Annotated in this window: 49 protein-coding genes (1 of these 49 running past the window's edge); 14 read left to right on the top strand and 35 right to left on the bottom strand. The window is 61.5% G+C overall.

From position 1 onward, the window contains the following. The 4 genes from JFN90_RS08200 to JFN90_RS08185 form a co-directional block, all read left to right on the top strand. A protein-coding gene (locus JFN90_RS08200) for a hybrid sensor histidine kinase/response regulator (RefSeq protein ID WP_199394633.1) crosses the window boundary here: on the top strand, positions 1–582 show its end. 1,461 nt of this gene lie to the left of the window's left edge; 582 of the gene's 2,043 nt are visible here — the last part of the coding sequence; its start codon lies beyond the left edge, outside the window; it ends in the stop codon at positions 580–582. 50 nt (positions 583–632) lie between these two features. Further along, on the top strand, positions 633–1,700 hold the full coding sequence (gene cheB / locus JFN90_RS08195) for a chemotaxis-specific protein-glutamate methyltransferase CheB (RefSeq protein ID WP_199394632.1): 1,068 nt from the start codon (positions 633–635) through the stop codon (positions 1,698–1,700). 24 nt (positions 1,701–1,724) lie between these two features. Next, on the top strand, positions 1,725–2,096 hold the full coding sequence (locus JFN90_RS08190; protein WP_199394631.1) for a response regulator: 372 nt from the start codon (positions 1,725–1,727) through the stop codon (positions 2,094–2,096). A gap of 252 nt (positions 2,097–2,348) precedes the next feature. Further along, on the top strand, positions 2,349–2,648 hold the full coding sequence (locus tag JFN90_RS08185; RefSeq protein ID WP_199394630.1) for a hypothetical protein: 300 nt from the start codon (positions 2,349–2,351) through the stop codon (positions 2,646–2,648). Here JFN90_RS08185 and JFN90_RS08180 read toward each other — a convergent pair. From JFN90_RS08180 to JFN90_RS08170, 3 genes are read right to left on the bottom strand one after another with little or no spacing between them, the layout of a single operon-like run. After that, on the bottom strand, positions 2,580–4,220 hold the full coding sequence (locus tag JFN90_RS08180; RefSeq protein WP_199394629.1) for a sensor histidine kinase: 1,641 nt from the start codon (positions 4,218–4,220) through the stop codon (positions 2,580–2,582). The genes JFN90_RS08185 and JFN90_RS08180 overlap by 69 nt on opposite strands. Before the next feature lies 1 nt (position 4,221). Next, positions 4,222–5,070, bottom strand: a complete 849-nt coding sequence (locus tag JFN90_RS08175; protein WP_199394628.1) for an ABC transporter substrate-binding protein — start codon at positions 5,068–5,070, stop codon at positions 4,222–4,224. Beyond that, positions 5,058–6,839, bottom strand: a complete 1,782-nt coding sequence (locus JFN90_RS08170; protein ID WP_199394627.1) for a TonB-dependent receptor plug domain-containing protein — start codon at positions 6,837–6,839, stop codon at positions 5,058–5,060. The genes JFN90_RS08175 and JFN90_RS08170 overlap by 13 nt, the downstream gene beginning before the upstream one ends. A 400-nt stretch (positions 6,840–7,239) precedes the next feature. On the opposite strand from JFN90_RS08170, the gene gptM reads away from it, so the two are divergent. Further along, positions 7,240–8,577: a geopeptide radical SAM maturase gene (gene gptM, locus JFN90_RS08165; RefSeq protein ID WP_199394626.1), complete on the top strand. Its 1,338-nt coding sequence runs from the start codon at positions 7,240–7,242 to the stop codon at positions 8,575–8,577. Here gptM and JFN90_RS08160 read toward each other — a convergent pair. Further along, positions 8,571–9,965: a sigma-54-dependent transcriptional regulator gene (locus tag JFN90_RS08160; protein ID WP_199394625.1), complete on the bottom strand. Its 1,395-nt coding sequence runs from the start codon at positions 9,963–9,965 to the stop codon at positions 8,571–8,573. The genes gptM and JFN90_RS08160 overlap by 7 nt on opposite strands. Positions 9,966–10,181: 216 nt before the next feature. Between JFN90_RS08160 and JFN90_RS08155 the strand changes: the two genes are divergently transcribed. The 3 genes from JFN90_RS08155 (at position 10,182) to JFN90_RS08145 (ending at position 13,938) form a co-directional block, all read left to right on the top strand. Continuing rightward, entirely contained in the window at positions 10,182–10,754 is a 573-nt protein-coding gene (locus JFN90_RS08155) for an HD domain-containing protein (RefSeq protein ID WP_199394624.1), read from the top strand. 97 nt (positions 10,755–10,851) lie between these two features. Then, complete coding sequence (locus tag JFN90_RS08150; RefSeq protein WP_199394623.1) at positions 10,852–12,765, top strand: SpoIIE family protein phosphatase; 1,914 nt, start codon at positions 10,852–10,854, stop codon at positions 12,763–12,765. An 84-nt stretch (positions 12,766–12,849) separates the two neighbouring features. Beyond that, the gene (locus JFN90_RS08145; protein ID WP_199394622.1) at positions 12,850–13,938 is read left to right on the top strand and encodes a dethiobiotin synthase; all 1,089 of its coding nucleotides are present in this window, start codon (positions 12,850–12,852) and stop codon (positions 13,936–13,938) included. A gap of 144 nt (positions 13,939–14,082) precedes the next feature. Here JFN90_RS08145 and JFN90_RS08140 read toward each other — a convergent pair whose 3' ends face one another. From JFN90_RS08140 to rimI, 7 genes are all read right to left on the bottom strand, one after another. Continuing rightward, complete coding sequence (locus JFN90_RS08140; RefSeq protein WP_199394621.1) at positions 14,083–14,475, bottom strand: TraR/DksA family transcriptional regulator; 393 nt, start codon at positions 14,473–14,475, stop codon at positions 14,083–14,085. Positions 14,476–14,545: 70 nt separating this feature from the next. Continuing rightward, positions 14,546–14,704, bottom strand: a complete 159-nt coding sequence (locus tag JFN90_RS08135; protein WP_199394620.1) for an Sjogren's syndrome/scleroderma autoantigen 1 family protein — start codon at positions 14,702–14,704, stop codon at positions 14,546–14,548. Positions 14,705–14,839: 135 nt separating this feature from the next. Further along, positions 14,840–15,748 carry a LysR family transcriptional regulator gene (locus JFN90_RS08130; protein WP_199394619.1) on the bottom strand — a complete coding sequence of 303 codons (909 nt, stop codon included), beginning with the start codon at positions 15,746–15,748 and terminating at the stop codon, positions 14,840–14,842. 223 nt (positions 15,749–15,971) lie between these two features. Further along, positions 15,972–17,003: a KamA family radical SAM protein gene (locus tag JFN90_RS08125; protein ID WP_199394618.1), complete on the bottom strand. Its 1,032-nt coding sequence runs from the start codon at positions 17,001–17,003 to the stop codon at positions 15,972–15,974. Further along, positions 17,003–17,920, bottom strand: coding sequence for a dihydroorotate dehydrogenase (locus JFN90_RS08120; RefSeq protein ID WP_199394617.1), 918 nt, complete (start codon positions 17,918–17,920; stop codon positions 17,003–17,005). Before JFN90_RS08120 ends, JFN90_RS08125 begins: the two co-directional genes overlap by 1 nt. 2 nt (positions 17,921–17,922) lie before the next feature. Next, entirely contained in the window at positions 17,923–18,732 is an 810-nt protein-coding gene (locus JFN90_RS08115; protein ID WP_199394616.1) for a dihydroorotate dehydrogenase electron transfer subunit, read from the bottom strand. Continuing rightward, positions 18,722–19,168: a ribosomal protein S18-alanine N-acetyltransferase gene (gene rimI / locus JFN90_RS08110; RefSeq protein ID WP_199394615.1), complete on the bottom strand. Its 447-nt coding sequence runs from the start codon at positions 19,166–19,168 to the stop codon at positions 18,722–18,724. The genes JFN90_RS08115 and rimI overlap by 11 nt, the downstream gene beginning before the upstream one ends. A 143-nt stretch (positions 19,169–19,311) precedes the next feature. Between rimI and purM the strand changes: the two genes are divergently transcribed. The 3 genes from purM to JFN90_RS08095 are packed head-to-tail and all read left to right on the top strand — an operon-like array spanning position 19,312 to position 21,961. Beyond that, on the top strand, positions 19,312–20,358 hold the full coding sequence (gene purM / locus JFN90_RS08105; protein WP_199394614.1) for a phosphoribosylformylglycinamidine cyclo-ligase: 1,047 nt from the start codon (positions 19,312–19,314) through the stop codon (positions 20,356–20,358). Positions 20,359–20,374: 16 nt separating this feature from the next. Then, positions 20,375–20,989: a phosphoribosylglycinamide formyltransferase gene (purN, locus tag JFN90_RS08100; RefSeq protein WP_199394613.1), complete on the top strand. Its 615-nt coding sequence runs from the start codon at positions 20,375–20,377 to the stop codon at positions 20,987–20,989. A 57-nt stretch (positions 20,990–21,046) separates the two neighbouring features. Next, the gene (locus JFN90_RS08095; RefSeq protein ID WP_236018912.1) at positions 21,047–21,961 is read left to right on the top strand and encodes a ChaN family lipoprotein; all 915 of its coding nucleotides are present in this window, start codon (positions 21,047–21,049) and stop codon (positions 21,959–21,961) included. 16 nt (positions 21,962–21,977) lie between these two features. Here the strand turns inward: JFN90_RS08095 and JFN90_RS08090 are convergent, their stop codons facing one another. From JFN90_RS08090 to JFN90_RS08075, 4 genes are all read right to left on the bottom strand, one after another. Then, on the bottom strand, positions 21,978–22,262 hold the full coding sequence (locus JFN90_RS08090) for an EscU/YscU/HrcU family type III secretion system export apparatus switch protein (protein ID WP_199394612.1): 285 nt from the start codon (positions 22,260–22,262) through the stop codon (positions 21,978–21,980). Continuing rightward, entirely contained in the window at positions 22,255–23,196 is a 942-nt protein-coding gene (gene fliK / locus JFN90_RS08085) for a flagellar hook-length control protein FliK (protein WP_199394611.1), read from the bottom strand. The genes JFN90_RS08090 and fliK overlap by 8 nt, the downstream gene beginning before the upstream one ends. 100 nt (positions 23,197–23,296) lie before the next feature. Beyond that, positions 23,297–26,404, bottom strand: coding sequence for an efflux RND transporter permease subunit (locus tag JFN90_RS08080; protein ID WP_199394610.1), 3,108 nt, complete (start codon positions 26,402–26,404; stop codon positions 23,297–23,299). Then, positions 26,401–27,519 (bottom strand): efflux RND transporter periplasmic adaptor subunit, encoded by a 1,119-nt coding sequence (locus tag JFN90_RS08075; RefSeq protein ID WP_328755426.1) that lies wholly within the window; start codon positions 27,517–27,519, stop codon positions 26,401–26,403. The genes JFN90_RS08080 and JFN90_RS08075 overlap by 4 nt, the downstream gene beginning before the upstream one ends. Before the next feature lie 195 nt (positions 27,520–27,714). Here JFN90_RS08075 and JFN90_RS08070 point away from each other — a divergent pair, with 195 nt between their 5' ends. Both JFN90_RS08070 and JFN90_RS08065 read left to right on the top strand, forming a co-directional pair. Then, the gene (locus JFN90_RS08070; protein ID WP_199394608.1) at positions 27,715–30,039 is read left to right on the top strand and encodes a PAS domain S-box protein; all 2,325 of its coding nucleotides are present in this window, start codon (positions 27,715–27,717) and stop codon (positions 30,037–30,039) included. Beyond that, on the top strand, positions 30,036–31,079 hold the full coding sequence (locus tag JFN90_RS08065) for a response regulator (protein ID WP_199394607.1): 1,044 nt from the start codon (positions 30,036–30,038) through the stop codon (positions 31,077–31,079). Before JFN90_RS08070 ends, JFN90_RS08065 begins: the two co-directional genes overlap by 4 nt. 185 nt (positions 31,080–31,264) lie before the next feature. On the opposite strand, the gene JFN90_RS08060 is transcribed toward JFN90_RS08065, so the two are convergent. The 5 genes from JFN90_RS08060 to JFN90_RS08040 form a co-directional block, all read right to left on the bottom strand. Beyond that, on the bottom strand, positions 31,265–32,719 hold the full coding sequence (locus JFN90_RS08060) for a sigma-54-dependent transcriptional regulator (RefSeq protein ID WP_199394606.1): 1,455 nt from the start codon (positions 32,717–32,719) through the stop codon (positions 31,265–31,267). 148 nt (positions 32,720–32,867) lie between these two features. Next, positions 32,868–33,116, bottom strand: a complete 249-nt coding sequence (locus JFN90_RS08055) for a hypothetical protein (RefSeq protein WP_199394605.1) — start codon at positions 33,114–33,116, stop codon at positions 32,868–32,870. 97 nt (positions 33,117–33,213) lie between these two features. Further along, positions 33,214–34,194, bottom strand: a complete 981-nt coding sequence (locus tag JFN90_RS08050) for a class 1 fructose-bisphosphatase (RefSeq protein WP_199394604.1) — start codon at positions 34,192–34,194, stop codon at positions 33,214–33,216. Between the two features lie 354 nt (positions 34,195–34,548). After that, entirely contained in the window at positions 34,549–37,563 is a 3,015-nt protein-coding gene (gene pruA, locus JFN90_RS08045) for an L-glutamate gamma-semialdehyde dehydrogenase (protein ID WP_199394603.1), read from the bottom strand. A gap of 463 nt (positions 37,564–38,026) precedes the next feature. Then, the gene (locus JFN90_RS08040; RefSeq protein WP_199394602.1) at positions 38,027–39,472 is read right to left on the bottom strand and encodes a sigma-54 interaction domain-containing protein; all 1,446 of its coding nucleotides are present in this window, start codon (positions 39,470–39,472) and stop codon (positions 38,027–38,029) included. A 177-nt stretch (positions 39,473–39,649) separates the two neighbouring features. Here JFN90_RS08040 and JFN90_RS08035 point away from each other — a divergent pair, with 177 nt between their 5' ends. Continuing rightward, positions 39,650–39,913: a type II toxin-antitoxin system Phd/YefM family antitoxin gene (locus JFN90_RS08035; RefSeq protein ID WP_199394601.1), complete on the top strand. Its 264-nt coding sequence runs from the start codon at positions 39,650–39,652 to the stop codon at positions 39,911–39,913. 281 nt (positions 39,914–40,194) lie between these two features. Here JFN90_RS08035 and rarD read toward each other — a convergent pair whose 3' ends face one another. From rarD to JFN90_RS07960, 15 genes are all read right to left on the bottom strand, one after another. After that, entirely contained in the window at positions 40,195–41,106 is a 912-nt protein-coding gene (rarD, locus tag JFN90_RS08030) for an EamA family transporter RarD (protein ID WP_199394600.1), read from the bottom strand. A 159-nt stretch (positions 41,107–41,265) separates the two neighbouring features. Beyond that, positions 41,266–42,633, bottom strand: a complete 1,368-nt coding sequence (locus JFN90_RS08025) for a sodium-dependent transporter (RefSeq protein WP_199394599.1) — start codon at positions 42,631–42,633, stop codon at positions 41,266–41,268. Positions 42,634–42,773: 140 nt separating this feature from the next. Continuing rightward, complete coding sequence (locus JFN90_RS08020) at positions 42,774–43,256, bottom strand: YbaK/EbsC family protein (protein ID WP_199394598.1); 483 nt, start codon at positions 43,254–43,256, stop codon at positions 42,774–42,776. Between the two features lie 130 nt (positions 43,257–43,386). After that, positions 43,387–44,292 (bottom strand): DMT family transporter, encoded by a 906-nt coding sequence (locus tag JFN90_RS08015; RefSeq protein WP_199394597.1) that lies wholly within the window; start codon positions 44,290–44,292, stop codon positions 43,387–43,389. Position 44,293: 1 nt separating this feature from the next. Beyond that, the gene (locus JFN90_RS08010) at positions 44,294–44,995 is read right to left on the bottom strand and encodes an ABC transporter ATP-binding protein (RefSeq protein ID WP_199394596.1); all 702 of its coding nucleotides are present in this window, start codon (positions 44,993–44,995) and stop codon (positions 44,294–44,296) included. Further along, positions 44,988–45,761, bottom strand: coding sequence for an ABC transporter ATP-binding protein (locus JFN90_RS08005; protein WP_199394595.1), 774 nt, complete (start codon positions 45,759–45,761; stop codon positions 44,988–44,990). The genes JFN90_RS08010 and JFN90_RS08005 overlap by 8 nt, the downstream gene beginning before the upstream one ends. A 34-nt stretch (positions 45,762–45,795) precedes the next feature. Further along, positions 45,796–46,695: a branched-chain amino acid ABC transporter permease gene (locus tag JFN90_RS08000; protein WP_199394594.1), complete on the bottom strand. Its 900-nt coding sequence runs from the start codon at positions 46,693–46,695 to the stop codon at positions 45,796–45,798. Positions 46,696–46,700: 5 nt separating this feature from the next. Continuing rightward, a complete protein-coding gene (locus JFN90_RS07995) occupies positions 46,701–47,576 on the bottom strand; it encodes a branched-chain amino acid ABC transporter permease (protein ID WP_199394593.1) in 876 nt (291 codons plus the stop codon). A 490-nt stretch (positions 47,577–48,066) separates the two neighbouring features. After that, positions 48,067–48,660: a hypothetical protein gene (locus JFN90_RS07990; RefSeq protein ID WP_199394592.1), complete on the bottom strand. Its 594-nt coding sequence runs from the start codon at positions 48,658–48,660 to the stop codon at positions 48,067–48,069. 19 nt (positions 48,661–48,679) lie between these two features. Then, positions 48,680–51,787 (bottom strand): efflux RND transporter permease subunit, encoded by a 3,108-nt coding sequence (locus JFN90_RS07985; protein ID WP_199394591.1) that lies wholly within the window; start codon positions 51,785–51,787, stop codon positions 48,680–48,682. A gap of 14 nt (positions 51,788–51,801) precedes the next feature. Further along, positions 51,802–53,064, bottom strand: coding sequence for an efflux RND transporter periplasmic adaptor subunit (locus JFN90_RS07980; protein ID WP_199394590.1), 1,263 nt, complete (start codon positions 53,062–53,064; stop codon positions 51,802–51,804). Continuing rightward, positions 53,061–54,356, bottom strand: a complete 1,296-nt coding sequence (locus tag JFN90_RS07975; protein WP_199394589.1) for a TolC family protein — start codon at positions 54,354–54,356, stop codon at positions 53,061–53,063. The genes JFN90_RS07980 and JFN90_RS07975 overlap by 4 nt, the downstream gene beginning before the upstream one ends. A gap of 531 nt (positions 54,357–54,887) precedes the next feature. Beyond that, entirely contained in the window at positions 54,888–55,640 is a 753-nt protein-coding gene (locus tag JFN90_RS07970; protein WP_199394588.1) for a TerC family protein, read from the bottom strand. Between the two features lie 181 nt (positions 55,641–55,821). Next, the gene (gene htpX, locus JFN90_RS07965) at positions 55,822–56,679 is read right to left on the bottom strand and encodes a zinc metalloprotease HtpX (RefSeq protein WP_199394587.1); all 858 of its coding nucleotides are present in this window, start codon (positions 56,677–56,679) and stop codon (positions 55,822–55,824) included. A 356-nt stretch (positions 56,680–57,035) separates the two neighbouring features. Continuing rightward, on the bottom strand, positions 57,036–57,671 hold a 636-nt coding region (locus JFN90_RS07960; protein WP_199394586.1), incomplete at its 5' end, for an IS3 family transposase.

The raw sequence follows: 57,671 nt of genomic DNA, 5'->3' as shown, positions 1-57,671 counted from the left end.
CGCATCGCCTGCGTCGTGGAGGCCCACCTGGGCTACAGCGAGGTGGTGGTCAAGGGGCTCGGGAAACAGTTCCGCAACGTCAGGTTCCTGTTTGGCGCCACCATCCTCGGCGACGGCAATCCCGCGCTGATCCTGAACGTGCCGGACCTGTTCGAGTCCGGGCGCGGCATCCAGCGCGCGCCGCTCTCGGCCGAGGAGGCGCAGGCCGCCCAGCGCCGCCTCAAGGTGCTGGTGGTGGACGACTCCATCACCACCCGCACCATGGAACAGAGCATCCTGGTGAGCCAGGGTTACGCGGTGGTCACCGCGGTTTCCGGGGAGGACGCCCTGGAGAAGAGCGCCGGGGAGCAGTTCGACCTGGTGATCTCCGACGTGGAGATGCCCGGCATCAACGGTTTCGAACTGACCCGGGCGCTCAGGGACTCGGAACGGTACCAGGAAACGCCGATCATCATCGTGTCGTCGCTGTCGCGCGACGAGGACAAGCGCCAAGCGCTGCAGGCCGGGGCGCAGGCCTATATCGTCAAGGGGGCCTTCGACCAGGGGCTGCTGCTGGAAACGGTGCAGATGCTGATCGGGTGAGCAAACGGCAGCCGCGGGCACGCGCCGGCGCCAAGGAAGGATAAGCTACTATGACCACGAGGGTACTGCTGGCCGACGACTCCCTCCTCGTACGCCAAATGCTCAAGGACATGCTGCAGGCGGCGGACGACATCCGCGTGGTCGGCGAAGCCTGCGACGGCAAGGAGGCGGTGGAGCTGACCCAGGCGCTCCACCCCGACCTGGTGATCATGGACCTTCTCATGCCGGTGCTGGACGGTCTCGACGCCATCGAGGAGATCATGGCGCTCTGCCCGATTCCGGTGCTGGTCCTCTCGGCGGCGGTGGAGGCGAGCGAGGTGGACCGCGCCTTCGTCGCCATCAAGCGAGGCGCGCTCGACGTCATGGAAAAGCCGAGGCTGGACGGGGACGGTGGGCTGGACGGCTTCGCCGCCACCCTGCGGGAAAAGGTCCTTTTCCTCTCCCGTATCCGGGTAATCAGGCATCCCCGGCGCAAGCTGCGCCTGAGCGAGCCGCTCGCCCCCCTGGCGGCGGGGTGCGGCCACAACCTCCTCGCCATCGGCGCCTCCACCGGAGGGCCGAAGGCGGTAATGCGGCTCTTGAAGGCCCTGCCGGCTGACTTCCCGGGGGCGGTGTTCGTGGTGCAGCACATAGCCCAAGGGTTTGCCGCCGGGTTCGCCAACTGGCTGGACCGGGAGTGCGCCCTGCCGGTCCGACTCGCCCGCGACGGCGCCAGCTTCCGCATCGGGGAGGCCCTGGTCGCCCCCGATGGCAGCCACCTGACCGTCGTCGACGGGATGATCCGGCTCAACGACGCCCCCGCGGTCAACTGCTGCCGCCCCTCCATCGATGTATTGTTCGACTCGCTGGCCCGGCAGCGCTGCGACCAGGTGGTGGCCGTGCTGCTGACGGGAATGGGTCGCGACGGCGCCCTGGGAATGCTGCACATCAAAGAGGCCGGCGGCACCACTATCGTCCAGGACGAGCCGTCCTGCGCGGTATTCGGAATGCCTAAGGCCGCCATATCCCTCAACGCGGCGGACGAGGTGGCCCCCCTGGACCTGATCCCCGCCGCCCTGGAGAAACTCTTCGCGGCGCAACGCCCCGAAACGACAACGACCGGTGCCTCCGCGCCGTAAAACCGTAAAAATAGGAGACGCGCCTTGAACGAAAAGATCCTCATCATCGACGACAGCGAACTGGTGCTCGCCATGGCCAAGGACGCCCTTGATCAAGCAGGCTACCAGGTGCTGACCGCAACCAACGGCATAGAAGCCAACCGCTTCATCTTCTCCAAGGACAGGCCCGACCTGATCATCATGGACATCATGATGCCCATGCTGGACGGCAACAAGAAGGCCAAGCTGTTGAAGGAGAACGAGGTGAGCCGGGACATCCCCATCCTGCTCCTCTCCTCCAAGAGCGAAGCCGAGATGCGCGAACTCGTGGAAGAGGCCAAGGCCAACGGCTACATCCTGAAGCCCTTCACCCCGGCGCAGATCGTCCAGGCGGTGCGGGAGGTGCTGGCCCGCTGAGGCGGCGTGCCGGGCCCACTGTAAAAAAACGAACAGTTCCTTTTTTTACAGCGCCCAGGTAACCCCTCGTGTTACCGGCTTTTTTATGTGACGGGTCAGTGCAACTGTAAAAAAACGCACACCCGTCGGCCGCGGTGGCACCTAATCATCGCTTCGCAAAGTACTGATCTACGTGAGTTTTACCCTGGCAATCTTGGCATGGATATTGGATTACCGTGAGGTGTTTCAAGTCACTGCAATGGGGAGAAAACCATGGACCACCAGTACAGCATCATCAATCAATGCCTACAACTGCTCAAGCAAAGCGACCTGCCCACCATCAAGAAGCTGCGCGTCGAGATACAGCTGATCCAGATGAAGCGGCTGCTTTTGAATGACCGGCTCACCACCGACATGGTCACGGGAACGTGCGGCGAAGATGTCTTCGAGGGGTTATTGAACCAGATGCGCAGGATCTGCGGCGAGGGGTCCCAGGGTGATGCGCTAACGGACCTGATGGAGCGGATCGGCGGAATGCTGACCGTGCTGGGTGGCGAGCACGCCCACCACTGAGACCGGGGCGACCGGCAGTACCACCGTCGCCACCGTCCCCTTGCCGAGCGCGGAGTGGAGCTGCAGCCGGCCGCCGTGCTCGGACACGATGAACTGGGAGATGTACAGCCCCAGCCCGCTCCCCCCCAAGTCCAACTTGGTTGAATAGAAGGGTTCGAACAGCCGCTCCATGGTCTCGGGGGCGATGCCGACCCCGTTGTCGCGCACCTCGACCACCACCTCGCCCCTGGCGGCGTCATGGCGGGTGCCGAGATGAACCTCGCCGTTGCGTCCGGCGCAGGACTGCATGGCGTTGAGGATCAGGTTGATGAGCACCTGCTCGATCTGCTGCTGGCTGCCGGCGATGGCGGGGATCGAGATTGCCAGCGACGTATGCAGTTGCACATCCCGTTTCATCTGACAGGCGAGCACCGACAGGGCCGCCGAGACCGCGCTGTTGATCTCCAGCCTTTGGCGCAGTTGTCCCCCTCCCCCCACCCCGTAATCCCGCAGCCCCTGCACCACCTGGGCGATGCGCTCGGAGTTCTCGACGATCTTGCCGGCGTTCTCGGTGAGCACCTGCCGCGCTCTCTGGTACGGCACCCCCCCAAGGTAGAACTCCCCCTCTTCCTGCCATACCCCGTCGAGAAGGGGCAGCGCGTCGCCGAGCATCTTGCCGATCATGTGTCCGGAGAAACGGATCGAGGCGTTGGGATTGTTGATCTCGTGCGCCATGGAGGACAAGAGCAGGCCAAGCGAGGTCATCTTGTTGGTCTGGATCAGCCGCGCCATGACCAGCTTCTTCTCCTCCTGCACCTCGAGCCGCATGGCACGCAGCAGTTCGTCCTGGAGCGCCTGGTTTTCCAGCTCGCGCAGCTCCAGCGAGGCGGCCATGGCGTTGATGGCGTTGGCGGCCCGCCCCAGCTCGTCGTCGCCGTCCAGGCCCACCCGGGCGGAAAGGGTGCCGTTGCCGATCTTCTCGATGCCGCCCAGGAGCAGGTTGAAGGAACTGGTGACGCGCTTGAGGATCTGGTAGCACAGCAGGGAGACCAGGATCCAGAAGAGGGTGCCGATGCCCAGCGAAGCCGCCACCAGGGTGACCAGGCGCTCCCGCGCCCCGGTGGTATCAAGCTTCAGGTGCACCTCCCCGATGACCCGCTGCTCGTTCCCCTGGGACTGCCCTAGGAGCGCCGACTCAGGGGAGAGCACGCCGCTGGGGGAGCTGATGGGAACCTGCATGTCGATCACGTCGGCGTCCACCGTCTTGGTTTTTACCTGCTGGGCGAGAAGCCTCCTCTCCCGGTCCACGATGGAGACCGAAAGCACCGATGGGTAGCGCGCGGTCCCCTCGGCCAGGATGCCGAGCGCCTCCCGGTTTTCCGCGAAGAGCGGCAGGCGCGCGTTCTGGGCCAGGACGGTGGCCAGAAGCCTTCCTTCCCGCTCCATGTTGGAACGGTAGGCGTTCAGTTCAGTGAGGACATAGAAGGTGACGAAGGCGGCGGTCAAAAGCGCAATGGTGCCGGTGAAGATCAGGTAGAGCCGGAACTGGAAGCTCTTGGCGTAGGGAGGGAGGCGGAGTTTCTTCCTTCTCATATCAGCGCCCCACCAGGGGATTCAGTCTCAACTGGCGCACCACCCCCTCGTTGGTCCTCATGACCATCCTTCGAGGCGGGTCACCACCATCTTCCGGCTGGTTCCCATCCAGCACGTTCTGCGCCAGCTCGGCCAGCTGCCTGCCGATGTCGTTGCGATCGATGGTGAGCGCCACCGCTCCTCCCATGGAGAGGTAGACCTCGGCGAAGGTGATCACGGGGACCCGTTCAGCCTGGGAAAATAGGAAGTAGGCTTCGGTAGAAACCGGGGAAACAGCGGTCGCGTCGGGCAGCATCCAGAGCGCGTCCACCTTGCCCTTCAAAGAGGCGAGCATGGCCGGCGTCTCCTTGGCCGCGTGCACCTCGCGCAGCACCAGCCTGACACGGGTGCGCGCAGCCAGGGCCAGGGCGCGCTTCACGTAGGCGCCGCTTCGTGCCGGATCGTAGAGCACCCCGACCCGGTCGCACCCCAACTCCTCCAGCACCGACAGGTACTTTGCGGGGTCGAGCAGCATACTGACCCCCACCGCCGACCGGCGCGGCTTCGCGTTCAGGGCCATCATGTAGAGCACCGGTGCCGCGTGCTGCTTTTGCGCCAGTTCCAAGGCGCGGTCGCCGACAGCGATGATCAGCTTCGGGTGTTCCTCGCGGGTGATGCGGGTCAGGTCGAGTTCGGCGTAATCGGTGAGCACGATGCGACGCACCGAGCCGCGGTAGTCGCGCTTGAAGCCGCGCACCGCCTCGTCGTACCCCTTGTCGTGCATGGACTGGAGCAGCAGTACATCGTAGGCCAAGGCAAGCGTTGGTGCCAGGGTGAACAGCACCAGGAGCAGGAGTCTCAGAAGTGACATCTTACCCCCGCTTCCGCCCAGCGCCCCGTGTTCTTGTAGAAATCAGAAAGATACTGTTGACCGTTAAAGATGTTTCTAAGCGAGCCGAAGATTTCGATGGACCCGAAGTCGCTGTACTCGAAAGCCTTGCTGAGGTGCAGGTCCCAGAGCATTCCTCTACTCTTGCCGGTGGGCGCATCCCAATCGATGTAGTACCCGGTGACTTGCGCCTGCAGCTGTGAGGGGTCCCGGTAGCGCAAGCCAAGCTTTAGAGTCTGCATTGGTATCGAACTGACCTGTGGCCCGTTGGCCCCCTCCGTGGCGTGGATGTAGGTGTAGCCGACGCCGAGAGAGGTGTGAAAGACCGGAACGGTGCGCAGCTCGAACTCCCCCCCCAGCTTCAGCTGCCGTTTCTGGACGGTATTCCTCTGTTCGTTGCTCAGAACGTCCCAGGTGTCGTTTCTAAAAAGGGTGGCCTTGAGCCAGAGGTAGGGTACTTCTCCGGACTCGATGCCGAACTGCGAAGTCCACACCTTTTCGGTGGAATCGGCGCGGTTCAGCGAGGTGAGGCTGTACCCACGGGCGGTATAGCCGCGCAGCAGGCTGTTTTCGCTCAAGGCATAGGTGATGCCGAAGCTTGGGCTGAAGCGGTTGCCGCCGAAGCCTGTCCAGTCGAAACGTGCACTGGGGGTGACGGCGAAGTCGCCGATAGTCAAGGTGTCGTTGAGATAGACGCCGATCCGGTCTGCGCCCCTGGCAGCCTCCCCAGGCAACAATCCGCCCAGCATGCGCACCCTGACGTGGTCGTAATCCACCCCGGCTACGATCAGCTGCCACTCTCCTTGCCAGGAAAGTTTCATACTGCCGCCGGTGCTGTTGTCTTCCTCAAGGCCGCTCTGCAGAAGGGCGCCACCGGGCGTGCTGACCACGAACATCTCCATGTCGCTCTGCCGGGTCCTCAGCGCAGCGTCAAGGGTAAGGCGTGTATCAACCGGCAACTGCAGGGCAAGCGACGAGACCAACTCACGCTTTTGGTCGTTCACGTGAAGCACGGGAAGATCGATAATACCGGTTTTTTTCGTGGTGTAGAGGGTGGAGAGGGTGATCCCACCGCGTACCGGAAGTTCGTAATGGAGTTTGCCGTACAGGCTCTTGAGGTTGGACTGGTTGTTGGGGCGCAGGCCGTCCGAGCGCAACTGCCCTGCCGTGAGGTAGTAGCCAAGCCGATCCACGGTACCGGTGGCCTCTACACGTCCGTCAAGTGTTTCCCGAGTACCATAGGAGCCCGAGACGGTGCCGCCAATGGCGCTGTCCTGCTGCGGCATCTTGGTGATCACGTTGATGACGCCCCCCAGGGCGCTCCCCCAGGAACTGGAAGCCGCCCCCTTGACGATCTCGATGCGGTCGATGATCTGGGCCGGAATGGCAGCGAGGTCGGGGAAGTTGTCGGAGAGGCTGTTGATGGGGACGTTGTCGATCAAGACCAGCACGTGGTCGAAGTCGGAGCCCTGTATCTCGATGTTGGTGTTGGCGCCTGGGGTGCCGATTATCTCAAGTTGGATGCCGGTGATGGCGTAAAGGATGTCGGGCAAGTTGTGCGCGTTCAAGGCTGCGATCTCATCAGCCGTGACCACCGTAATGTTTTCCGCTGTTTGCGAGGCTGGACGCGGAGACCTGCTTGCCGACACCAACTCCGCACCGGAACCGTTGAAAAGCTCGACGGTACTCACGTCGTCGTCGCATATGGCCGGCGCCACTGTCAGCAGACAGAGCGCAACAGTCAGCAGCATCGGCTTGACTGCGGCATACACTGACAAAACTGCAGACCTTTCCCTCACACCCCCTCCTAATAAAAAAAACCAAATTTATTATTGCAGTCCAATTAGAGTTGTGTTAATTTATCACAGCAGGTTAAATAAGTCCAAGATTTTTAACACACTCAAAGGAGGAAGTCGCTATGGCTACAGAAAACCTCGCAGTGGAGATTCTCGACGAAGGCAACACAATGTCTGACATGTCTGTTATGAACGGGTTGGGTTGCTGCTTCTACATGTACATCTGGGCCAACGGTTTATGATATGCCCCCATGTCTCGCCTTCCTCACGCGGGGGAGGCGAGACCCTGGGCGATCCTTTTCAGACAGCTTTTGTTACGGGTAAAAACCGAGTTGATACATAGGTGTGAATCACCATGAAACTTTCGCGCTATCTCAAGACCTTCCCCTCCCCCGACCGTCCCGGTCATGTTCTCCTCTACTCAACCATGCGCGGCTCGGTCGCCGCCATCTCCGCCGAGACGCTGGCGGCCCTGCAAGCCGGCGACGTTCCCGCCGAGGGGTGCGAGGCACTGGCGCGACTGGGCATGCTGGTAGAGGACCCCGACGCCGAGAAAGAACAGATGCGCGGCCTCATCGCGCGCGCCAACGCAGAGACGCGCGATTTCAAGGTCTCGGTGGTGCTGAACCTCGACTGCAACCTCGACTGCGGCTACTGCTTCGAAGGTGAGTTCCGCTGCGGGCACTACATGTCGGAAGCCACCGCCGACCTGCTGGTGGAGACGCTGGTGCAGAAGCGGATGGCGCAGGGATGGGACGTGACTGTTTCCTTCTACGGCGGGGAGCCGCTGCTGTCGCTGGACCTGATCCTGCGCATCTCGCAGCGACTACACGCCGCTGCCCAAAGCCACGGCGTGCGCTACGCCTTCACCCTGGTGACTAACGGCACCCTCCTGGACCGGAACACGGCGCTGCAGCTGATCCCCCTGGGCCTGCAGGGCGCGAAGTTCACCTTGGATGGCCCCCAGGAGATTCACGACGTGCAACGTCCGTATGCCTCCGGCGCCGGCAGCTTCGATGTGGTAGCGAGAAACCTCGCACAGGTCTGCAACCTGATCTCCATTCAGCTGGGGGCAAACTTCAAGCGGGAAAACTACCGTGAGTTCCCGCGACTGCTCGACCAGCTTCCCCTTTACGGCATCACCCCCGACAAGCTCGCCGTGATGATGTTCACCCCCGTCGTCTCCACTGGGGGGTGCTCGGACTTCAACTCCGGCTGCGCCATGTCGGAGGAACCGTGGCTTCTGGAAGCGGTCCCATTTCTACGCGAGGCGACCCTGGCCCGCGGGTACCGTGCCCCCACCCTCAAACCGTCGGCCTGCGTCGTGGAACTGGACAGCACCTTGGTGATCGACTGCACCGGGAAGTTCTACAAGTGCCCGGCGTTCATGGGGTGGGAAGAGCTGAGCGTGGGGAGTCTGACTGAGGGATTACGGGACTTTCGCGTGTCCAACGGGATCGGGAACTGGCAGATCGATGCCTGCCTGGAGTGCAGCTACCTCCCCTTGTGCTTCGGCGGCTGCCGCCTGGTGACCAAGCTGCAGGGGAAGCCGTTGTCCGAGGTGGACTGCAGACGCAAATTCTACGACGCCACCCTGGAACAGACAGTGCTGCAGAACCTCACCTATCTTGCCCCAAGGAAAAAGGTCGCAGCCCAGACCGCACCCGCCCAGGCAGCCGTACCTTCCTACTGACGCTCCTGCTTCAACCGCTTGTTCAGGGTCGGCCTGGTCAACCCCAACAGCTCCGCCGCCTGGGTCTGGTTGCCGCTGGTGAGCTTCATCGCCTCGGCAATCAGGTACTCCTCCACCTGCACCACCGTCGGAAACTTGCCAAAAAGTGAAAACAACGGGTTGCCGCCGCACTCAACGGGCTGCGGCGCCCGCACCGGCACCGCGGCCACCCCCGGGAAGTCCGCGACCGACAGGGGTGCCCCCTCGTTGCAGGTAACCGCGTGGTGCACCATGTTGTAAAGCTCGCGCACGTTGCCCGGAAAGGTGCACTGCTGCAGCGCCGCGATCACGGTGTGCGGCACCCTGGGCGCCGGTTTCCCCTGCTGCGCCGCGATCTGGTCCACGAAGTAATCCACCAGCGCCTCCAGATCCTCGAGCCGCTCCCGCAACGGCGGCACCCGAAACTCGTGGGCGCACAGGCGGAAGTAGAGGTCGTTTCTGAAGGAACCGGCGGCACGCAGGGCGGCAAAATCCATGTTGGAGGCGGCCACGATGCGGGCGTCGCTCTTCAAAAGCAGGTCCGAGCCGAGCCGGTAGTACTCGCGCTCCTGCAAAAGCCGCAACAGCTTGATCTGTGAGGCGAGGTTCAGGTCGCCGATCTCGTCCAGGAACAGGGTTCCCCCGGCGGCGGCGCTGATCAGGCCGTCGCGCTTGCTGTCCGCGCCGGTAAAGGCCCCCTTCTTGTGGCCAAAGAGCGTGTCGGAGAACATGAAGTCGTCCAGCCCGGCGGCGTTGAGCGAGATGAACGGCCCCGGCACGCCCGAGACGTCGTGCACCGCGCGCGCCAAGAGCTCCTTCCCCACACCTGTTTCGCCGGTGATCAGGACCGGGAGCCTAGAGCTTGCGATCGCCTCGATGTACTGGAAGATGCCGCGCATCTTCTTGGAGGTTGTGATGATGCCGGCGAAGGCGTCGGGGTTACCCAGGGTGTCGGCCAGCAGGTAGTCCTTGAGCTTGCGGTTTTGCTGCCCGAGCTCGCTCACCTGGAGCGCCTTCTTGACGCTGGCCACCAGTCGGTTCGGGTCCACCGGCTTGGTGAGGAAGTCGAAGGCCCCCTGGCGCATGCAGGTCACCGCCGTCTCGACATCCCCCATGGCGGTCATCACGATCACCGGGATCTCGGGATGCTCCACGGTCAGGCTCTGCAGGATCTCGGCGCCGGTCACGTTAGGCATCACCCAGTCCAGGATCAACGCGTTTACCTTGTGTTCCCGTACATAGGTGAGCACCTGCCGGCTGTCGGAGATGGTGGCCACCCCGGGAATGTCGCTGGAGGCGAGCAGCAGCGACACCTCGGTGAGGATGCCCAGCTCGTCGTCCACGAGCAGCGTGTGTTGTTGTGTGGTCATTTTGGCTGTCATCGCACCGCCATGGATAGAAGTATCTATTTAAAGGATTCACATCATATCCGGTCGCGTAGCGATATTCAACTCTTTCTTGATGCGGTTCGAGAATGCTGAGTTGGGCGGAAACAGCCAGGGGAGCGCGCCAGGGTTGCAATCGAAGGACGAATCGGCATAATCTATAGCCTTGATGCGGACAAAAACCTAATTCGGAGGCAGATTTTGAATCCCAGGGCTCTACTAGAGAAATACTTCCACGACAACAGCCAGGGACTGGACATCGTCTACCGGCACAGCCGCAAGGTTGCCGACAAGGCGCTCGCCATCGCCGAATGCGCCGGCAGGAACGACACCGAGATGCGTTTCATCGAGGAGGCCGCCCTGTTGCACGACATCGGCGTCGCCCGCACCTATGCCCCCAAGCTCAACTGCTTCGGCAAGGCCCCCTACATCTGCCACGGGGTCATCGGCCGGCAGATGCTGGACTCGGAGGGGTTGCCGCATCACGCCTTGGTCTGTGAGCGCCACATCGGGGTCGGCCTCACCGCGCAGGACATCGTGGAGCAGAAGCTGCGCCTGCCGCTGCGGGAGATGTCCCCCGTCACCGACTGCGAACGCATCGTGGCCCTGGCCGATCTGTTCTATTCAAAAAAGGGGGGGGAGCTCGACCTGGAGAAGAGCACGGACCAAGTGAGAATCGACCTGCTACGCTTCGGCCAGCACAAGGTGCGCATCTTCGAGGAGTGGCTCCGGGAGTTCAGCCTCGACAGCGGCGCTCCGGCCCCGTCTAATTAGCTCCCCGCCCCTCCCCAACCAACGAAGTATGCTATACTCTAAACGCCCAGCCTGACTGGGCATTTCTAATCATGTGCATGCCATGGAAGGTGTTTTCATGGGTAAACCGCTCCGCGTGCTGATAGTGGAAGACTCCGAGGACGACGCCCTGCTCCTCATCTTCGAGTTGCGCCGCGGCAACTACGCTCCCGTTTCCCGACGGGTCGAGACGGCCGATACGATGCGTAAGGCGTTGGAGGAGGAGGACTGGGACCTGGTGGTCTCCGACTACGTCCTCCCCGGCTTCACGGGGCTTGAGGCACTGCAGGTCCTGCGCGACTCCGGCCTGGACATCCCTTTCATCATCGTTTCCGGCAAGATCGGCGAGGACACCGCCGTCGGCGCCATGAAGGAAGGCGCCAACGACTACCTGATCAAGGGGAACACCTCGCGCCTCATCCCGGCCATCGAGCGCGAGATGCAGGAAGCGCAGGTGCGGCGCAAGAAGCGCGAGGCGGAAGCGGCGCTGGTGAGAAGCGAGCGGCGCTACAAAAGGCTGGTGGCGGCGGTAACCGACTACATCTACACGGTGACCCTGAACGAGGGCACGGTGACCCGCACCTCGCACGGCCCGGGCTGCCTCTCGGTCACCGGCTACAGCGACGAGGAGTATCAACAAAATCCCTTTCTCTGGTACCAGATGATCCACGAGGAGGACCGCCCGGCGGTCACCAGCCTCACCGAGGAACTACGGGCGGGCAAGGAGATCCCCTCGGTGGAGCACCGCATCCGGCACAAGGACGGTTCGCTGCGCTGGGTCATCAACACGGTGGTGCCCCGCTACAGCGAACAGGGGGAACTGATCGCCTATGACGGCCTGATCTCCGACATCTCCGAGCGCAAACGGGCCGAGGAGTCGCTGCGGGTGCAAAGCGCAGCCCTGGAAGCGGCGGCCAACGCCATCGTGATCACCGACAGGAACGGCATCGTGCTGTCGGTCAACGAGGCCTTCACCCGGATGACCGGCTATACGCTGGCAGAGTCGGTGGGGCGCGACCTGAGTTTTTTGAAATCGGACCGGCACGACGCCGAACTGTACCAGGACCTCTGGTCCACCATCATGGCGGGCAAGATCTGGCACGGCGAACTGGTGAACCGGCGCAAAAACGGCGAACTCTACCCGGAGGAGCAGACCATCACGCCGGTCATGGACCAGGACGGACTCATCAAGCACTTCATCTGCATCAAGCAGGACATCACCGAGCGCAAGCTGGCGGAACAGGCGCTTTTGCAGAATACCAGCATGCACAAGGAGATGGAGATCGCCCGGCAGATCCAGCTCTCGCTCCTTCCCGCCGCCCCGCCACTGTTGACCGGGATTGACTGCGCCGGCCGCTGCGTCCCGGCGAGCCATATCGGCGGCGACTACTACGACATCCTGCTTCACGGCGAGAGGCTCGACCTGGTGATCGCCGACGTCTCCGGCCACAGCGTGGGGGCGGCCCTGATCATGGTGGAGACCCGCAGCGTGCTGCGGGCCCAGATGCCGGCGCTCGATGGCCCCGCCCAGGTGGTCGCGGCGCTGAACGAGATCCTGCACGACGACCTCTCCCGCGCCGAACTCTTCATCACCATGTCCTACCTGAGCTATCACCGGACCTCCGGCAGGCTGCGCTACAGCAACGCCGGCCATCCCCCTCCCCTGCTCTACCGCCCCGCTGAGGAGCGCTTTTTCGAACTGGACGCCGAAGGGCTGATCCTGGGGGTGCAGCGCAGGGTGGCCTTCGACGAACCGGCCGTGCAGGTAGAAAAGGGCGACCTGCTGCTGCTCTATACCGACGGCATCACTGAGACCCAGAACCCCTCCAGCGAGCTCTTCGGCGTGCAGCGGCTGAAGGGGGTGCTGGCGCGTGAGCACCGCAAGCCTTCCGTCGCCATCATCGACGCCGTGCTTGACGCCCTGCGCGCCTATACCGGCAATACCAGCTTCGATGACGACATCTCCATGCTCATGCTGAAATTCCTCCCCTGACGCGCCTCCCCTGCCCGTATTACTTTTCTTGACGGCACACTCCGTGATGGTGTAAACATACGCCATCCATACAGGGGGGTGCACATGGCGAAAAAGATCTTCGTTGCGGCGACCGGACAAAACTGTGGCAAGACGACCATCAGCATTTCGCTCATGCACCAGGCCAGGAAAAAATACCAGCGGGTGGGGTTCGTGAAGCCCTTCGGCCCGAAAGTGCTGCTCTACGACGATTTCATGGTGGACATGGACGCCCTGCTCATGGCCAAGGCTTTCGGGCTGGAAGAGGATATCGCCCTCATGTCGCCGGTGGCGCTGTACCGGGACTTCACCAAGGATTACCTGGCCGGCAAGTTGGACGACCTCTCCCTGGCGGACTGCATCCTCGAGGCGGTGCGGGAGTTGGAGCAGAAATATGACTTTCTCATCATAGAGGGGGCGGGACATGGTGGCGTAGGCGCCGTCATCGGCCTCTCCAACGCCAAGGTGGCCAAGCTGATCGGCGCGCCGGTCATGATCGTGAGCGAGAGCGGCATCGGCAAAGTGATCGACGCGGTGCACCTGAACCTGGCTCTGTACGAGCGCGAAGGGGCGGATGTAAGGGGAATCATCGTCAACAAGATGATGCCCAGCAAGAAAGAGGTCACCAGCAAGTACCTGAAGCGCGCCTTCGAGCCGCAGATCAAGGTGATCGACGGCTTCAACTACTCGCCGATCCTGGCCAACCCGACCTTGAGTCACATCTCCAAGCTTTTCGACCTGCCCCTGCAGGGGAACATGAGCGAGAAAAGCAGGATCATCCACAACATCCAGCTCGGGGCGGCCTCTTCGCAGCGGGTGATCGACGGGTTGCTCGACTCCACCCTGATGATCGTGACCAGCTCCCGCGACGAGTTGATCGTGACCCTCTCCTCGCTGTACCACATCCCGGCCTACAAGGAAAAGATCGCCGGCTTGGTGGTATCGGGGCACGTGCCGGTATCCGAGGTGAGCCAGCAGATCCTGCACGACTCGCACATCCCCTACATCCGCGTGGAAGAAACCACGGCCGAGGTCTTCACGGCGCTTTCCGACGACGTCGCCAAGATCACCTACGAAGACCAGGAGAAGCTGAACTGGATCATGGCCAACGCCGAGCGAGACGTGGACTTCGCTGCCATAGACGCGCTGCTGTAAGAACAAAAACAGGGGCTAGGGCTGGGGGCTAGGGGCTAGTAACAACCAGCCCCTCCCCCTGCTCCCGAGCCCCTGCCTTTATGTCGTTCCCTAATCCCTAGCCTTAACGCCTTTCGCCAGCCCCTAGTCCCTAGTCCCTGCCTTTCAGATCTTGTTCCCCGGCGGCTTCGCAGGTATCTCCTGTTCCATCTGGCATTCCACGCAGTACGCGGTGAAGGGCATCAGCTTCAGTCGCGGCAAACCGATCGGCTCGCCACACCCCTCGCAGGTGCCGTAGGTCCCCAGTTCCACGCGCCGCTGCGCTTCCTCCAAGGCGGTGAGCTGTTGCCACCTGATGTCGGCCACCGCCAGCCCGGCGTCCGACAACACGTCCAGCATGCTCTTCTCGCCGGGATCCTGCGGGATGTCGTACTGGGTCGCCAGATCCTCGCCCCCCTGTGCAAACACCTCCTCGCGCAGGTCGGCCCAAAGCCGGCGTTTGTACTCCGCCAGCAGGTTCCTGAATTCAAGCTGATCGCCTTCCAGTTTTTCCAGCATGTCGTCCTCCTAGAACCTTTCGCTCTCCCGGCTACCAGCGCCTTACCCCATGAGGGGATCAATCACCGCGTCAGGGAATGTCCTCGATGTCGCAAAGCGGGCAGAAGAGCTCACCGCTCTCCTTGTCTCTTTGCAGCGGCGAACCGCAAATGGCGCACAGTTCCGTCGCATCTTTCACCACCACCGGTTTGTCCTTCAGGATCTCTTCTTCCACGCTCATCCTTCTCATAAGGCCTCCTTTGGCTGACCGCCTGCGAGCAAAACAGGCCAAAGTATACCTTAAAAACAAGAAAGGGCTCGATCACCGCCGCTTTCCAGGGTAATCAAGCCCGTACTATTTTTCCGAAGAACCGCTGGCGATGGGTCAGCAGGAATGTCCCATGGGAAAGCCGGCGTCGATGCAATCCAGGAATTCCACCACCGCGGGATCCTGCCTGCGTTCGCTCTTCACCACGATGCTGCGCCGCCGCGACTGCTCAAATCCAGCGACTACATGTGCCAGCAGCAGCCCGGAGTCCAGCTCCCGTGCCGCGATGCTGCGGGAAAGAAAGGAGACCCCGCCGCCGGTAAGAACAGTCTCCAAGGCGAGGCGGAGGTCATCGACCACGACTACGGCTTTGAAATCATCGACGGTACGGCCGCAGCGCGACAGGTTCAGGTCCAAGAGCCGCCGCGAGGTGCAGTCGGGTTTGCGAGCGATGAGGCAGTTGTGTAAAAGCCGTTCCAGTTCGACCTCTCCCGGGGGGAGCCCCAGGAACGGGGCGCTGACGAAAACCAGCTGGTCGCTCGGGAGTTCCACGACGTCGAAGCCGGGGACCTCCATCACTTCGCAATGCTCGATCACCGCCAGATCGAATTCGTTTTCCTGGAGTTCCTTCACGGCGCGGTCCAGCGAGTGGAACATGAAACGGAGGTCGACATTGTCCGCCTTGCGTGACATGAACTTCTCCATGACCTGCGGCAGGAACCCGACGCCGAAGGTCGGCGTACAGCAAATGGCTAAGCGGGTCTTTTCCCCCCTCAGTTTCAGGTCGTTGGCGAGCTGCGCCTCCAAAAGCAGGATCTGCTCGGCCCGTTGCACCACCAGCCGGCCCGCCTCGGTCAACAGCAACAGCTTCCCGGACCGGTCCACCAACTGGCAACCGTAATGGTCCTCCAGGTACTTGATGCGCTGCGACACTGCCGACTGGGTGATCGTCAGATCGGTCGCAGCCTTGGAAAAGCTCCCCACCTGCCCTAACACCACCAGCGTTTTCAAATACTCAGTTTGCATTCAGTTTGGCCTATATATAATAATATTGATCCAGGTATACGCTTATAGCATGCCGGGTACGGGCATAGCAAGGTTCCTTTCCTGGAAAACTACGGCACCTGAAGAAAGTATCTAAATTATCGGCATAAATGCCGCACAGCCTGAGCGGAAATATAAGGCGACAAAAAAGCCGGATGCGGGAAGCATCCGGCTCGGGGCGAGAAAGGCGTATGAGGCGGGGGCGTCAGGTCTCCTGGTACTCGATCTCCTCGCCCAGGTAATTGCGCACCCAAAGGCGGCTGCCGTCGGCGCTGAAACGGGCCGAGGCGACCTCGACCTTCCCTTTCCCTCCCGGCAGGTCGATGACGTAGTGCGGCACGGCGAGGCCGGAGGTGTGACCGCGCAGCGCGGCCATGACCGTGATGCCGTCGGCGACCCTGGTACGGAAGTGGGCGGTCCCCTGGACCAGGTCCATCTGGTGGATGTAGTAAGGACGCACCCGGATCGCCAACAGGCGCTGCATCAACTCGCGCATCACCTGCGGGTCGTCGTTCACCCCCTTCAAGAGCACGCTCTGGTTACCGAGCTGGATGCCGGCGTCGGCGAGGCGCGCGCAGGCACGGGCCGACTGCTCGGTTACCTCGCGCGGGTGGTTGAAGTGGGTGTTGACGTAGAGCGGCTGGTGACGTTTCAGCATGCGGGCGAGCCGCGCCGTGACCCGCTCCGGGAAAGTCACCGGCACGCGGGTGCCGATCCGGATGATCTCTACGTGGGGGATGCGGCGCAGGGCAGTGAGGATCTGCTCCAGGCGGTCGTCGGAGAGCAGCAGCGGGTCGCCGCCGGAGAGGATCACGTCGCGGATCTGGGGCTGAGAGGCGATGTAGGCCACCGCTTCGTCCAAGGGCGCGGCGTTCATCCCCTGGCACCCCACCCCGCGCTTTCTCATGCAGAAGCGGCAGTAGACGGCGCAGGCGGTGGAGACCAGGAACACGACCCGGTCCGGGTAACGGTGGATCAGCCCCGGCACCGGGGAGAGGCGCTCCTCATCGAGCGGATCCGGGGACTGGGTCAGGTCATCCAGTTCCGCCGGGTCCGGGACGCACTGGCGCCAGATCGGATCCCCCGGCTCGCGGATCAGGCCGAGGTAGTACGGGGTGATGCGCATCGGGTAGCGCCGCACCACGTGGGAGAGATTCTCCCCCTGCGCATGAAAAAGCCCGGCAAGCTCCTCCGGGCTGGTGATGCAATCGTTAAGGCTGTGCTCCCAGGCTTCCATCAGGCTTCAAGGGCCCCAATCAGGGAGCGGACGCTTTCGATCCCCTGCTCGACCAGGTACTGTTCCATCTCCTGCGCGATGCGCTGCGCGGCAGAGGGGTCGAGGAAGCTCGCGGTGCCCACCTGGATGGCGGTGGCGCCGGCCAGCATGAACTCCAGGGCGTCGCGGCCGTTCATGATGCCGCCGATGCCGATCAGCGGCAGCTTGACCGCTTTTGCCACCTGCCAGACCATCCTGAGCGCGACCGGCTTGATGGCCGGGCCGGAGAGGCCACCGGTGACGTTGGCGAGCACCGGGCGGCGACGGTCGAGGTCGATGGCCATCCCGGTGAGGGTGTTGATGAGCGAAAGCGCATCGGCGCCGGCGTCGGCGCAGGCTTTCGCCATGAGCACCACGTCGGTGACGTTGGGGGAAAGCTTCACGATGAGCGGCTTGGAGGTGTTCCGCTTCACCAGGGAAACCACCTCCTTGGCGGCGCCCGGATCGGTGCCGAACACGATCCCCCCCTGCTTCACGTTGGGACAGGAGATGTTGACCTCGATGCCGGCCACGCCAGCCAGGCCGTCCAGACGGCTCGCCACCTCGCCGTACTCCTCCAGGGTGTTGCCGTAGAGGTTGGCGATCACCGGGGTGTTCACGTTCTTCAGGTAGGGGAGCTTCTGCTCGATAAAGGCGTCGATGCCGACGTTCTGCAGGCCGATGGCGTTGAGCATCCCCCCCTGCGTCTCCACGATGCGCGGGGTCGGGTTGCCGGCCTTGGGCTTCAGGGAAAGCCCCTTGGTCACCATGGCGCCGATGCTTTCCAGGTCGAGGTAATCGGCGAATTCCGCACCGTAGCCGAAGGTGCCGGAGGCGGTCATGACGGGGTTGCGCATCGGGATCCCGGCGAGGACCACGGACATGTCAGGTCGTTGCATTGCTAACTCCATTGCAGTTCAAAGCTGTCGAAGACGGGGCCGTCCTTGCAGACGCAGCGGTAGTCGGGGGTCTCGTCGCTGTGGTTGGCACCCTTCATGACGCACCCAAGGCAGGCGCCCACGCCGCAGGCCATGTACGCCTCCATGGAAACCTGGCAGGGCACGCCCAGTTTTTGAGACATCTTGGCTACCGCGTTCAGCATCGGGGTCGGGCCACAGGCGAAGATGCGCATGCCGGTACCGAGGTGGCGCTCCAGCACCTGGGTCACGAAACCGCGCTCCCCGAGGGTGCCGTCGTCCGTGGCCACGTAGGTCTCGACACCGAGCCGCTCGAATTCGGTGATGCAGAGGACGTCGTCGCGGTTGCGTCCCCCGGCGAAGAGGCGCACCTTCTCGCCGCGCTGCTTCAGTTCCTTGGCAAGGTAGTACAGCGGGGCAAGGCCCACGCCGCCGCCCACCAGCACCTTCTCCTCGCCGGCGGGTCCCATCTGGAACCCCTTGCCGAGCGGGACCAGCAGGTCGACCAGGTCGCCGTGGTGCAGCGCGGAGAGGATCTTGGTCCCTTTCCCCACCACCTTGTACAGGATCTCGCAGTACACCTGTGTGCCGCAGCCGGCATACTCGGGGACGAAGCTCCCCACATCGAAGAGTCCGAAGGGGCGCCTGAGCAGCGGGTCGATGGCGTCGTTCACCTTCAGCATGACGAACTGCCCGGGGACCGCGGAGGCGAGTTCCTCCGGAGCGCTCATCCTCATCCTGAAGTAGTTGGGCGACACCTCGACGTTAGAGATAACCATGGATTTAAACTGCATCGTTTTCCTCTACTTGAGCTATGGATAGGTCCATCAGAATGGCATCGTCGCCATTTTCGTAGTAGTTCTTGCGGCGCCCCACCTCGGTGAAGCCCAGGCGCCGATAAAGAGAGATCGCCTCGTGGTTGCCCACCCGGACTTCCAGGCAGAGCAGGTTCAACTTGTGCTTTCGGCAGAAGGCGACGCCCCAGTCGACCAGCGCGCGACCGATGCCGCCCCCCCGGAAAGCGGGGCCGACGGCGACATCGAGGATCTCGGCCTCGTCCAGCACTTGCTTCAGACAGAGGTACCCGGCGACCTTCCCGTCACCGGTCACGGCCACCACCGGGAAGCTGCCGGGACTCTCCATCTCGTCCAGAAAATGGCGCCGGGTCCAGGGGCGGGGAAACGATGCCGACTCGATTTCGAGGACGCTGTCTAAGTCCTCGTTACGCATGGCACGAAGTGCTATTTTGTTCCCCGAGGCTGACACAGCAAGGCATATTAAGCAAAGGACCTGTCGAAGTAAACAACTTTTTCACTTTGACTTTTACGGGGGAATGGGATAGATTTCGTCTTTACTTTATCGGAGGTTTAGCCTTGAAAGAGAAGAATATCACATATAAAGACGCCGGGGTAGACATAGACGCCGGCAACACTTTCGTCAAGATGATCAAGCCGTTGGTGAAGGCCACTTCCCGTCCGGAAGTCCTCGCTGACATAGGCGGATTTGGCGGTCTCTTCTCACTGAACACCGGCAAGTACAAACATCCCGTGCTCGTCTCCGGCACCGACGGTGTCGGCACCAAGCTGAAACTTGCCTTCCTGGCCGACCGTCATGACACCATCGGCATCGACCTGGTAGCGATGTGCGTCAACGACATCATCGTCCAGGGCGCCGAGCCCCTCTTCTTCCTGGATTACCTGGCCACCGCCAAACTCGACCCTGAGAAAGGCGCCTCGATCATCAAGGGCGTTTCCGAAGGTTGCGTCCAGGCAGGCTGCGCCCTGATCGGCGGCGAGACCGCCGAGATGCCCGGCTTCTACACCGGCGACGAGTACGACATGGCCGGCTTCGCGGTTGGCGTTGTCGAGCGTGAGAAGATCATCGACGGCTCCTCCATCACCGTGGGCAACAAACTGATCGGCCTCTCCTCCTCCGGCCTGCACTCCAACGGCTACTCGCTGGCCAGGAAGGTCATCCTGGAGCACATGGGGCTGGACATCAACGACGAGCTCCCGGGCCTTGGTAAGACCGTGGCCGAGGAGTTGCTCACCCCGACCCGCATCTACGTCCGTTCCGTATTGAACCTGCTTCGTGACTTCAACATCAGCGGCCTGGCCCACATCACCGGCGGCGGCCTGCTGGAGAACGTCCCCCGCGTGCTCCCCAACGGCTGCAAGGCGGTCATCAAGAAGGACACCTGGGACGTTCCGGAGATCTTCAAGATCATCGAGAAAGGCGGCAACATCGAGGAGAACGAGATGTTCCGTACCTTCAACTGCGGCATCGGCATGGTCCTCGTGGTCCCGGAGAAAGAGGCCGACGACATCATGATCAGGCTCACCGGCCTCAACGAAACAGCTTTCGTCATCGGCGACGTGGTCAAGTGCGAAGCCGGCAAGGAGTGCGTGGAGCTGGTCTAGTCCGCGCGGAAACCTCATGGGGAATGAACTCAAAATAGGGGTACTGATCTCGGGCAGCGGCAGCAACCTGCAGTCGATCATCGACGCCTGCGCAGCCGGTACCATCAACGGACGCGTGGTCTGCGTGATCAGCAACAAGGCCGACGCTTTCGGGCTGGAACGGGCCAGGAAGGCCGGCATCCCTGCGCTGCACCTGGACCACCGCGCCTACACCGGCCGCGAGGCCTATGACGAGGCGGTGGTCGCGACCCTGCGCGAGTTCGACGTGGAACTGGTGGTAATGGCGGGCTTCATGCGCATCATCACCTCGGTGCTTTTGGACGCCTTCCCGATGCGGGTCATGAACATCCATCCGGCGCTCCTGCCCGCTTTCCCCGGGCTGCACGCCCAACGCCAGGCGCTGGAGTACGGCGCCAAGGTCGCCGGCTGCACCGTCCACTTCGTGGACTGCGGCACCGACACCGGCCCCATCATCATCCAGGCGGCGGTTCCGGTCTTGGAGGGGGATACCGAGGATAGCCTCTGTGCCCGCATCCAGAAGGAAGAGCACCGGATCTACCCGGAAGCGGTGCGGCTCTTCTGCGAGGGGCTTTTGCAGGTGGACGGCAGGGTAGTCACCGTCTCGGCATAAGCATCCCGCTCAAACAGAACACAAACGCCCCCTGGCAATGCCAGGGGGCGTTTTTATTTGGTACTGCCCGCTCTCGCACCATTTTTCTTTACCGTGGCGCCCGTCCGGCGTTTCTGCTATAACCACGCCATGCCCTTCCCTCACGCCGCCAGATTGCTGCTGAGCTTGCTCCTGACCGCCCTGCTGTGCGGCTGCTCCATCTCGCAGGCGCTGCGGGTACGGGACGGCGCCACCGTGGACGTCGACACCATGATCGCCGACATCTCGGGCGCGCCGGTGCTCTTTATCGGCGAGCGGCACGACGCGGCAGCCCATCACGGCCTGCAACTGCGGGTGCTTCAGTCCCTCAAGGCCCGTGGCAAGGACGTCGCCATTGGCATGGAGATGTTCGAGCTTGTGAGTCAGCCAGCGCTCGATGCCTGGAGCGCCGGCAGGGTGCCGGAAGATGCCTTCCGCAAGGTGTACCAGTGGAGCTGGCACAACATCCCCTGGGGCATGTACAGCGACATCTTTTTCTTCGCCCGCGACAACCACATCCCGATCGTGGCGCTGAACGCGCCGCGCTCCGTGGTGCAGTCGGTGGCGCAGCGCGGCTTCGCCTCCCTCTCCCCGCTTGAACTCGCCGAACTGCCGCCGGACATTGACGCCAGGGTGACCGACGAGTTCGTCAGATTCATAGGCAGCTACTCCTCCAACCACGGCAGAAATTTGGAATCATTCCGGCACATCGCCGAGGCGCAGATGCTGCGCAACATGGTGATGGCGAGGCGCATCACCGGCTACTTGGCGGCACACCCGGAAAAGGTCATGGTCGTGATTGCAGGCGGGGGGCATGCGCGCGGGGTGGGAGGCGTACCTGCGGAGTTGAAGGGGAACCTGGAGTACCGGATCGTATTACCCCCGGTCCCGCCGCTGGACAAGGAGCACGTCACCGCTGAGGACACGGACTACCTGCTGGTGGAGCGCTTCTAGCGCCAAGCGGGGAAGTTTAAAGCTGCCGATCCAGTTGCTGGTCCAGCGAGTAGAGCCAGGCCAACAGTTCGGCGACCGCCTGGTACAGTTCCGGCGGGATTTCGGCGTCAAGATCGACCTGCATCAGCATGGCGACCAGTTCCGCGGACTGGTGCACGTACACGCCGTGCTCCTTGGCGAGCGATATGATCGCCTCCGCGCTGATGCCAGCCCCCTTGGCGACGACGCGGGGAGCGCCACCCTCGTCGGGGCTGTAGGCCATGGCCACCGCGCGTTTCATGTCGGAGGTTTTCCTAGTCATCCTTGGCCGCCATCTTGTTCAGGTGCAGTCCCTGGGCGGCCAGCGAGGCGCGCAGCTCGCCGCTGGCCTGGCGCATCAATTCCGACGCACCGGGACGGTCACAGACCAGTTGGACGTTGATCCCCTCGGGCGTGAAACGAAGCGACGCCTTTACCCCGCCCAGGCGCGGCAGGTCCAGAGAGAGGTTCGCCTCGATCCCCTGTTCCCACTGCTCCGCGCTCCCCTCGCCCACCACCAGCCTCATCTCCTGACCGGGCCAGGCCTCCCCCTGCCAGGCGAGCACGCCGGTATTCAACAGGTGCAGTTGCTCCTTGATGAGCGGCAGCGTTCGGCTGTCGGCGATGGCGCCGCCAGCCTGCTCACCCGCAGCATCCCCCTCCCCCTCCGACAGCAGGCGGGACAGCTTCCCCTGGGGTTCCTTGAGCAGCTCCTTCAGGGGGAGCCCCCCCAGCGCCCACTGGGCCAGGTGCGATTCGTAGAACATCCCGTTCTGGGTGAGGCTCGTCTTCAGCCTGCCCGCGAGTTGTGCAGCGGCCTGCTCAGGATGCTCGACCAGCGGTTCGGACGCCGGCGGCAGCCCCGGCGCGTTCTCCACCACGTCGGCAAGCCACTTCCCCATGGAACTCAGCTGCACCGACTCGGTTTGGGGGCGCAGCATCTGGAAGGTGACGCGGGGATCGGCAGTGACGAAGGTGAGGTCCAGGGTTTCCCCGGGCTGCACGTTGAGCGGGATCTCCAGCTTGTAAAGTTCCCCGGCGACCCGGGCCATGTACATGCTGTTGGGGAGGTTGGCGATGATCTCTGCCTTGACCTGCTGGCCGGGGTTCAGCTGCAGCAGGGAACTGGCGCGCTCCTGCACGTCGGCGGCCGGGGTGACCGCCGTCTTGGCCAGGATGGTCAATACCTGTTTTTGAGCATCGTCGTTGATCAACATGCCGCTAACTCCACCAACATGAAAGACGTTCTAGGTTCTACGTTCTAAGTTCTACGTTCATCTTCTACTTTCTATGTCTAGACATTGTCGTTCTAGAAAGTTACGGTCCCGGTTGCTGCGCCGGCACTTTCTTCCGAAAAAACTCCCGACCCCTCTGCACGGCGCGGTCCATGTAGTAGTAGACCACCGGCGTGATGTAGAGCGTCAAAAGCTGCGACACAAGGAGGCCCCCAACGACCGCGAGCCCCAAGGGGCGCCGCCCTTCCGAACTGGCCCCGATGGCAAGGGCGATGGGGAGAGTCCCCATAAGCGCCGCCATGGTGGTCATCATGATGGGACGGAAACGAACCAGGCACCCCTGGTGGATTGCCTCCATCGGACTCTTTCCCTCGCGCCTCTGCGCGTCGAGCGCGAAGTCGATCATCATGATGGCGTTCTTTTTCACGATCCCCACCAGCATGATGATGCCGACGAAGGCGTACAGATCCAGCTCCTTGTGAAACAGCATCAGCGTCAAGAGCGCGCCGAGCCCGGCGGAGGGGAGCCCGGACAGGATGGTGATCGGGTGCACGTAGCTCTCGTAGAGGATCCCGAGCACCAGGTAGATCACCACCACGGCCGCCAGCAGCAACAGCGTCAGCCCCTTGGTCGAGGACTGGAAGGCCTGCGCCGCTCCCTGAAAGCCGGTATTGATCCCGGGGGGAAGCGTGCTCGCGGCCAGCTTCTCAACCGCCGCCACCGCCTCGCCCAGGGGTACCCCCGGCTTTACGTTGAAAGAAACGGTGACGCTGGTGATCTGCCCCAGATGGTTCACCGACAGCGGCCCCAGCGACTTGCCGAGCGCGGTCATGGTGGACAACGGCACCAGCGCGCCCGTGGACGACCTCACGTAGAGGAGCCCCAGGGCGGAGGGGTCGAGCCGGTACTGCGGCTCCAGTTCCAGGATCACCTGGTACTGGTTGGTCGGGGCGAAGATGGTGGAGACCTGCCTGGAGCCGTAGGCGTAGTAAAGCGCGTCCTCGATCTGCTGCGCCGTCACCCCGAGCGCCGTCGCCTTGTCCCGATCGATCTTCAGGTCGACCTGCGGGTTCTTGAGCTGCAGGTCGCTGGTGACGTCAAGCAGTTGCGGCACCTGCTTCAGCTTCTGCTCGAAGGCGGCCGCGCTGTCGTAGAGCACCTGGGTGTCCGGGCTCTGCAGTACGAACTGGTACTGGCTCTTGGAGAGCTGCGCCTCCAGCCTGATCGGAGGCGGGTTCTGCATGAAGGCCTGGATACCCGGCACCTCTGCCAGTTTCGGGCGCAACTGCTGGATTACTTGGTCGACCGAATCATTCCTTTCACTTCTCGGCTTAAGCGTGATAAACATGAAGCCCGAATTAGAACCGACCCGGGAGCCCGAGGCACCGACGGTGGACATGAACCCCTTGATGTTCTTGTTGCCGGCGATCCTTTTGGCAAGCTCCTGCTGATGGATGACCATCTCCTCGAATGAAGCCCCCTGCGCCCCCTCGGTGGTGCAGTAGAAAGAGTCCAGGTCCTCACTGGGGAGAAGCCCCATGGGCATCACTTTGAACAGGTACACCGTGACCGCGGTCATGATCAGGGTGATGACGAGGGTGGCGCGTCGGTACCTGAGTACGGCGCTCAGGGTCCGGCTGTAGGCGGCGAGCAGGGAGTCGAAGCAGCGTTCCAGAAAAAGGTACATCCTGCCGTGGCGCTCCTCTGCTGGGGGATGCAGGAAACGACTGCAGAGCATCGGGGTGAGGGTCAGGGAAACCACGCCCGAGATCAGAATGGCGCAGGTGATGGTGACGGCGAACTCGTGCAAGAGCCGCCCCAACATGCCCCCCATGAAGAGCACCGGGATGAAGACGGCCACCAGCGAGATGGTCATGGAGACGATGGTGAAGCCGATCTCCCTGGCCCCCTTGAGCGCGGCCTCCATGGGACGCTCACCATGCTCCATGTGGCGCACGATGTTTTCCAGCATGACGATGGCGTCGTCGACGACGAAGCCGACCGAGAGGGTGAGCGCCATCAGGGTGATGTTGTTCACCGAGAAACCCAGGCCGTACATGGCGGCGAAGGTGCCGATAAGCGAGATGGGGAGCGCCAGGCTCGGGATCACCGTGGCCGAGAGGTTCCTGAGGAACAGGAAGATCACCATGATCACCAGACCGATGGTGAGCACCAGGGTGAACTTGACGTCGGCCACCGAGTGCCGAATCGCCTGGGAGCGGTCGTAGAGCTCGTGCAGGGTGACCGCGCCGGGAAGCTGGTCCCGGAAGCCGGGCAAAAGTTTCTTGATGGAGTCCACCACCTCGATGGTGTTGGTGCCGGGCTGGCGCTGCACGGCGAGGATGATGGCCCGCTCGCTGCCGTTGAACCAGCCGGCGATCTTGTCGTTCTCAACCGAGTCGACCACGTTCCCCAGGTCCGACAGCCGCACCGGTGCGCCGCCGCGGTAGGCGACGATGAGCGGCCGGTAGGCGGCCGCGTCGAGGAGCTCACCCTGCGACTGGATCGCGAAGGACTTGCTGGCGTCCTGCAGGGTCCCGGTGGGGAGGTTCACGTTGCCCCGGGACAGGGCCTGCGAGACCTCGTCGATGCCGATCTTGCGGGAGGCGAGCGCCATCGGGTTCAGCCGCGCCCGGACCGCGTACTTCTGGGCGCCATAGACCTGCACCTGCGCCACCCCGCTCACCATGGAGATGCGCTGCGCGATCATGGTGTCCGCGTACTCGTTCACCTGCGACAGCGGTAGGGTCTTGGAGCTGAGCACCAGGTAGAGCACCGGCTGGTCGGCGGGATTGACCTTCTGGTAGGACGGGGGGGACGGCATGTCCTGGGGGAGTTGCCGGCTCGCCTTAGTGATGGCTGACTGCACGTCCTGCGCGGCGGCGTCGATGTCGCGCTCCAGCGCGAAGCGAAGCGTAATGCGCGTCACGCCCTGGCCGCTGGTGGAGTTCATGGTGTCGATGCCGGCGATGGTGGAGAGCTGGCGCTCCAGCGGCGTGGCGACGGCGCTGGCCATAGTCTCCGGGCTCGCTCCCGGGAGGTTGGCGGTGACCTGGATGGTGGGGTAATCGACGCTGGGGAGATCGTTCACCGGGAGCAGCTGGTAACCGATCAGTCCCGCCAGCACGATGGCGAGCATGACCAGGCTGGTCATCACCGGGCGCCGGATGAAGAGTTCGGCGAGGTTCATGTGGGCGCCCCGCCCTTCACTGCCACCTTGCCGCCCGGCACCAGTTTCACCTGCCCGTCGGTGACCACCGTGTCACCAGGGACGAGCCCCTTCTCGATCACGGTGAGCCCATCAAGGGAGGGGCCGGTGCTGACCGGGCGCACCTCCGCCGTGGCGTCGGGCTTCACCACGTAGACGAATTCACCCCGCTGGCCGGTCTGGACGGCCCGGGTGGGGACCACGGTCGCGCCCTTCCTGGTATCGAGGGTGATGGCGACGTTGACGAACTGCCCGGGCCAGAGGGTCTTGCGGGCGTTGGCGAAGGTGGCCTTCACCTTGATGGTGCCGGTGGCGGGATCGACGCCGTTGTCCAGGAAAGTGATCGTCCCGTGCTCAGCGATGGCGCTCCCCGCGACCCTGGCCTGGACCGGCAACCGGTCGCTCATCCTCCCCTTGACGGTGGCGAGATCTTTTTCGGGCAGCGAGAAGGTGACGTAAAGCGGGACGATCTGGTTGATGGTGACCAGCGCCGTGTCGTTTTCCTTCACCAGGTTGCCGGCATGGGTGGTAAGCCCGCCGGTGCGCCCGGGCATGGGGGAGCGGATGAAACAGTAATCGAGCTGCAGCTTGGCGTTGTCCACCGCGGCGCGCAGCGAGGCTACCGAGGCGGAGAGGGAGTCGGCGTTGGCCTGGAGCTGGTCGTACTGCTCACGGGTTACGATCCCCTCCTGCCAGAGCGCGGCGTAACGCTTCGCCTGTTCGCGGGCGTTGTTGGCGCTGGCGAGATCGCGGGCAAGGTTGGCCTGGGCCTGCGCCAGCTGCGCCTGGAACGGGCGCGGGTCCACGGTGAACAGCAGCGACCCTTTGGCGACGTCGTCCCCTTCTTTGAAGCGCACCCCGGTGATCATCCCGGCGACGCGGGACTTGAGCGCCACGGTGGCGTAGGGCTCGACGTTGCCGATGGCGCGCAGCTCGATGGGAACGTCCTTCTGCGTGGCCCGGGCCACGCTGACCGGCGCCGGAGGCTTTGTTTTCGGCTTCTCTGTCTGTTTGGAGCAGCCTGTGCCAAGGGAAGCGGACAAAAGCACAAGCAGCAGGATTTTGGGCAAGGGACGGGCAAGAGAAAGGATGTGCACGCTGTTTTCTCCTTTGTGGCGGGTAAGCTGGCAAGATTCATAGCATACTCCGCCGGCAATTTGTAGCCAAAGAAGCGGCGTACACACTCTTTCCTTTTTTGATAAAAATGATGACGCAGCTAAACCTATCAGGGCAGCCGGCCGATAAGGAGGTGAAGGAAGGTTGCGAATCAGATGCACCGACGCGAGGGGCAGATGAAACATCCACTGCGCATCCTGATCGTAGACGATTCCCCCGAGGACACCATCCTCATCGTCCGGCACCTTCAGAAGGAGTTCTCGCCTATCTACGAGCGGGTGGAGACCCCGGACGAGATGAACGCGGCGCTGGACCGCGGGGGATGGCACATAGTCGTCTCCGACTACGTCATGCCCCGTTTCAGCGGCCTGGGGGCGCTGCAGCTCATGCACGAGCGCGGTGTCGACCTCCCTTTCATCATGGTTTCGGGCCAGATGGGGGAGGATGCGGCCGTCGAGGCGATGCGCGCCGGGGCGCACGACTACCTGATCAAGGACCGCCTGTCGCGGTTGATCCCGGCCATCAGGCGGGAGCTGAAGGAAGCGGTGGTGCGCCGCGAGCGGCGCGTGGCGGAAGAAGCCCTGTCCGCGACCGAGGCGCGTTTTCAGAGCCTGGTGGAGCAGTCCCTGGTCGGCATCTTCATGCTGCAGAAAGACATCTTCATTTACGCGAACCCGAAGCTGGGCGCCATCTTCGGCTATGCGCCGGAGCAGTTGATCGAAAAGCGCAGCCTCCTCGATCTGGTCGCCGACGAAGACCATGTCCGGGTGCTGGCCGAGTTCCTGCGTCCGCTCAAGGAGGGCAGCGAGCCGCTGCATTTCTTCTTCCGAGGCAAACGGCAGGACGGCTCCGCCATCGACCTTGAGGTGAACGGCACCAGGACCCTGATCAACGGCTCGGATGCCGTGATCGGCACGCTGCTCGACATCACCGAACGCCGCCGCGCCGAGGCGGAACTGAGCAAGTTATGGCGCGCCGTCGAACAGAGCCCGGTATCGGTGGTGATCACCGACCTGCGGGGTTGCATCGAGTACGTGAACCCGAAGTTCATCGAGGTCTGCGGCTATCCCGAGGCCGAGCTGATCGGCGTCAAGACCAGCGTCCTCAAGTCCGGCAACATGGACGAGGAGTTCTACCGCGACCTGTGGCAGACCATCTGCTCCGGCAAGGAATGGCACGGCGAACTGCACAACCGGAAGAAAAACGGTGACCTTTTCTGGGAGAGCTGCTCCATATCCGCGGTCAAGAACCCGGAGGGAGAGATCACCCACTTCGTCGGCGTGAAGGAAGACATCACCGAGAGAAAGCTGGTCGTGGACCAGTTGCGCCAGGTTCAGAAGATGGAGGCTGTGGGCCAGTTGGCCGGCGGCATCGCCCACGACTTCAACAACCTGCTCACCGTGATCAACGGCTACAGCACGCTTTTGATCCGGGCCCTGGACGAACAGTCGCCCATGCACAAGGAGGCGGAACAGATCCTGCGCGCAGGGGAGCGGGCCGCCGACCTCACCCGGCAGTTGCTCAGTTTCAGCCGCCGGCAGATCATGGAGCCGCGGGTGCTGGACATGAACCGCCAGGTGAAATCGGTCCAGAAGATGCTGGAGCGGCTCATCGGCGAGAACATCCGGCTGGTCACCGACCTCGCTCCCGATGCCGGGCTGATCAAGATGGACCCGGGGCAACTGGAACAGATCGTCATGAACCTGGTGGTGAACGCGCGCGACGCCTCCGACACCGGCGGGGTCATCACCGTGGAGACCATGAACTGCGAGCTGGACGAAGCCTATACGCATCGCCACCCGGGCTCACAGCTCGGCAGCTTCGTCAGGCTGAGCGTCACCGACCGTGGCCAGGGAATGACCCAGGAGGTGAAGCAGCGACTTTTCGAGCCGTTCTTCACCACCAAGGAGATGGGGCGCGGCACCGGCTTGGGACTTGCCACGGTGTACGGCATCGTGAAGCAGTGTGGCGGCTACATCGAGGTGATCAGCGAACCGGGGCAAGGGGCGCGCTTCGACATCTATCTGCCCCGCACCCTCCAGGAGGCGGAGTCCCAGTCCAAACAGCAGCTCGACGAGGCTATCGATACCGACCACACCATACTGGTGGTCGAGGATGAGCCCGGCGTGCTGAACCTGGTGGTGCATACCCTGAGAATGCGCGGATTCAGGGTGCTGGAAACGACGGACCCAGAACAGGGCATCGTACTGTTCGAGAAGCACGCCGACGAGATCGACATGCTCCTGACCGACGTGGTCATGCCCTTTATGAGCGGCCCTACCCTGGCTGAGCATCTGCTGGCCAGGAAGCCGCAGCTCAAAGTACTTTTCATGTCTGGACACACAGACAACCGGACCAGCTTCGAGAAGACGCTGGAGAGAGGGATGCAGTTCCTGCCCAAGCCCTTTGCAAGTGACGCCCTGATCAGAAAGGTGAGGGACACGTTGCAGGGGACCGGGTCGCAAGAAGCGACGCGGGCGATTCCAGGAGGTAGCAATTGAAAGGGAACATACTCATAGCCGACGACGAGGACATGATCAGAGAACTGATCAACATCACTCTGTCCAAGGAAGGTTTTACCTGCTTTCAGGCCGGCAGCGCCGAAGAAGGCCTCGACATCATCAACAGCCAGCAGTTGGACCTGGCCCTTCTGGATATCATGATGCCCGGTCGCTCCGGCATCGATCTACTAAAGGACATCAAGCAGGTCACGCCGGACACCACGGTGCTGATGATCACCGCGATGAACGACATGGACACTGCGCTTTCATGCATCCACAACGGGGCCGAGGACTACATCACCAAGCCCTTCAACCTGGACCGGGTGCTTTTGACCGTGAAGAACACATTGGAGAAGCGGCGCCTGATCATGGAGAACAAGGAGTACCAGGCCAACCTGGAGCTCAAGGTCCGCGAACAGACCCAGGTGATCCGGGCCGTCATGGGCGAGATCAACCAAGCCTACGAGCACACGCTGGCGGCGCTGATCCGGGCGCTGGACGCGAGGGAAAAGGAAGTCGGTTCGCACTCGGAACGGGTGATGGCGTACACCTGCCTGCTGGCGGAGAAAGCGGGTATCGGGCCCGAGGAGCGGATCATCTTGGGCAAGGGCGCCCTCTTGCACGACATCGGCAAGATCGGCGTATCCGACAACATCCTGTTGAAGCCGGGGAAACTGGACGACGAGGAATGGAATGTGATGCGCCAACACCCGAAGATCGGCTACGACATCCTGGCCGGGATCAAGTACTTCACCGACGCGGCCGAACTGGTGCTGTTTCATCATGAGCGCTACGACGGCGCCGGCTATCCCCATCGGGTGGCCGGCGAGGCGATACCGATCAGCGCGCGCATCTTCTCACTGGTTGACACCCTGGACGCCATGACCTCGGATCGTCCCTATCGTAAGGCCCTCACCTTCCAGGCGGTGCTGGACGAAGTGGTGCGCTGCTCCGGACAGCAGTTCGACCCGAAGCTCGTAGACGTGTTCCTCTCCATACCGAAGGAGGAGTGGGAGAAGGCGGCGGGTAAGACGCTGTAATCCGACCCGTGCCACTGTAGGGGCGAATAATCATTCGTCCAGCGATGACACACCAGGGTGGTCCACGCAAGGCAAAGTACAAGGGCGAATAATTATTCGCCCCTACAGGAAGATAAAAACAAAAGAAGAGCCGGCTGACCATCAGGTCGCCGGCTCTTCTTATTCATGCTGTTACCGCCTGATTGCTAGGACTGTTCGCCCATCCCGATCCGGTAGCGCTCCAAGCGGTCGCGCAAGGTGTTGCGGCTGATACCGAGCAACTTGGCGGCGAAGACCTGGTTGTTGTTACTCTTCTCCATGGCCATGTGGATCAGCGCCTTCTCGAGCCCCATGTTGACGCTCTCGTAGATGGCCCCCTTGTTCTTCTGGCAGATGCCGTCGAAAACCGGCTCCAGCATGCTCCAGAACACCTCGTAGTAGTCGTCCCCCACAACGTCGAGGTCGACCTCCTTGAAGCCCGCCTTGGCGGTCAGGAACGACTCAAAGTCGCCGGAAACAAGGATGTCGCCGCGGCAGAAGACCACCGCCGAGTTGATGACGTTCTTCAGTTCCCTGATGTTCCCTTCGAACTGGTGGCTCATCAAAAGCGCCATGGTGTCGGGGGCGACCCCCTTCACGTTCTTGCCGTATTTCTTGGCGAACTTCCTCACGAAGAGGTCGACCAGGAGCGGTATGTCCTCGGTGCGGTCCCTAAGCGGCGGCAGGAAGAAGTTCACCACGCGCAGACGGTAAAAAAGGTCCATCCGGAAGGACTTCTCCTTCACCGAGGCCAACAGCGACCGGTTGGTGGCGGCGATGACCCGGACGTCGACCTTGATGGTCTCGTTCCCGCCTACCCGCTCAAACTCCTGGTTCTCGAGGACGCGCAGGAACTTGCCCTGGTTGGCGGGACTCATCTCCCCGACCTCGTCGAGGAAGATGGTGCCGCCGTTGCATTGCTCGAACTTGCCGATGCGGCGGGAATGGGCGTCGGTGAAGGCCCCTTTCTCGTGCCCGAACAGTTCCGACTCGAGCAGTGCCTCGGGGAGCGCGGCGCAGTTGACGGCCAGGAAGGGACGGTTCTTGCGGCGGGAGTTGTTGTAGATGGCGCGCGCCAGGAGCTCTTTGCCGGTGCCGGATTCGCCCTGGATCAGGACGGCCGCGTCGGAATCGGCGACGGTCCCCACCATCTTCCAGATCTCGATCATCTCGGGCGAGGAGCCGATCATCAGGTCCTCGGTGAGATCCTCCTCGGCCTGGGGACGCTCCTTGGTATAGCGCACCTTGCGGCTCAAGAGGTTGCACTCCAGCGCCTTCTTGACCGCCCCCTTCAGCTTGTTCATGTCGAACGGCTTGGTGACGTAGTCGAAAGCACCGTGCTTCATGGCCTCGATCGCGTTCTGGGTGGTCTTGTAACCGGTGGCCATGATCACGGCCAGGCCGGGATCGATCTTCTTCGCCTCCTTGAGCACCTCGATGCCGGACTTCTGGGGAAGGCTGATATCCATGATCGCCACGTTGGGACGATCGGCGATGACGCGCTTCAATGCTTCTTCACTGTCGCTTTCCAGCAGCAGTTCGTATTCCTCGCCCGTGAAGATGGTCTTCAGCATGAGCAGGATGTCGTGATCGTCATCCAGAATGAGCAGTTTAGCAGACATGGCCGGTCCCCCCGATGGGCTATTATAATCCGCGCCGGTCTATTGCCAAGACCGGACGTGGGAAAGATGAATAAGTCCTACCGGTGATACCAAAAGAACCGCCTGAATAAAGCGGTTCTCCCGGTTGTACCTCTAAAGAGCGAAGCTGTTACTGGTCGTCGTCTTCGTAATCGTCGTCATCGTATGAATCAAGGTCGTCGGCGTCCTCTTCCTGGTCCTCGTCATATTCCTCGTCGGCCAGGTACTGCGGACGATCGTCCTCCTCCTTGATGGCCTCGAAACGGGCCAGGATGGCGGGATTGGTGCAGTAGCGTTCGACCTTGCAGGTGCAGGTATCGAGGTCGCAGAGGTCAAACAGCTGGATTTCGCTGCACAACCTTTTGGTGCTAGTAGTCATTTCTTACCTCTGGAAATCTGGTTAATACAATTATCGCCATACCGCTTGATAACTTTAGCGGAAAACGCCGCAGTACGGCCAATGTTACAACAAAACGCTAACCGTTGACAAACGATGCCGCAGCGGCCGGTACGCCTTTGTGCTCGGCGAGGAAATCGGTGGCTGCCTTCACGTCGGCCTTGCAGCCGATGTAGATCGGCGCCCTCTGGTCCAGCGACTCGGGAACGATGTCGAGGATCGGGATATTGCCGTTGCTGGCGGAGCCGCCGGCGTGCTCAATGATGAAGGCCATCGGGTTCAACTCAAACAGGACGCGCAGCTTGCCGTTGGGCGAGCCCTTGAGCGCCGGGTACATAAAGATCCCCTTCCCTTTCATCAGCACCTGGTTGATGTCCGGAACGAAGCCGCCGGAGTAGCGCAGCTTGCACCCCTTGGCTTCCAGGTGGCGGATGAACTGCTCGTCGCCGTCGTTGTATTTGTTCCGCAGGCCGCCCGGGGCATAGATGTTCCCCTCTTCCTGCATCCTGATGTTCTCGCGGGTCAGGGTGAACTCCATCAGGTTGTTCATGGTGAACTCGTGCACGCCGTCGCCCACGGTGTAAACCAGGGAAACCCTCGGCCCGTACAGGATGTACATGGCGGCAACCTGGTTGCGGCCCGGCTGGAGCAGGTCGCATCCTTCGTAGATGGAGACGATGGTGCCCACGGCGAGGTTGACGTCGACCAGCGAGGAACCATCCAAGGGATCGTACGCGACCGAGTAGAGGCCGTCGGCGCTGGCCTGGGCCTGGTAGATCTCGTCCATTTCCTCGGAGGCGATGTTGCAGACTACGCCGGAGTGGATCAGGCGCTTGCGCATGATGCGGTCGGAGAGCACGTCGAGGGCAAGCTGCTCCTCGCCGTAAAGGTTAGAGGTACCGGCGACGCCCAGGTCACCGGTGCGCACCGCGTTGATGACATACTTGCTGGCCTCGGCAATCTCACAGATGAGGTGCACGAGGTTGTCACTGATGTTCTGACCGCGCAGATGACGGCGCAGTTCTATCTGGAATTTCGACGTTCCCGGTGCAGCAGGCATAGGACCTCCCAAGATTAAATTAAAATTATTTTACGACCCGGTAGATTATGTCAAAAAATGCCACAAATCAAGAGAAAAAAGGGTGAATTCTGTAAACCGGAACAAGGAAGTTGGTAAACAAAATTGACCACATAGTGAGAGCAATAGGTTATGAGTTTCCACCTCCACGACGTGCATTTGGAGGAGGAATTGAGAGAGGGAGTTGGGACGCGAAAAAGCGCCTGCACTCATAAAAGTGCAGGCGCTCAAGTCATTCCCCGCCCCCGGAGGGGGAGGGTCAGGGAGGGGGCCTCTTTCGGGCTCAGACTGCCCCCCACCCAGCCTCCCCCCTCCGGGGGGAGGAGTCTCCGTTCCTTACGCGACCCAGTCGTCGTCCTCCTCGACCGGTGCGAAGCCGCGGCGCATGGTGTTCTCGGTGACCACCCTCGGGTCCATGAAGTGCAGCAGGTAGTCGTGCCCGCCCGCCTTGGTGCCGACGCCGGACATCTTGGAGCCGCCGAAGGGCTGGCGGCCGACCAGAGCACCGGTGTTGTTGCGGTTCAGGTACAGGTTGCCGACGCGGAACTCGCGACGGGCCTGGGCCAGGTGCTCCGGGCTCCTGGAGAAGACGCCGCCGGTGAGGGCGAACTTGGTGGAGTTGGCCCACTCGATGGCCTGGTCGAAGTCCTTCGCGCGCATCACGGCGAGGACCGGTCCGAAGATCTCCTCCTGGGCCAGCCTGTGCTCCGGCTTGATGCCGCCGATGATGGTCATCGGGACGTAGTAGCCGCCGTCGCTCGGCACCTTGCTCTCGTAAAGCACATGACCTTCCTTCTTGCCGATCTCGGCGTATTCCTTGATGGTCTTCATCGCCTTGTCATCGGCGACGGCGCCCATATAGTGGGCCGGGTCCTCGGAGGGGCCGACCAGCGTCGCCTGCGCCATGGAGACCAGACGCTCGATGAACTTGTCGTAAACAGCGTCCAGCACGATGACGCGGGAGCAGGCCGAACACTTCTGCCCCTGGAAGCCGAAAGCGGAATAAAGAACGTGCGGCACCGCCTCGTCCAGGTCGGCGTCGTCGTCGATGATGATGGCGTTCTTGCCCCCCATCTCGCAGACGATCTTCTTGACGTTCTCCTGGCCCGGGTGGACCTTGGCGGCGCGCTCGATGATCCTGAGGCCGACTTCCATGGAACCGGTGAAGGCGATCAGGGAGACGTCGGGGCTGTCGACCAGGAAGTCGCCCATGACGGAGCCGCGGCCCGGGGTGTAGTTGAAGACACCTTCCGGCAGGCCCGCCTCGCGGAACAGTTCCACAATGTGGTAGCCGATCACCGAGGTGAGGCCGGAGGGTTTGAAGACCACGCAGTTACCGGCCACGATGGCGGCGGAGGTCATGCCGAGGCTGATGGCAAGCGGGAAGTTCCAGGGTGCGATGACCGCGGCGACTCCTTTCGGCTCGTAGAAGTAGTGGTTCAACTCGCCCGGTGCGTTGCCCACGCGTTTCGGGGTACCCAGGGTGATCATCTCGCGAGCGTAGTATTCGAGGAAGTCGATCGCCTCGCAGACGTCGGCGTAAGCCTGGTCCCACTGCTTGCCAACTTCGAGCACCTGCCATGCGGACAGTTCGAAGATGCGACGGCGCGCCACGGCGGCAGCCTTGATCAGGTACTGTGCGCGATCCTTGGGCTCGGTGTCGCGCCATGCCGGGAAGGCCTTCTTGGCGGCCGAGATGGCATCGCCCACTTCCTTGGTGCCCGCCTGGCAGATGACGCCGACGGTCTCGGACGGCTTGTTCGGGTTCACCGACGGGATGGTGTCGGCGGTCTTCACTTCCTTGCCGTTGATGAAGAGCGGATAGGTCTTGCCCAGTTGCTTCCTGACCGCAGCAATCTCGCTCGGGAACGCGGCACGGTGGTCGGCGCGGGTGAAGTCCACCATGGCCTCGTTGTAGAACGGCTTCAGACCACCGGGCCCCTTCGCTTCCGCCTTCTTGGCAGCGGCGCGTGCTGCGCGTTCGCGCTGTGCGGTGACCTCCGGATCCTCGAGCAGGCGCTCGATCTGTGCGTCCTCCGCGAAGCTCTGGCGCAGGAAGGACTCGTTGGCGGTGTTCTCCAGCAGGCGGCGCACCAGGTAGCCCATGCCCGGTACCATGTCGCCGTACGGGCAGTAGAGGCGGATGCGGCCGGCGACCTTCAGGATGCCCCTTCTGACCGGCTCGGCCATGCCGTAGAGCACCTGGAACTCGTAGCGCTCGTCGGGAACGTTAAGTTCTTTAGCCATCTCCATCACGGCGGAGATGGTCCTGATGTTGTGGGAAGCGCAGGCGAAGTGGCAGATATCGGAACTCTCGAGGATCATCTTGGCCTGACGCTCGTAAGCCGCGTCGGACTCGGCCTTGATGGTCCAGACCGGGATGGCCCAGTCGTTCTGCTTCGCCTTGACGGTTTCCATATCCCAGTAGGCGCCCTTCACCAGGCGGATGGAGATCTTCACGTTCTTCTGGCGCGCCCAGGTGAGGAGTTCCGGCAGGTCCTTGTCGGTGTCCACCAGGTAGGCCTGGAGCACGAGGCCGAACTGGTCGTAGTTGGGGAACTCGAGCTTAAGCCGCTTGTACACCTCGATGATGATGTCTTTGTGGCGGTAGGACTCCATGTCGATGCAGAGGAAGCCGTCCAGCTCCATGACCTTCTGGGCGATCTTCCGGACGCGGTCCAAAATGGCGACCACCGAGCCTTCAAAGTCTTGCGGGTTGGCGAGACAGAAGAGCGCGGTCGGCTTGACCGCGACGTTCACCTTCGGTGCATGGCCCCAGTCGAGGTTCGCGTCGCCGCCTTTGCCCGGCAGCGGTTTCCAGTCCTTGTATTCCTTCTTGAGCGAGTCGAGGAGCTCGAGGTAGGTGTTCATGTAGAGGTCCGCTTCCTTCTCGGAAAGCGTGGCCTCACCCAAAACGTCCACAACAAACGCGAAGCCGTCCTTCCTCAGACGTTCCATGTTCTTGATGGCTTCCTTGGTGTTCTCGCCCACGATGAACTGGCGGGCCATCTCCTGGATGTTGGTAGTGAGGAACTTGTTCAGCATCGCCCCGCCGAAGGAGCCGAGCATGCCGGCAACCTTGGCGCCGGTGGAGAGGACCGGCGGCATATCCTTCTCTTCGCCGAAGTATTCACGAATGTGGTCGGTGAGGAGCCTGCCGGTGGTGAGGGACGGGAAGACGTCGACAAAGCGGAACATCTGGATCTTGAAGGTTTCGTTCTGCATGCTCCAGTCCATCACCTTGCCCATCCATGCGCCCTTGTTAAAGAGGGACGGCTTTTCGCCGGAGATGGTGGAGAAGAATTCCTTGCCCCGTGCAATGACTCTGTTGTTCAGTTCGGTGTTGTTCATCCAAAGGCTCCTTTATTACAGGTTGTTCCAAGAGGAAATCATAAACGTGTAAAGCTAGAGCACAAGCTGTGCCAGACAGTATACGATTTCGTTCCTGGTGGAGACGTGGAGGCGGCAGGCAGGATCAAACAGCCGTGAGGAAAGGCGCTTCATCCAGTTAAACAGCCGGAAGTATTATAGCATTGCGGGGGAGAAAGGTAATGAATGAGGTAGAGTTTTTATAGATTGAAGATGGAAGAACCAATCCTAAAGCGGGAACAATACCCAGAACGGCCGAGGCACAATATGCAGCATTGCATACGACACAGTGATACGCGATCGCCAAGGTCCACTGTAGGGGCGAATAATCATTCGCCCCCCCATGCCGCACCAGCACCGCCCATGGTACCGGCAATCGTGGGGCACCAGCGCTGGGCGAATAATTATTCGCCCCTACAGGGTTATGTCACCTAAACCAACAAGCCTAAGCGATCCCATGTTTCTTCAACTTCCTGGCGATGGTCGACTGGTTCACCCCCAGCGCCTCCGCCATGCGCACCTGGTTGCCGTGTTTGGCGAGCGCCTTTTCCAGGATCGCCTTTTCCACCTTATCCAGCGTCTCCTGCAGAGTCACCTCGTCATGCCACACGCCCCCTGCCCCGGCCGAAGGCACGCTCCCCGCGGCGATCTCGGCAGGCAGATCCTTGACATCTACGAGGTCGGTTTCGGTCATGACCACCAGCCTCTCGCAGATGTTCATCAACTGCCTGACATTGCCGGGGTAATCGTAGGCCAAAAGCGCGTCGGACGCGGCTCGGGTCAGACGCTTGCGGATCGAGTCGCGCGCGCCGAACAGGTCGACGTAATGCCGGACCAGCGGCAGGATGCAGTCGCGCCGTTCCCGGAGCGCCGGCACGTGGATCGGGATCACGTTCAAACGGTAATAAAGGTCGAGCCGGAAGGTGCCGTCTTTGACCATCTGGTCAAGATTCCGGTGCGTTGCCGCCAGTATCCTGACATCGAGCGTGCGCGCCTTGGTCCCCCCAAGCCGCACAACGCGTCCGTTTTCAAGAAACCGGAGCAGCTTCACCTGTGCGGCCTGCGGCAGTTCCGCGATCTCGTCCAGGAACAGGATCCCGCCGTCGGCCAGTTCGAGATAGCCCGGTTTACCGGCGACCTGCGCGCCGGTAAAGGCGCCCTTCTCGTAGCCAAACAGCTCTGATTCTATAAGGGATTCAGGAATGGCACCGCAGTTGATCTCGATGAGCGGTTTGTCGGCACGGCTGGAATTCTTGTGGATCAACTCCGCGATGAGCCCCTTGCCGACGCCCGACTCGCCGAGGATCAGCACGGTCGAGTTGACCGCGCTCACCTTGAGCGCCTGCTTCAGCGCGTTGACCATGAGCGGACTGCGGGCAATGACGCTGCGCGAGGCGAGGTCGGCCTGCTGCATCTCCAGCATATGGCTACGGAACTGGTCTCTGAGCGCCTCCTGCTCTTCAAGCTCACGCTGCAAGTTGTCGATTTCGGTAACGTCCCGCTCGCTGACCACGACCCGGATCACCTGTCCGTTGGCATCCAACACCGGCGTCCCCGTGGAGATCAGCTTGCGCCCCTGCCGGTTCTGCAACTGGCTCACCACCTTGCCCGTGGTCAGAGCCTCGAGTGCCGCCGAGCGGTCGATGAAGCCCTGGTCCAGCAGCTCGTGCATGTTTTTGCCGATAACCTCGGCAGCGGTGATGTTGTTGATCCGCTCCGACGCAGGGTTGATGCGGATTACGACTGCATCAGCATCGCAGATCCAGAGCCCATCAGATGACGAATCGATGATGGCGTCGAGCTCCCGTGTCAGATCCTGGAAAGCGCGCATCTGCCGCGCCATCTCCTCCAGATCAAGTGCTCCCAGCGTCTCAGTCACAGCTTCAGTCACAAAAACCTCCCGCTCAAGTAGCGCCGGCGACCATTATGCACAAATGCATTCAATATGCAACGGGGAATACACGAGAGAGGTGGCTTATCTGAAATTGACGATACAATCTCGGTATGGTACTTTTAATCGCACCATGAACAGGGCTGGAAAGGATACTAAAGAGTGAGGTGAAGCAGGATGTCATCCATAAGCGCGAACGAACTAAAAACCAGGGGTGTTGCTGCCATCGAGGCTGCATTGTCCCAAGATTCGGAAGCTATCATTTCCGTCCGTGGTAAGACCCGGTATGTCGTGATGCCGATCGAGCACTTCAATTACTTGCGGGAGTGCGAATTGGAAGCGGCGCTTGCACAAAGCAATGAAGATGTTGCCGCAGGGCGTTTCGTAGTGTCGACGCCAGAAGAACATTTGAATAGAATAAGGGCAGGTGAGGAGGCATGAAGTATAGGCTTGTCTTTACAAAGCAATATGAGAAGCGAGCTCGTCGTTTCCTGGTTAACCACCCGGAACTTGAGTCAGCATATTTAAAGACTCTGAAACTGCTTGAAGCAAACCCTTTTCATCCCTCGCTCAGGCTGCACCGTCTAGCGGGTCGCCTGAGCGGTCTTCACTCCATATCGATAACCCTTTCCTACCGGATCACCCTTGAATTCCTTGTTACCGACCAAGACATCACACCTATCAACATTGGTGATCACGACACAGTGTACTAAGCTGGTACTTTACGCTCTAATAGAGCGATAGGCGTGAAGGGAATAAAGTGCGAGCCCGGCCCAGATGAACAGGAAACTGATCAGGTGGGTGTGGGTGAAAGTCTCGCCAAAGAGGGTGATGGCGAGCAGGAAGTGCATGGTGGGCGTGATGTACTGCAGAAAGCCGATGGTGGCCAGGCGCAGTTTCTTCCCGGCGGCAGCAAAGAGCAGCAAAGGGATGGCGGTGACCACGCCGGACATCGGGATCAGCACATCCAGCGCGAGTCCATGGGTGAGGAAGATGCCGGTCCCCTTCTGGTTCAACTGCACCAGGTAGAAGAGCGCAAACGGCATTAGGAGCAGCGTCTCGACAGTGAGCCCGACCAGCGGCTCGACGTGCAGCACCTTGCGGATCAGCCCGTAGAGCCCGAAGGAGAGCGCGAGGAGCAGCGAGATCCAAGGCACGCTACCGTACTGAATGGCGAGGTAGAGGACGCCGGTGAAGGCAAGGACGAGACTGATCCACTGCGGGCGCTCCAGCCGCTCCCGCAGGAAAATGAAGCCGAGCAGCACGTTGACCAGCGGGTTGATGAAATAGCCGAGGCTCGACTGAAGCACCTCTCCAATGCTGATGGCGTAGATGAAGACCAGCCAGTTGGTAGCGATGAGGATGGTGGTGACAAAGAGGACGGCGAGCGACTTGGGCTTTTTGAGCACTTCTATCGTGGCAGGCCACCCGCCTTTCCAGGTGATGAGCATGATAAGGAAAGCGAGCGACCAGACGATCCGGTGCGAGACCATCTCCAGGGGCGGGACGACCTTGACGCTCTTGAAGTAGACCGGGAAGAAGCCCCAGCAAAGGTAAGCCGCCAGGCCGTAGATGACGCCCTGGCGGCTTTTTTGCGCGGCGGTGAGCTCGGTGGTGTCGGAAAGGTTGCTCATGTGGCAGATGTCCTTGGACCGTCTACTCCTCCCCCCGGAGGGGGGAGGTTGGGAGGGGGGAACCCTAAACAAGAAAGATGCCCCCCTTCCCCCTCCCTAGCCCTCCCCCTCCAGGGGAGGGAACTAGAGCGAGCGGAGGGAAGTGGGGTACTGAACAAGTTAGATCACCTTGAGGCCGCGCAGCAGGATGGCGGTAATGGTGATCGGTGCGACGTACTTCACCAGGAACAAGAAGATACTGATGATGGCGCCATTTTTCAACTGCCCGTCGTTGGAGAGGGCCGCCCTCACCTTCTCGTCGCCCCAGACCCAGCCGACGAAGAGGCAGATGAACAGGCCGCCCACTGGCATCAGGAAGTTCGAGGTTACGAAATCGTAGAGGTCGAACATGGTCATGCCGAACAGCTTGAAGTTGGCCAGCAGACTGTTGGAGAGCGCAGCGGTGGAACCGATCAGGGCCAGCAGCACCACGGTCAGCACGGTCGAGCTGAGGCGGGACATGCCGAAGCGCTGGTGCAGGTACGCGACCGGAACCTCGAGGATGGAAAGCATAGCGCCGGTGGCGGCGATGGCGCCCAGCACGAAGAAGAGCACCACGAAGATATTGCCGAAGGGCATCTGCGAGAACACCGCCGGAATGGTGATGAAAAGCAGCGACGGCCCCGCTTCCGGTTTGAAACCGTAGGTGAAGACGGCCGGGAAGATGGCGACGCCCGCCAGTATGGAGACGGTGAGGTCGGCGAGCATGACGCGTAGCGCGGTCATCGGGATGTTCTGGTCATCGCGAAAGTAGCTGCCGTAGGTGATCATGGTCCCCATGCCGACAGAGAGCTTGAAGAAGGCGAGCCCCATGGCGGTGAGGACGACGGCTCCGGTAACCTTGGAGAAGTCCGGGCGGAACAGGAATTCAAGGCCAGCCGCAGCGCCGGGAAGCATCAGGCTCCGGATGCCGATCATGACCAGGATCAGGAACAGCACCGGCATGAGGCGCTTGGTGGTCTTCTCGATCCCTTTCGAAACGCCGGCGATGATGATGGCGCCGACGAAGACCAGCACCAGGCACTGCCAGAACACGGACTGCACCGGGTCGGTGATCAGCTTTTCGAAGCCGGCGGAGGTGACCTTGGGGTCAGCGGAAAGGATGCTGCCGGAAGCGGCCTTGAAGATGTAGGCGAAGACCCACCCCGCCACCTCGGTGTAGAAGGCGAGGATCAGGAAAGCGGAAAGGACGCCGGCCGCGCCGATAAGGGCCCAGGTGGGATTTTTGGGGTGCAGCACCTTGAACGTGGTGAGCGCGTCGGACTTGGAGCGGCGCCCCAGCATGAGCTCGGCGACCATGACCACGAGGCCGGCCATCAGGGTCGAGAGCAGGTAGACGATGATGAAGGCGGCCCCGCCGTTCAGACCGGTCAGCGCGGGGAATTTCCAGATGTTGCCCAAGCCTACCGCGGACCCGAGTGTCGCGGCGATGACTCCTAAACCAGAGGTGAAACTGTCCCGTGCCTTGGTTACTTGTACGTTTTGCATGTCGTTGCCTGTGTCCTTTGCTCTGCTCTCTGTTGGTTTAGCGGCATTGCCGCGATTGCTTGCTCTGATACGGCGGCTAAGCCGCCTGGGCGAATAATTATTCGCCCCTACAGTGGCCCCACTGTTAACGCGGGCGGCGCCTATTTTTTGATGGCGGCAATCTGCCCTGCGGTGATCTCGCAAAGCTGCTCCGGGGTCAGTGCGAACACCGCGTTGGGTGTCCCGGCGGCGGCCCACAGTTCCTGGTAGCTCAGCAGGTCCTCGTCGATGAAGGTGGTGAGCGGCGCCGGATGCCCCACCGGGGATACCCCGCCGATGGCGTAGCCGGTCTGCTCGCGCACGAAATCCGGCGTGGCCCGCTCGATCTTCTCGCCCATGAGCGTTGCCAGCACCTTCTCGTTCACCATGTTGGCGCCGCTTGCCACCACGAAGACCGCTTTGCCGCTCTCCTTGCCGCGGAACACCAGTGACTTGACGATCTGCCCGACCTCGCAGCCCACTGCGTTAGCCGCATCGACTGCCGTTCGGGTACTCTCGCCGAACTCCTTGACCCGGCAATCGATACCGAAGCCGGTTAGTGCATCCTGTACCCGTTTCGCGCTTGCGCTCAAAGATGAATCCATTGCTGCCTCCAAAGTCAGAATCAAAACCTTTCACAGGGAGAAAATCTGAGGAAATCTGAGAAAATCAGAGGAACCGTTTAAAGGTTTGCCTCTCTCCGTAGTTCTCAGATGTCCTCAGATTTTCTCCTTGTTAACGGTTTACCGGTTTATCGTTTTTAGCAGTTACCCTCGTGAAGAGGTACAGCCCGGCGAAGATGATGGACCCGCCGATCGCCTGGCGCGGCGTAGGATTCTCGCCGAGGAACACCGCGGCCCACACGATCGCCCCCAACGGCTCCCCCAGGATGCTCACAGAAACCACGGACGCCTGCACGTAACGCAATACCCAATTGAAAACGGTATGCCCGAGGATGGTGCAGACCAAGGCCAAAGCCACGAAAATGAGCCAGTCCCGCCCGGAATACGGGTAAAACGGCACCCCGCCCACGGCAGCCGCTGCGCTCAAGGTAACAGCGCTGGCGCCGTAGGTGACAAAGGTGTAGCCGGTGAGCGGCACGCCGTGGCGCAGCCTCCTGCCGATGAGCAAATACCCGGACACCATGACCGCGGCGAAGAGCGCCAGCAGGTCGCCGACAAACGCCCTCTCTCCCAACTGGAAGTCGGTGGCGCCGATGACCACGCTGCCCACGAAGGCGAGGAAGCAGCCGTAGAGCGCCTTGCGCGGCACCCGCTCCTTGAAGAAGATCCAGGAACCGAACACGACGAAGAGCGGCTGGGTGGTGACGAGCACCACGGAGCTGGCGATGGAGGTGTACTTGAGAGAGATGAACCAGGTGACGAAGTGCAGCGCGAGGAATACGCCGCTGGCGGCGGAGAGGCCGACCTGGCGCGCGGTCATGCCGCGCAAGGCGGGCGCGCCGCCCCAAAGGGTGAAGGGCGCCAGGAAGCAGAAGGTGAAAATGAGCCGGTAGGCCGCGATCACCAGGGGGGGAGCCGTGCAAACCCTCACCAGGATGGAGGAGAAGGAGACAGCAAAAACCCCTACCAGGATGGCCAGGTAGGGGTTGATCCAAGGTTTGGTTGTGGTGTCAGACACCCTACTCTCCCAGGTAAGCCTTTCTCACTTCGGGGTTCGAGGCAAGTTCCTTGGCGTCGCCCTGCAGCACCACCTCACCGGTCTCAAGGACGTAGGCGCGATGGGCGATGGAGAGCGCCATGTTGGCGTTCTGCTCGACCAGGAGGATGGTGGTGCCGCTGGCGTTAATCTCCTGGATGATCTGGAAGATCTGCTCGACCAGCATCGGGGCGAGGCCCATGGAGGGCTCGTCCAAAAGGAGCAGCTTCGGGCGGGACATGAGCGCCCGGCCCATGGCCAGCATCTGCTGCTCGCCGCCGGAAAGGGTCTTGGCCGGCTGCTTTTTGCGCTCGTTCAGGCGCGGGAAACGCTGGAAGATCTTCTCCATGTCGGAGCCGACCTCGTTATCGCTTCTTGTGTAAGCGCCCATCTCCAGGTTCTCGAGCACGCTCATCTTGGCGAAGACGCGACGCCCTTCCGGGACTTGCGAGATGCCCAGCTTGACGATCTCGTGCGGCGGCAGTTTGGTGATGTCCTTGTCCAGGTAGGTGATTTTGCCAGCCACGGACGGGACGATGTTGGAGATGGTATTCAGGATGGTGGTCTTGCCGGCACCGTTGGCGCCGATGAGGGCCACGATCTCACCCTGGTTGATCTGGAAGGAAACGTTTTGCAGCGCCTTGATGGCGCCGTAGTTCACGCTGACATTCTCTACCTTAAGCATCCGCTGCTCCTTTGCCGAGATACGCCTCGATGACCTTCGGGTTTTTCCGGATCTCCTCCGGAGTGCCCTCGGCGATCTTGACACCGTAATCGAGAACGGCGATGCGATCCGAAATTCCCATGACGAACTTCATGTCGTGCTCGACCAGGAAGACGGTGATGCCGGTCTTGCTGATGGCCTTAACCATCTCGGCGAGGACCAGCTTCTCCTGCGGGTTCATGCCGGCGGCCGGCTCGTCCAGCAGGATGATCTGCGGCTTGATGGCCAGGGCGCGGGCGATCTCGAGGCGGCGCTGCTCACCGTACGGGAGGTTGCCGGCCAGTTCGTAGGCCTTGTGGGTCAGGTCCACCTGCTTCAGGCAGGACATGGCCAGTTCCTTGAGTTCGTTCTCCTCGCGACGGACCCACGGGAGGAACTTCAGGGTCGCCCCGGTCAGGTCGAAGGACCCCTGGGTGTGGGCGCCGATCAGGACGTTCTCGAGAACGGTCAACTGGGTGAAGAGCCTGATGTTCTGGAAGGTCCTGCCGATGCCGGAAGCGGCGATCTTGAAGGCCGGCTTGCCGGAGATGCTCTCGCCCATGAAGGAGATCTGCCCCTCAGTCGGGGTGTAGATGCCGGTGATCAGGTTGAACATGGTGCTCTTGCCGGCACCGTTCGGCCCGATCAGGGCCATGATGTCACCCTTCTGGACTTCGAGATTTACCTTGTCTACGGCGACCAGGCCGCCGAAGCGGATGGTGACGTTATCGAGTTTAAGAATAGACATGCGTTACTCTCGTTTCGTGAGTTATTTTCGTAATTTACTTGCCAGCCGGCTTCCTGCCGATTGCCCGCAGCAGCAGTTCGGTGACGTTCACGCCGCCGAGAAGCCCGTTGGGGCGGAACACCATCAGGAATACCAGCAGCGCGCCGTACACCAGCATGCGGTACTGCGACATGAAGCGCAGGAACTCAGGCGCCGAGGCGAGCACGGAGGAACCGATCACAGCACCCGGGACGCTGCCCAAGCCGCCCAGAACCACCATGGCCAGGATATCGACCGATTTCAGGAACCCGAAGTCGGAGGGGTTGATGTAGCTCAGGAAGTGGGCGTAGAGACCGCCGCCGATGCCGGCCATGAAGGAGCCCAGCGCGAATGCCTGGATCTTGTAGCGTGCAGTGTTGATACCCATGGCGTCGGCCGCGATCTCGTCCTCGCGGATCGCCTTCAGCGCGCGCCCGAAACGGGAGTTCTGCACGAAGGTGACCAGGATGATGGCGAGGATGGCGACCACCCATACGTAGATCGGCATGGGGATCGAGGTCTTGGCCTGGGGGACGGTGAGGCCGAGCGCCTTGTTGGTCGGCTCGAAGTTCAGGAAGAAGACCTTGACGATCTCCGCGAAGCCAAGGGTACAGATGGCCAGGTAGTCGCCGGTGAGCCTCAGGATCGGGAAACCAATCGCCGCGGCCACGATGGCGGTCACCACACCAGTCACGGCGAGGTTGGCGAAGAAGGGAAGGCCGGTCTTGATGGTCACCATGGCGCTCGTGAAGGCGCCGATGCTCATGAACGCGGCGTGCCCCAGGGACAATTGCCCGGTGAGACCGGTGATGACGTTAAGTCCCAGCGCCAGCACGATAGCGATGCCGACGTTGACAAGGATCTGCAACATGTACGGGTCGACCGAGCCGACCAAGCTGTTCAGGAAGTCTGCCATCGAATCTATACCTTCTTTGTAATTTTTTGGCCAAGGAGGCCGGTCGGCTTGACGAGGAGGACCAGCACCAGGATGGTGAAGGCGATGGCGTCACGGTAAGACGAGTAGCCGATGGCGACGCCGAAGACCTCGGAGACGCCGAGGAGCAGACCGCCCAGCATGGCGCCCGGGATGGACCCGATCCCGCCCAGGACCGCGGCGGCGAAGGCCTTCAGGCCGGCCATGAGGCCCATGTTGAAGGAGACCGCGTTGAACAGCACCCCTACCAGAACCCCGCCGGCCGCGGCGAGCGCGGAGCCCAAGGCGAAGGTGAAGGAGATCACGCGGTTCACGTTGATCCCCATCAGGGCCGAGGTGTTGTAGTCCTCGGAGGTGGCGCGCATCGCCTTGCCGATCTTGGTCTTCTGGACGATGAACTCGAGGCCCATCATGAGGACCGCGGCAACGCCGATGATGAGAAGCTGCAGGGTGGAGATGTCTGCGCTACCCACCTTGATCTGCTGTACCGGGAAAGCGCCGTCAGGGAAGCCCTTGGCGTCTGCACCGAAAACCATCAGCGCCAGCGAGGAGAGGAAGATGGAGACCCCGATGGCCGAGATGAGCGCGGAAAGGCGGGACGACTTCCTCAGGGCGCGGTAGGCGATCAGTTCGATGATCACCCCCATGATCATGCAGAAGATCATGGCGCCAAGGATGGCAACGAAGACGTTGACCTTGAAGAAGGAGACCAGCAGCAGCCCGATGAAGGCGCCGACCATGAAGATCTCGCCGTGGGCGAAGTTGATCAGGGTGATGATCCCGTAGACCATGGTGTAGCCGAGGGCGATGAGCGCGTAGACGCTCCCTAGGGCCACGCCGTTTACTAGCTGTTGTAAGAACATGTCGACTTCCTTCCGACTGGATTTGTCTGACCAAAAACTTCGACCCGCTACAGGGATGAAATTCAGGTTAAAATTTTCTCAAAATAAAACACGGGAATAGCTTCAGATGTATACCATAAGCATTTGGAAATAAGCAAGCTATTGGTAAACCTGGCACTACTTGAAAAACGGAGCGTTAGTCGAAAATAAAACAAGAGCCGCACTTCTAATGAGTGGCCTGACCCTCGACCGCGCGACACTTTACAACAGCTCGCTCTGTTTCGCAACGTTAAACTTTTGATTAAACCAAAAAACGGCCCCGCTTTACGCGGGGCCGTCGTCGTTCAATATCCTTTTGCTGATTTTAAAACAGTGGCTGAATCGGCCACCGCGATTGCGTTTACATCGATATCGGGTCTTGCTCGCCCCGGCGAGGGGAATTTGTTGGAAAAAATGTGCCGTGACCGGAGGAGGAGGGGCGGCCACGGCACCATCACATAACAACAACCCGCTAACTCTCCAACTGTTTGCCGTCCAAAATCAGCCTGAAGCTGCGCACTCCTTCCTTGAAAGTTGCAGAGCCGAAAAGCCCGGGGCGCCGTTTCTCCGCCTTGGCGCTGTACACCGGTTCGACCACCAGGGTGTGCAGCCGCCCCTCTTCAAGCGTGATGCTGCGCTTCACGCTGACGCCTTCGTCCGGCAAGGCCACAACCATCTGGTGCGTTCCCGCCTTGAGCCGCAGCGGCTTGAAAAAGCGGTACCTTACCCCGGCGCCCGCTTCCGGGTCGGCGAGATTAAGGAACCGCCCTCTTTCCTCATGCAACGCCCCAGGCCAGGCGTCGGCCTGCCCATCGATGGAGACCTGCAAACGGAACTCGGGGGTGCCGTGCCTGTCCGGGAAGAGGGACGGACGCGCCTTGTGGGTCTTCAGCATGGCCGCCACGTCCAGGCCCGCCTCCCCCGTTTTCAGCCTCGCCTCGCCTCCCCTCACGTCGAAGACCTTCTCAAAGCCGGAAGAGGACACAGGCCGGACCAGCGCGGATGTATCGGCGCAACCCGCGAGCAGCGCCAAAGAGACCAGATAAATCAAAGCACTCCATTTCATGTGTTGCCTCCTTTTTGTGTCACTGCATTTCAGGCTCGGGTTGTTTCTTCTCGAACCAACCGTACACGGCGGGAATGATCAACAGCGTAAGCAGTGTCGAGGTAATCAGGCCTCCCACGACGACCGTGGCCAAAGGTTTCTGGATCTCCGAACCGGTCCCCCCGGCGAAGAGCATGGGCATGAGGCTGAAGATCGCTATGGACGCGGTCATGAGGACCGGCCGCAACCTGTCCACTGCCCCTTGGCGCACGGCTTGGTCGATGGAGAGCCCCTCTTCACGCAGCTGGGCAATCCTCGACACCAGCACGAGGCCGTTCAAAACCGCTACCCCGAACAGGACGATGAAGCCGACCGATGCCGGTACGGAGAGATACTGACCGGACAAGAACAAGGAGAAGATGCCCCCGATCAGCGCGAAGGGAAGGTTCGAAAGCACCAGCAGGGCCAGGCGTATCGAGCGGAAGGTCACGTAGAGCAGAAGAAGAATCAGCGCCACGGCCACCGGACCGATGATCATCAGCTTGTTCATGGCGCGCTGCTGGTTCTCGAACTGTCCGCCCCAGGTAAGGTAGTAGCCGGCGGGAAGCTTGACCTGGTCCTTTATCTTCTGCTTTGCCTCGGCAACGAAGCTCCCAATGTCCCGGCCGCTCACGTTCATCTCGATGCCGATCCTTCTCACCCCGTCCTGGCGGCTGATCTGCACAGGCCCCTCCACCATCTTCACCTCGGCCAACTGGTCGAGCGGTATGTTCATGCCCGACTTGGTGGAGATGAGGAGGTTCTGGATCGCCTCAAGCGAATTCCTCTTCTCCTCCGGCAGCCGGACCGTGATGTCGAAGCTGCGGCTCGCCTCGTAGAAGGTGGAAGCGGCCTTTCCCGCCACGGCGATCTCGATCACCTTCTGCACGTCGCTTATGTTGAGCCCGTAACGGGCGATCTTTGCGCGGTCGATGGTGACGGTGAGGTACGGTTGCCCGGACACCTTCTCGGTGTTCAGGTCCGTGCCGCCGCGCACCGTCCCGAGCACCTTGGCGATTTCCGCGGACTTGTCGCGCAGCACGTCGAGGTCTTCGCCGAACAGCTTCACGATGAGCTGGGCGCGCGTGCCCGCCACCAGCTCGTCGATGCGGCACTGGATCGGCTGGCTGAAGCCGAAGCTGATGCCCGGGATGGTCTCCAGCGACTCCCTCATCTCGTTGGTCAGCTCCTCCTTCGAGATGTCGCGCTTCCACTGTTCCTTCGGCTTGAACACACCGACGTAGCCGGTCTTGTCGGGACCGCGGGTGTCGAGGGCGACGCCAGTCTGGCCGATACGCCCCACCACCACGTCCAGCTCGTCGAACTTCTTCAGCCTCGCAGTTGCCAGCTGGTTCACCTCGAGCGCCTTGGCGAGCGACACGCCCGGGAGCATGGCGATGTCCATGTCGAAGGAGCCCTCGTCCATGATGGGCATGAACTCGGTGCCGAGCTTCGTGACCAGGAAGAGGGAGAAGACGAGCAACCCTCCCGCGACGCCGAGGATCACCGTCCTTTTATTCAGCGCGTACTCCAGGAGCGGCAGGTACTGCTCCTTGGCGTAGACCATGATCCGGCTCTCTTTCTCAGCCTGAGGTTTCAGGATGATGCTGCAGAGCACCGGGATGATAAAGATCGAGAGGAGCAGTGACGCCAAAAGAGCGATGGCGACCGTGATGGCAAGGGGGCCGAACATCTTCCCCTCGATCCCTTCCAGGGTCAGAATGGGGATGAAGGTGAGCGCGATGATGAGCTCGCCGAAGATGCTCGGCTTGCGCACTTCCATCACCGCCTTCAGGACCGTCTTCAGTTTCGGCTGCCCCTCCGCGGTCTCGCTCAGGTGGCGCTGCACGTTCTCCACCTGGATGATGGTGGTGTCGATGATCATGCCGATGGATATGGCAAGGCCCCCAAGGGACATGAGGTTTGCGGTGATGCCGGTCAGCTTCATGACGATGAAGGTGGCCAGAAGCGACAGCGGCAGCGCCAGGAGCACCACGATGCTGCCGCGGATGCTGTTCAGGAGCAGGTAAAGGACCACGAGAACCAGCAGGGCCCCCTCTATGAGCGCCTTGTTCACCGTGCCGACGCTCGCCTTGACGATGTCGCTGCGGTCGTAGTACGGCACGAGCTTCACGCCTTCGGGGAGCATGTTACTCTCGTTGATCTCCTTCACCTTGGCCGCCACGCGCGCCACGACGTCGCGGCTGTTCTCGCCGCGGAGCATCATCACGATGCCCCCTACCGCCTCGCCGGCGGCGTCCTTCACGGCGGCGCCCATGCGCACGGCCTCGCCGATCCTCACTTGGGCCACATCGCGCAGGTAGACCGGCGTCCCCCCCTGAGATTTGAGGACGATGTTCTCTATGTCGCCCGTGCTCTTGATCAGGCCTACTCCGCGCACGATGTACTGGTCGCTGTCACGCTCGAGCACGTTGCCGCCGACGTTGCTGTTGTTGCTGCCGATGGCGTCGTGTACGTCGTCCACGGTGACGCCATATTTGAGCAGCTTGTCCGGAGCGACCACCACCTGGTACTGCTTGAAGTAGCCACCGAACGAGTTGATTTCATTGACGCCCGGGACGCTCTTCAACTGCGGGGTGACGACCCATTCCTGGACGGTGCGCAGATCGGTCAGGTACGCCCTTTTCGCCTCCGGGTCCAGCGGCACCTTCCCCTCCAGGGTGTACTGGTAGATCTCCCCCATGGCGGTGCCGATCGGCCCCATGGTGACCTCGACCCCCTTGGGAACCTTTTCCCGCGCCTCCGCCAGCCGCTCGAAGACCAGTTGCCGCGCGAAGTAGATGTCGACGTTGTCCTTGAAGACCACCGTCACGATGGACAGGCCGAATTTGGTGACCGAGCGAAGCTGCTCGATGTCAGGGAGTCCGCGCATCGCCATCTCGATCGGGTAAGTGACGTTCCTCTCGATCTCGACCGCCGAGAGCCCGTCGGCATGACTCACCACCTCGACCTGAATGTTCGTCACATCAGGGAACGCGTCGATAGGCAGTTTTTGATAGGAATAGAAGCCGAAGACCACGATCACCAGCGCAAGGAAGATGACCATCCCCTTCTGCTTCAGCATGAATGCGACTGTTTTTTCAAGCATGGGTGCTGGTCTCCTTAGTGGTCGTGTCCCGCGATCTCGCCTTTTTGCAGCTCCGACTTCAGGACAAAGCCCCCCTTCACGGCCAGTCGCTCGCCTTCCTTGAGCCCGGAGAGGACTTCGACCATGCCGCCGGAAGCACGCCCAAGCTCAACCTTGCGGGGCTCAAACGCGGCATCACCTTCGGCGATGAAGACGAGCTTTTTCCCCTCCAGTTCCACGACGGCCCCTTCCGGGACGGCGAGTACCGCTGCTGCGTCCGCTCCGGTGGCCAGCTCCACGGTGGCGAACATCTCCGGCTTCAGCTTGCGGCCGGGATTGGCGACCTCGAGCCGCGCCTTGATGGTGCGGCTCGCAGGATCGACCACGTCAGAGAGGTAGGTGATGCGGCCGCGAAACTTCGCCTCCGGAAACGCGCTCACCGACACCGTCGCCGTCTGCCCCCGGCGCACTTTCGCCAGGTCTTTTTCATGGATATCCACCAGCACCCAGACCGAGGAGAGGTCCGCGACGGTGTAAAGGCTCTTGGCCGGATCGGACAACTCGCCGACGATGGCATGCTTTTCGGTAATGACGCCGCCTATGGGCGAGCGCACCGGGAGGAGCGGCCTTTTGTCCCCCTTCAGGTCCGCCGCGGAAACACCGTACAGGGAAAGACGCTCCTGGTCGGTGTGCAGCTCCGTCTGCGCCGTCTTGTAGTCGGTCTCCGCCTGGAGGATCTCCTTTCTTGCGGCGATCTTCTTATCCACCAGGGCTTTCACCCGCTCCATGTTGGACTGGGCCAGGGAAAGCCTCGTCTTCGACTGGTGATAACGGCTCATAGCCTCGCCCAGTTCCACACTGTCCAGGGTCGCGAGCACCTGTCCCGCGCCCACGCTGTCCCCAAGCGACGCCCGCACCGCCACGATCTTGCCGGAGATGCGCGGGGATACGTGCGCGATCCTGTCGGCATTGGCCTCGACCTTGCCGGTGGCGCTGATCACGCCGGGCATCTGCGCTTTCTTGGCAGTAGCCACCGCCACGCCGTTTTGTTTTTGCACCTCAAGGGCCATCTTAACGAGCTTTTCGCCATGCTCGTCGTGCCCCTTCTCTTCCTTCCCCTCGGCGTGCCCCCCCTTTTCGTCCGCGTGGGCGCCCTTCTCTTCTGTGTGTCCCGCTTCTGCATGCTCGCCCTGTTCTGCGTGTTCGGCACCGCCAGGGGTGGTGATCAACCGGTAGGCGACGCCGCCCCCGAGCGCTATGGTCAGGACCAACCCGATGATGATTCCCTTCTTGTTCACTGCGCACCTCCGTTGATGTCAGCGGCAACTGCCGATTCGAGTTTGTTCAAAGCTATCTGCCTGGCATGCAGGGCGGTGAGGTAGCCGTCGCTCACCTCGAAATACTTCTTCTGCTCCTCGATCACCGCCAGGATGCCGACTTCACCCAGCCGGTAGGCCTCCTGCGTCAGTTTGAGGTTCTCGTCCAACTGGCCCAGGATGTTGGAGCGGTACAGGGACAGCACGGCCTCGGCGTTGATGAAGCTCACATGGGCCGTCTCCACCTCGCGTTCCACGGTGGCGGCGGCGCCCTGGAGTCGGATCTCGGCGCTGGAGCGTTTGGCGCGCGCCTCCTGCTGCCCGGCCTGGTTCCTGTCGAACACCGGGATCGGCATGGAAAACTTCACGCCGACGGTGTAAGAGGTCTCCCTCCCCTCGATGCCGCCGATCTCCATGGAGGAGGCTTCGCGGCTCAGGGCAAGGCCGGCGGTCAGGTTTGGGATCCCTTCCGCCTCGGCAAGGGCGACCTCGGCGTCGCTTTTCTGCAGCGCGGCATGGAGCGCCTTCAGGTCGGGTCGCTGCAGCATGGCAAGCTGCTTCAGGTCGCCCACTCCTTTGGTCGGCGCGTCCACGCTTTTCAGGCTCCCGCTCAAAGCGGGGGATTCGCCCGGCGCCAGAGCCATGAGAGTAAACAGTTTCGTCCTGCCGTCGAGCAGGCCGCGCTGCAACTCGATCAGGCTCCCTTCGCTGCGGGTCAACTCCACCTTGACCAGGTACATCTCCAGTTCCGGGATATCGCCGGCAGCAAGCCTGGCCTCGGCAACGGCGAGCAATTGCCGGTTCAATTCCACGGAATGGCGGGCGAGGCCAAGCCTCTCCTGGGCGAGCAGCACGTCGCAGTAGGCGCCCTGCACCTGTTCTTTAAGGGCACGCTCGCGGTCGGCCAGGAGCCAGCGATATGCCGCCTGATCGCGCTCGGTTACAGCGCGGCGCTTGCTGCGCTTGTCTCCCAAAAGGATCTCCTGGGAAATCCCCAGGGAGAGAGTGTTGTCATCGCTGCTGCCGGTCAGGGCGCCTGTCGCGACCTCGACCTCCAGCGTCGGGTTGGGGAGCAGGCCGGCACGCATGGCAGCCGCGTCCAAAACGCCGGCCTCCTTGCGCTGCGAGGCGAGATCCGGGTTGTTGCTAAGCGCGGTGACAATGGCTTCGCGCAGCGAAAGGGGCTGCGATTCCGCAAAAACGGGCGCGACGGACAGCAGACAAAGGGCTACGGCCGCAAAAAGGCGCGAACCCTTCAGGGAGTTAGTTCCCAAGGAAAACCTCCTGAATCAGATTGTGTAAAGGCGAAGAAAGGTGCACAGGCCACGGCACGATGCAACCGGAGGACGAGCCTCGGCTCAGGACGTACTAAGGCCGTAAGGGGATTATGCGTTTAACTGCGGGGGAACGAACTTGGAGAGAAATACTTCCGGCAAGAAGGTGAAGCGATCAAAAGTCTGGAGTTGGGAGAAGACGGGTTTGTAGTGCAACGAGAAGGGGTTGGCGCTCAGAGAGACATGGCAGGCACAATCACAGCAGAAGTCACAGCCGTCATGCTCATCCTCCCCCTGGAGGGGGCAGTTGGGTGTCTCGCAGTCGTCCCCCTCATGGGACGCACTTTGCGCACAGCTGACAAAACTGCCACCGGCCTCGGTGGCATGTGCGCTGTCACACACGCCACTAAAGAAGGCGCAGAAGATGACTGCGAGAAGCAGGAAGGAAAGAAATTTTACGGGTAGGAACTTTCGCATGAGTCAGTGAAGATACCGAATGAGTAGAGACAGTGTCAATACAAAAGGGGCGAGCTACTCGCCCCTCATGTCAGTGTCAAGGTGTGGCTCATGCAGTTTGACGGGCTTGCCGCGCCTCACCCTCAGGTTCAGCATCTCCACCATCACGGAGAACGCCATGGAGAAGTAGATGTAACCCTTGGGAATGTGCATCCCGAAGCCCTCCCCGATCAGGGAGACGCCGATCAGGAGCAGGAAGCTCAGAGCCAGCATCTTTATGGTCGGGTGCTTTTCCACGAACGCGCTGATCTTTCCGGAAAAGAGCATCATGAAGCCGACGGCGATTACCACGGCCGCCACCATGATGAAGAGCTGGCTCGCCATGCCGATCGCGGTGATGATGGAGTCGAGCGAGAAGACGATGTCGAGCAGCAGAATCTGCACGATTACCGCGCCGAAGGTGGCGCCGACCGTCGACGCCTGCACCACCTCTTCCCCTTCCAGTTTCTCGTGGATCTCCATGGTGCTCTTCCAGATCAGAAAGAGTCCGCCGCTGATGAGAATCAGGTCGCGGCCGGAGATCTCGTTGCCCAGGAGGCTGAAAAGGGGTGCGGTGAGTCCCATGAGCCAGGTGAGCGAGAAGAGCAGCGCTATACGGATGAACATGGCCAGCCCCAGGCCGGTCAGCCTCGCCCTCTCCTGCTGGGCCGGGGGAAGCTTGCTCGCCTGGATGGAGATGAAGATGATGTTGTCGATGCCGAGCACGACTTCCAGCGCGCTCAGGGTAACCAGGGCCATCCAGACCTGCGGGTCGGTAAGCCAGTCCATTGTGTCTCCTATTATTGAATTAATGCGTGGATCCGCCGCCACTGTAGGGGCGAACAATCATTCGCCCCCCTTTGCCCCACCACCGCTTTAGGCCTTGGCACCGGTCGGGGCACCGGCGGCTGGGCGAATAATTATTCGCCCTACAGATAACCTCTCTTGGGGCAGAGGAAGAGCGTACAGGTTACCGCCGTACCGCCATCTGCTCCAACCGTGCGATGCGGTCCTCCATCGGCGGGTGCGTCGAAAAGAGCTGCATGACGCCGCCACCGGTGAGCGGGTTCACAATGAACATGTGCGCTGTTGCCGGACGCGCCTCCTGCATCGGCAGCGCTTGCGAGCCCATGTGCAGTTTCCGGAGCGCCGAAGCGAGCGCCAACGGGCGGCCGCAGATCTCGGCGCCGGTGGCGTCGGCCAGGTATTCGCGGGAGCGGGAAACCGCCATCTGGATCAGCATCGCCGCGATGGGCGCGATGATGGCCATGGCCAGCGAACCGACCAGACCGCCAATGCCGCCCCCCTCCTCATCGTCGCGACCTCCGGCGAACATGGCGCCCCACTGCAGCATGTTGCCGATCATGGAAATGGCGCCGGCGAAGGTGGCCGCGATGGTCCCGATCAGGATGTCGCGGTTCTGCACGTGGGCGAGTTCGTGTGCCATCACCCCTTCCAGTTCCTCCGGAGAGAGAATGCGCAGGATACCTTCCGTTGCCGCGACCGCCGCGTGTTCAGGATTGCGGCCGGTGGCGAAGGCGTTGGGGCTGTCGGAGGGGATGATGTAGACCTTGGGCATGGGGAGCCCCGCGCCGGCAGCCAGGTTGCGTACCAGGTTGTAGAACATGGGATGGTCCTGCGGACCGATCTCTTGGGCGCCGTACATGCTCAGGACGATCTTGTCGGAGAACCAGTAGGAGAAGAAGTTCATCCCCAGGGCCAGAACGAAGGCCATCATCATGCCGGACCGGCCACCGAGGGCCTGTCCCATGGTCACCATGAGCACGGTGAGAAGAGCTAGCAGAAAAGTTGTTTTCAGTCTTTGCATGGCATTTACCTCTACGAATGTTGTATCCCGAAGGAGTTGGTTCGGCCGAGGATAAATAAAAAGACCCTTACCCTCGGCATAAAATTACCAGGATAAAGGTCTTGTTGACAGGTTAACTGTCCCGGCTCCGGGTCTTACGACCGTATTGACGAAGCTCGGGTCGGCCATTTCTCCAGCCGATAACTACTCCCCTTTAACGATTGAAAATATAATTTTTCCTATGACAGTTGTCAAGGGTAATCGATAACGGCAAAGACTGCCCCCCCAAAGACATAAGCGAACAGGGATAAAAGGGATGAAGGGGATAAAACCAAATGACTGACCTGTCTTCGCAATAGAGGACACGTTAAAAACCCTTATGCTGCCATCTTAAACTCCTGCTGTTCGAACTCTTCGGGGGAGCAGTAGCCGATGGCAGAGTGAAGCCTCTTGCGATTATAAAAACCTTCGATGTAGCAAAAAATCCGGCTCTGCGCTTCCTGCCGGGTCTTAAAGGAACAGTGGTAGATCATTTCTCTTTTCAGGGTTGAGAAGAACGTTTCCGTCACAGCGTTATCGTAGCAGCATCCGGTGCCACTCATGCTTTGCACTCCGCCAGAGTTGCTTACCATGGCACCGAACCGCTTACTGCAGTACTGCGAACCGCGATCACTGTGAAAAACGAAGCCGCCTGCTGGACGCCGCTTCATCGTTGCATTGGCAAAAGCCGTTATGACTAGGTCATCTGTCATTCGATCGCTCATGCTCCAGCCAACGATCCGGCGGGAGAACAGGTCTAGCACCACTGCCAGGTACAACCAGCCTTGAGCTGTCTCAATATAGGTGATATCTCCGGTCCATACCCGATTAGGGGCTTCGGCATGGAACTGGCGCTGTAAAAGGTTTGGCGCGACAGGCCGTTTGTGATCCGAGTTAGTGGTGACTTTGAATCGCCGCTTAGTCTTCACTCGCAGATCATTTTCACGCATCAGGCGCCAGACGCGGTTCTTTCC

Origin of the sequence: Geomonas propionica, from assembly GCF_016458235.1 — a bacterium.
GTDB classification, from domain to species: Bacteria; Desulfobacterota; Desulfuromonadia; order Geobacterales; family Geobacteraceae; genus Geomonas; species Geomonas propionica.
Note: the sequence above shows the minus strand (reverse complement) of the source record. Positions and strands in the feature narration are given on the sequence as shown.

Bases quoted from the DNA above. Each gene is read 5' to 3' on its own strand.
- JFN90_RS08150 (WP_199394623.1), top strand. From the start codon at position 10,852: ATGGGTAAACCGCTCCGCGTGCTGATAGTGGAAGACTCCGAGGACGAC.
- JFN90_RS08140 (WP_199394621.1), bottom strand. From the start codon at position 14,475: ATGCTGGAAAAACTGGAAGGCGATCAGCTTGAATTCAGGAACCTGCTG.
- JFN90_RS08120 (WP_199394617.1), bottom strand. From the start codon at position 17,920: ATGCAACGACCTGACATGTCCGTGGTCCTCGCCGGGATCCCGATGCGC.
- JFN90_RS08125 (WP_199394618.1), bottom strand. From the start codon at position 17,003: ATGGAAGCCTGGGAGCACAGCCTTAACGATTGCATCACCAGCCCGGAG.
- gptM (WP_199394626.1), top strand. From the start codon at position 7,240: ATGAAACTTTCGCGCTATCTCAAGACCTTCCCCTCCCCCGACCGTCCC.
- JFN90_RS08055 (WP_199394605.1), bottom strand. From the start codon at position 33,116: ATGACTACTAGCACCAAAAGGTTGTGCAGCGAAATCCAGCTGTTTGAC.
- JFN90_RS08060 (WP_199394606.1), bottom strand. From the start codon at position 32,719: ATGTCTGCTAAACTGCTCATTCTGGATGACGATCACGACATCCTGCTC.
- JFN90_RS08160 (WP_199394625.1), bottom strand. From the start codon at position 9,965: ATGACCACACAACAACACACGCTGCTCGTGGACGACGAGCTGGGCATC.
- JFN90_RS07990 (WP_199394592.1), bottom strand. From the start codon at position 48,660: ATGAAATGGAGTGCTTTGATTTATCTGGTCTCTTTGGCGCTGCTCGCG.
- JFN90_RS08010 (WP_199394596.1), bottom strand. From the start codon at position 44,995: ATGCTTAAGGTAGAGAATGTCAGCGTGAACTACGGCGCCATCAAGGCG.
- pruA (WP_199394603.1), bottom strand. From the start codon at position 37,563: ATGAACAACACCGAACTGAACAACAGAGTCATTGCACGGGGCAAGGAA.
- JFN90_RS08170 (WP_199394627.1), bottom strand. From the start codon at position 6,839: ATGCTGCTGACTGTTGCGCTCTGTCTGCTGACAGTGGCGCCGGCCATA.
- JFN90_RS08000 (WP_199394594.1), bottom strand. From the start codon at position 46,695: ATGGCAGACTTCCTGAACAGCTTGGTCGGCTCGGTCGACCCGTACATG.
- JFN90_RS08090 (WP_199394612.1), bottom strand. From the start codon at position 22,262: ATGACTAGGAAAACCTCCGACATGAAACGCGCGGTGGCCATGGCCTAC.
- rarD (WP_199394600.1), bottom strand. From the start codon at position 41,106: ATGAGCAACCTTTCCGACACCACCGAGCTCACCGCCGCGCAAAAAAGC.
- JFN90_RS07985 (WP_199394591.1), bottom strand. From the start codon at position 51,787: ATGCTTGAAAAAACAGTCGCATTCATGCTGAAGCAGAAGGGGATGGTC.
- JFN90_RS08175 (WP_199394628.1), bottom strand. From the start codon at position 5,070: ATGTCACTTCTGAGACTCCTGCTCCTGGTGCTGTTCACCCTGGCACCA.
- JFN90_RS08005 (WP_199394595.1), bottom strand. From the start codon at position 45,761: ATGTCTATTCTTAAACTCGATAACGTCACCATCCGCTTCGGCGGCCTG.
- JFN90_RS08145 (WP_199394622.1), top strand. From the start codon at position 12,850: ATGGCGAAAAAGATCTTCGTTGCGGCGACCGGACAAAACTGTGGCAAG.
- JFN90_RS08025 (WP_199394599.1), bottom strand. From the start codon at position 42,633: ATGCAAAACGTACAAGTAACCAAGGCACGGGACAGTTTCACCTCTGGT.
- JFN90_RS08035 (WP_199394601.1), top strand. From the start codon at position 39,650: ATGTCATCCATAAGCGCGAACGAACTAAAAACCAGGGGTGTTGCTGCC.
- cheB (WP_199394632.1), top strand. From the start codon at position 633: ATGACCACGAGGGTACTGCTGGCCGACGACTCCCTCCTCGTACGCCAA.
- JFN90_RS08135 (WP_199394620.1), bottom strand. From the start codon at position 14,704: ATGAGAAGGATGAGCGTGGAAGAAGAGATCCTGAAGGACAAACCGGTG.
- JFN90_RS08050 (WP_199394604.1), bottom strand. From the start codon at position 34,194: ATGCCTGCTGCACCGGGAACGTCGAAATTCCAGATAGAACTGCGCCGT.
- rimI (WP_199394615.1), bottom strand. From the start codon at position 19,168: ATGCGTAACGAGGACTTAGACAGCGTCCTCGAAATCGAGTCGGCATCG.
- JFN90_RS08115 (WP_199394616.1), bottom strand. From the start codon at position 18,732: ATGCAGTTTAAATCCATGGTTATCTCTAACGTCGAGGTGTCGCCCAAC.
- JFN90_RS08185 (WP_199394630.1), top strand. From the start codon at position 2,349: ATGGACCACCAGTACAGCATCATCAATCAATGCCTACAACTGCTCAAG.
- JFN90_RS08070 (WP_199394608.1), top strand. From the start codon at position 27,715: ATGAAACATCCACTGCGCATCCTGATCGTAGACGATTCCCCCGAGGAC.
- fliK (WP_199394611.1), bottom strand. From the start codon at position 23,196: ATGTTGATCAACGACGATGCTCAAAAACAGGTATTGACCATCCTGGCC.
- JFN90_RS07995 (WP_199394593.1), bottom strand. From the start codon at position 47,576: ATGTTCTTACAACAGCTAGTAAACGGCGTGGCCCTAGGGAGCGTCTAC.
- purN (WP_199394613.1), top strand. From the start codon at position 20,375: ATGGGGAATGAACTCAAAATAGGGGTACTGATCTCGGGCAGCGGCAGC.
- JFN90_RS08180 (WP_199394629.1), bottom strand. From the start codon at position 4,220: ATGAGAAGGAAGAAACTCCGCCTCCCTCCCTACGCCAAGAGCTTCCAG.
- JFN90_RS08080 (WP_199394610.1), bottom strand. From the start codon at position 26,404: ATGAACCTCGCCGAACTCTTCATCCGGCGCCCGGTGATGACCAGCCTG.
- JFN90_RS08130 (WP_199394619.1), bottom strand. From the start codon at position 15,748: ATGCAAACTGAGTATTTGAAAACGCTGGTGGTGTTAGGGCAGGTGGGG.
- JFN90_RS07970 (WP_199394588.1), bottom strand. From the start codon at position 55,640: ATGGACTGGCTTACCGACCCGCAGGTCTGGATGGCCCTGGTTACCCTG.
- htpX (WP_199394587.1), bottom strand. From the start codon at position 56,679: ATGCAAAGACTGAAAACAACTTTTCTGCTAGCTCTTCTCACCGTGCTC.
- JFN90_RS08020 (WP_199394598.1), bottom strand. From the start codon at position 43,256: ATGGATTCATCTTTGAGCGCAAGCGCGAAACGGGTACAGGATGCACTA.